Source organism: Streptomyces sp. NPDC001617 (assembly GCF_053596855.1).
On record NZ_JBSFHA010000090.1, the window covers coordinates 1 to 43,003 of the forward strand.

A 43,003-nucleotide genomic window follows, 5' to 3' on the forward strand; every position below is an offset into this window, starting at 1 on the left:
GGGGGGTGTCCGTCCTCGGTCGGGCGGTGCTGTGTCTTTGGAGGGTGCGCGGTGATGGACGCCCGCCGCTGCGGGCGGACACCCCCCGCCCCGGCCCCTTCCCGCCGTACGCGGCTGCCTGCACGCCCTCAAGGGACCTTGAATCTTCCTTGACCATTCCTTGGGGTTCACTTTGAGTTGCCGTGATCAGTCCGTGCTCATACGGCGTCCATGAGAGCTGAATCACCGCATGGGCGGGTATCAGTCAGGCAAGCCTTAGATAAGTTAGGTGAGCCTCACCATGCCTACGTGAACCCGACACGCGATTTTTCGTCACCTCTTGGAGCCTGAATGCGAGCCGCCAGACTCTCCGTCCTCACCGCAGTCGCCACGGCCGCGGCCCTCACCGCCGTCACGGGGTGCACGGAGAAGAGCAAGGGCGACGGTGACGCCGCGATCAAGGTGACCGCCGCCGACTCCAAGTGCGACACCTCCACCAAGTCCGTGCCGGCCGGCCAAGTGACCCTGAACATCGAGAACAAGGGCTCCAAGGCGACCGAGATCGAGATCCTCTTCCCGGACGACCGGATCGTGTCGGAGAAGGAGAACATCGGGTCCGGGACCAAGTACACGCTGACCGCCGAGGTGAAGGCGGGGTCCTATGAGATCGCCTGCCGCCCCGGCATGAAGGGTCACGGCGTCCGCCAGAAGCTCACCGTCACCGGCTCCGGCGCCGTCGCCAAGCGCAACCCGCAGCTGGACAAGGCGGTCGCCGACTACCGCGAGTACGCGCAGGAGCAGGCCGACGCGACCATCCCGAAGGTCGAGGTCTTCGCCAAGGCCGTCAAGGCAGGTGACCTCAAGGCCGCCCAGGACGCCTTCGCCCCCTCCCGCGTCGGCTGGGAGCGCACCGAGCCGATCGCCGAGTCCTTCGGAGACATCGACCCGAAGACCGACACCCGCGCCGACGGCCTGGAGAAGGGCCAGAAGTGGACCGGCTGGCACCGGCTGGAGAAGGCGCTGTGGCAGGACAAGAAGATCGGCAATGAGGAGAAGACCCTCGCCGACCAGCTGGTCACCGATCTGAAGGACTGGCAGAAGCGGGTCGGCAAGGCCGAGATCACCCCGACCTCCATGGCCAACGGCGCCAAGGAGCTGCTCGACGAGGTCGCCACCGGCAAGGTCACCGGCGAGGAGGACCGCTACTCGCACACCGACCTCAGCGACTTCAAGGCCAACGTCGAGGGCGCACAGAAGGCGTACGCGCTGCTGAAGCCGGTGGCGAAGAAGAACGACTCGGCGCTCACCACCGAACTCGACAAGCAGTTCGCCGCGCTCGACGCACTGCTCGACAAGTACCGCACCACGAAGACCTCGGACGGCTTCGTCTCGTACGACACCGTCACCGAGACCCAGCGCAAGGAGCTCTCGGACGCCGTGAACGCGCTCGCCGAGCCGCTCTCCAAGCTCGCCGCCGCCGTCGTGAAGTAAGGGACGACTGACCATGACGGACACCCAGGAAGCATCCACCGCCGAGGCCGCCGACAAGGCCCCCTCCCGGCGCTCGCTGATCGGCTGGGGCGGCGCCGGGCTCGCGCTCGGTGCCGCCGCGGCCGGCGGCGCGGTCGCGATGACCCGCGTCGGCAACGACGTGGATCCGACCGCCGCCGAGACGGGCGCCGCGATCGCCTTCCACGGCGCCAACCAGGCCGGCATCGCCACGCCGGTGCAGGACAGGCTGCACTTCGCCGCGTTCGACCTGCAGACCGACGACCGCGCCGAGTTCGTGCAGATGCTGAAGGACTGGACGGCGGCCGCGCGCCGGATGACCGGCGGGAAGACGGTCGGGGAGGGTGCCTACGGGGGGCTGGCGGAGGCTCCGCCGGACGACACCGGTGAGGCGCTGGGGCTGAAGCCCTCACGGCTGACGCTCACCATCGGCTTCGGGCCGTCGCTGTTCGAGAAGTACGGCGAGAAGTTCGGGATCAAGGACCAGCGGCCGGACGCTCTCGTCGACCTCCCGCAGTTCGCCGGGGACGCCCTCGACAAGACCCGTACCGGCGGCGACCTGTGCATCCAGGCCTGCGCCGACGACCCGCAGGTCGCCGTGCACGCGATCCGCAACCTGGCCCGTATCGGCATGGGCAAGGTCAACATCCGCTGGTCGCAGCTCGGCTTCGGCAAGACCTCGTCCACCACCCCGGACGCACAGACCCCGCGCAACCTGATGGGCTTCAAGGACGGCACCCGCAACATCGCGGGCACGGAGACCGACCGGCTGAAGAAGTACGTGTGGGTCGACGGGAAGGACGGCAGCGACTGGATGACCGGTGGGTCGTATCTCGTCGCCCGCCGCATCCGGATGCACATCGAGACCTGGGACCGCACCTCTCTGCAGGAGCAGGAGGACGTCTTCGGGCGGGACAAGGGCGAGGGTGCCCCGGTCGGCAAGGCCAAGGAGCACGACAAGCCGTTCCTGAAGGCCATGAAGCCGGACGCGCACGTCCGGCTCGCGCACCCCGACTCCAACAACGGGATCACGATCCTGCGCCGGGGCTACTCCTTCACCGACGGCACCGACGGCCTCGGCCGCCTCGACGCGGGCCTGTTCTTCCTGGCCTACATGCGCGACGTGCGCAAGGGGTTCATCCCGCTGCAGCGCAAGCTGTCGGCGCAGGACGCGCTCAACGAGTACATCCAGCACGTGGGTTCGGCGGTCTTCGCCGTCCCGCCGGGCGTCCGCGACAAGGACGACTGGTGGGGCAGCACGCTGTTCTCCAAGGAGGCGTAGCCCGTGTTCTCCAACTATCTGATCGGTCTGCGCGAGGGCCTGGAAGCCAGCCTCGTCGTCTGCATCCTGATCGCCTATCTGGTCAAGACGGGCCGCAAGGACGCCATCCGGCCCATCTGGATCGGCATCTCCGTCGCCGTCCTGATCGCGATGGGCTTCGGCTGCGTCCTCGAATTCGGCTCCCAGGAGCTGACGTTCAAGGCCCAGGAGGGTCTCGGCGGCTCTCTGTCGATCGTCGCGGTCGGCCTGGTGACCTGGATGGTCTTCTGGATGCGGCGCACCGCCCGGCATCTGAAGGCGGAGCTGCACGGCAAGCTGGACGCCGCTCTGGCGATGGGCACGGGCGCGCTGGTCGCCACCGCGTTCCTCGCGGTGGGCCGGGAGGGCCTGGAGACCGCCCTGTTCGTGTGGGCGTCGGTCCACGCGGCCAGCGACGGCACCCCGCGCCCGCTGATCGGTGTGGCCCTGGGCCTCGCGACCGCGGTCTTCCTGGGCTGGCTGTTCTACCGCGGCGCCCTGAAGATCAACCTGGCCAAGTTCTTCACCTGGACCGGCGGCATGCTGGTCGTCGTGGCGGCGGGCGTGCTGGCGTACGGCTTCCACGACCTGCAGGAGGCGGACATCCTGCCCGGCCTCACGCACCTGGCCTTCGACATCAGCAACACGATCCCGCCGGACAGCTGGTACGGGACGCTGCTGAAGGGCGTGTTCAACTTCCAGCCCGACCCGACCGTCCTTCAGGTCACGGTGTGGCTGCTGTACTTGATCCCGACGCTCGCGCTGTTCTTCGCCCCGGTAGGGTTCGCCTCCGGGAAGGCGAAGGTGAAGGGACGCGATGAGCAGGGATCGCAGCCGTCCGAGGCGACGAAGGCTTGACCGTCGGGTACTGATAGCGGCCTCGGTGACCGCTTTGTCGTTGACGGCGAGCGGTTGCGTGGTGGTGCACGGGGAGCGCGAGGTGCTCCCCTCCTCCACCCGCGCCGAGGCCGCCAAGGCGCTGAAGGCGTTCACGACCGCGTACAACAAGGCGGACAAGGCGTACGACAGTTCACTGGACGCCGACCATGTCACGGGCGCCCTCGGTGACATCGACGCGGGCCGGCTGAAGGCCGGTCACAAGAACTACCCGAGCGGCAACCCGGGTTACTCGCCGCTGGAGTTCTCCGACGCGAAGTTCACGATCCCGAAGAAGGCGGGCTGGCCCCGCTGGTTCGTCGCCGAGGCGCAGGGCAACAAGGGCGGCAACGCGCACTGGCTGCTGGTGTTCACCCGCAACGACCTGGGCGACCCCTGGCAGGTGGCGTACCTCACCCTCATCACGCCCGGTTCGCTGCCGGAGCTGAAGAAGGACAAGGACGGCTGGGCGGAGGCCGTACCGGCGAACTCGACCGAACTGGCCATCGCTCCCCAGGACCTGAGCCGGAACTACGCGGCCTACCTCAGGAGCGGCGGCAAGACCTTCGCCGACGGTCCGCACACCAGCAAGTGGCGCGCACAGCGTGCGAAGGCCGCCAAGCAGCCCGGTCTCGCCACGCAGTTCATCGACGAGCCGCTGACGAGCGGCGACTACGCCCCGCTGGCGCTGCGCACCGCGGACGGCGGCGCGCTGGTGTTCTTCGCCCACCGCCGCTACCAGAAGCTGACGGCGGCCCTGAACGCCTCGATCCCCAAGCAGAACGCGGACGTGCTGGCCCTGGTGAGCGGTGAGATCAAGCAGTCGCTCACGATGGAGTTCATGTCGAACGAGGTGGCTCTGGACCCGAAGGGCAGCGGCCGGGTGTCGGTCCTGGCCCGCCTGGAGGGCATGACCTCGGGCACGGGAAGCTAGGGAGCCGAGACCCGCCTACCGGCGCAGGGGCCAGGCCGCGCTCACGTGGTCGGGCTCCTCGCCGGCGTAGCGGGCGCAGGCGTCGGTGAGGATCTCCAGCAGGCTCAGCGGGTCGGGCAGCGGGTGCTCCGGCCCGCGCACCCAGTGCACGCTCTGGTCACCGGGCAGTCGAGCGGGCGGCACAAGGACGTACGACCCCCGGCAGTGCCAGCGCAGGCCCGGGTGCTCGTCCGCGGTCTCGGGGTGGCAGTCCAGCTCGCAGGGCCACCACTCGTCCTCGTCCTCGGGGGTGCCCCGGGTGAGGGTGAAGAACATCAGCCGGCCGTCGTCGCTCTCGGCGACGGGGCCCACCTCGATCCCGGACGCGAGGAGCCGCTCGAGCGCCTCCCTTCCCGCCTCCAGCGGCAGGTCCAGCACGTCGTGCACCATGCCGGTCGCGGTGATGAAGTTGGCCTGCGGCTGATGCCGGGCCCAGCGCTCGATCTGCGCGCGGTCGGTGGTGGACTGCGTCTGCCAGGCGAACGACACCGGGTGCCGGGCCGGGGTGGGACAGCCCACGCGGTCGCAGGAGCAGCGGTAGCCGGGCGCGGGATGCGCGGCGGGCGCGAGCGGCAGACCCGCATCGGCGGCGGCCAGCAGCAGGGCTTCCCGACCGCCGTCGTCGGCGGCCTCCTTCGGGCGGCGGCCTCCGCGCAGCCACTGGGAGAGTTTGCCCTGCAGGCCGGTCCGGCCGCCTACGTCCGCGCTCATCTATCCCCTCGCCTCGCTGTCGTGCGGAACAGCATGCCCTATGGTCCCACCATTCCGTGCCCCGGGGGGCCAGAGCCGACATCCGGGGCAGGTGGTACAAGGCGTCAGCGGGGCGCGAGGCCGTGCGGGGCGTAGTCGACGACGAGGGTGTCGGTGTAGTCGTACGAGATCGGGCCCGTGTGCTGCAACCAGCGCTGGGCCAGCGGCGATACGAACGGTTCCAGGGCGATCCGCGGGTCCAGGTCCGGGCGCAGCTCCCCCGCGGCACCGGCAGCGCGGAGCCGGTCGACGTACAACTGGGAAGCGGGCCCGATGAGTTTCGCCACACATTCCCGCCCGAGCTGCTCGTTGACCACGCCCTCGGCGACGAGCGCGAGAGCGGCGTCGTGGATGGCCCGACGGGACTTCTCGCTGCGGCGGTTGGCGTCGGGGGCGGGCTTACTGACCATGGGGCGACCGTATCGTTCGGCGGTTCTACGACTCCGGTGTGTACGGCGGCCAGGGGTCGCCCCAGTCCGCGTCCCGGGCGGCCTTGTAGAGGTCGCCGTGACGCTTGGTGACCGTGGTGCGCCGCAGCTGCTCCTCTCTCTCGCAGAGGTCGAGGAGAACCTGGCCTTTGCGGATCTGCGGGCGCCGGACGACTCTGGAGGGGGCCGGAGTGACGGTCGTCAGTCGGGTGGCGGCGACATAGCTGAACTTCTCGTCCTCGTAGGCCAGGGAGCCGCCCTTGACCTGGCGGTGCAGCGAGGAGCGGCTGACCCGCGCCGAGAAGTGGCACCAGTCCTCGCCGGGGACGATCGGGCAGGCGGCGCTGTGCGGGCAGGGGGCGGCGACCCGGAACCCGGCGGCGATCAGCCGATCCCGGGCCTCGATGACGCGGGCGTAGCCGGCGGGGGTGCCGGCCTCGACGATGACGACGGCCTGGGCGGCGGAGGCGGCGCGGTCGACGAGGGCTGCGCGATCGGCTTCGGCCAGCTCGTTCAGCACGTACGACACGGTGACGAGATCGGTGCTCTCGATGCTGAGCGCTGATCCGATCCGAGAGCGCTGCCAACTGGCGTTGCGCAGGGCCGGGTTGGCGGCGGCGAGTTCCCTGCCGAGGGCGAGGGCGGGTTCGGCCCAGTCGAGCACGGTGACGCTGCGCTCGCCGGGCCAGGTGGAGGTGACGGCCCAGGTCGCGGCACCGGTGCCGCCACCGACGTCCACATGGCCGGCGGGGGCCCAGTCGGGGACGGTGTCGGCGAACTCCTCCAGAGCCGACCGGACCGCCTCGAAGGTCGCCGGCATCCGGTAGGCGGCGTACGCGGCGACGTCCGCCCGGTCCCGGAGGATCGGCGCGTCGGTGGGGGTGGCGCCCCGGTAGCTGGCGATCAGCCGCTCGACGGCCTGCGCGGCCTGCTTGGGCGGGAGGCCGTCGAGGAGGGTGGCGAGGCGGTGGCGCAGGGTCTCGGCCGGGGAAGTGGGGTCGTTCACCGGGCGATTCTAAGCGGGCCGCACCTTCCCGGCGCCGGTCGGCGTTTTCAGCCCGTCTGGGGGTACCCCCTCTGGGGGAGTTTGAGGACGAGGCCGTTCAGGCCGATCGGGGGTCTGGGGGCGGAGCCCCCAGCACGGCCCGCGCCACCCGCGTCGCCGCGGCCGCCCGAGGCCCGCTGTCCGCCCGCCGCCGCACCGGATGCACCGTGTTCGCGAGCAACACCAGGAACGTGTCCGTCCCCGGGTCCAGGACCATCGACGTCCCCGTGAAGCCCGTGTGCCCGGCCGCCCCGCGCCCCGCCAACTCCCCCATGAACCACGGCTGGTCGACGGCGAAGCCGAGCCCCGGTGGCGTCAGCAGCAGTTCCACGAAGTCCGGGCCGAGGATGCGGGCGGGGCCGTAGGAGCCCCCGGCCAGCAGGGTTCGGCAGAAGATCGCCAGGTCCCGGCCCGTCGAGAACAGGCCCGCGTGGCCGGCGACTCCGCCGAGCGCCCAGGCGTTCTCGTCGTGGACGACCCCCCGGAGCATCCCCCGGTTCACCTTCGCCCACGGCTTCCGCTGGTCCTCGGTCGCCGCCGCGCCCGGGGACGGCCCGAAGTCCGTGGACGTCATGCCCAGCGGGCGCGTGATGCCCTCGTGGATCAGGACGTCCAGCGTGCGGCCGGTGAGGCGTTCCAGGACGTACTGGAGGAGCAGCATGTTCAGGTCGGAGTAGGTGTAGGTGCCGGGCACACCGATCGGGGCCTCCGCGTGCAGCATCGCCATGCGCTCCGCGTCGTCGGCACAGTCGTAGAGCGGGAGTTCGGGCCGTAGACCCGAGGTGTGCGTCAGCAGCTCCCGTACCGTGATCCCGTGCCGCGCCGCCGCCCGGAACTCCGGCAGGTACGCGCCGATCCGCGCGTCGATGCCGAGCGTGCCGCGTTCGATCTGCTGTACGGCGGCGACCGACGTGAACAGCTTGGTGAGGGAGGCGATGTCGAAGGGGGTGCCGACGGTCATCGGGACGCGTGATCTCTTCGGCAGCTCGACACCCCGGTCCGTCTCCGGGTCGTACCGGGAGTAGCGGACCGCCCAGCCCGCCGCCTCCTCGACGGCGATCACGGGTCCGCGCCCGGCGACCACGACGGTGCCCGCGGCCCAGGGGCGCTCCCCGGTGGTGAGGTCGTGGACCTCCCGGACGAGATGACGGAGTTCCTCGGGGTCGAGTCCGGCCTTGTCCGGTGTGTCCCCGCGCAGTCTCGGCGCGCTCAGCTCCCTGCTCCCTCCACACCCGCACGTTTGTTCCAGGGACGGCACATTCCCATGAAACAGGCCAGCGCTACCAGTGCTGCCGCCAGTTGGACGACGGCCATCGGGATGGCGGTGTGCTCGCCGGCGATCCCGACCAGCGGGGAGGCGACGGCGCCGATGAGGAAGGAGGACGTGCCCAGCAGCGCGGACGCGGAGCCCGCGGCGTGCTGGGTGCGCATCAGGGCGAGGGCCTGGGCATTGGGGAGTGTGATGCCCATCGCCGACATGAGGACGAAGAGGGCGGTGGCCACGGGCGCGAGGCCGACCTCGCCGAACACCCCCGTCGACATCAGCAGCAGCGCGGTCGCGGCCGTGATCACGATCGCCAGCCCGACTCCCATCACCTTCTCCAGGCTCACCCTCCCCACCAGCACCTTCCCGTTGAGCTGGCCGACCGCCACCAGTCCGACGGAGTTGACGCCGAACAGCAGGCTGAACGTCTGCGGGGAGGCGCCGTAGATCTCCTGGATCACGAACGGCGAGGCCGAGATGTAGGCGAAGAGCGCGGCGAAGGCGAAGCCGCCCGCGAGCATAAAACCGGAGAAGGGCAGGTCGGCCAGGAGCCTCCGCATCGAGTGCAGGGCCTCGCCCACGCCACCGGAGTGCCGCTCAGCCGTCGGCAGCGTCTCGGGCAGCTGCGTCCACACCGCCCCGGCCAGCAGCAGCCCCACGACCGTCAGGACGGCGAACACGCCCCGCCAGTCCGTCACCCGCAGGATCTGCCCGCCGATCAGCGGCGCCACGATCGGGGCGACCCCTCCGACCAGCATCAGGGTGGAGAAGAAGCGGGCCATGGCCACACCGTCGTAGAGATCGCGTACGACGGCCCGCGCGATCACGATCCCGGCCGCGCCCGCCAGCCCCTGCGTCAGCCGGAAGGCGACCAGCAGTTCGACCGTCGGCGCGAAGGCGCACAGGGCGGTGGCGAGGACGTACACCGCGAGCCCGATCAGCAGCGGACGCCTGCGCCCCCACCGGTCGCTCATCGGACCGACCACCAGCTGTCCCAGCGCCATGCCGAGCAGACAGGCGGTGAGGGTGAGCTGGACGGTCGCGGCGGGGGCGTGCAGCGAGCGGGTGACCTCCGGGAGGGACGGGAGGTACATGTCCATCGCCAGCGGGGGCGTGGCGGTGAGCCCGCCGAGGATGAGGGTGATGAGAAGACCGGTGCGGCGCACGGCGGAACTGGCGGCCGGCTCCGTCTCCGGCCCGGCCGCCCGCCGTATGTGAGGTGTCGACGCCCCCTGCTCGGGCATGTGCCCCTCCCTTTCCGATGGATACGCGACCTATGCTCTCAGCTCGTACACAGTGCCGAGCATCACATGGGCGAGGGTGGGTGGGTTCCGGGATGGCTGCGGAGAGCGTGCGGTGGGGGATTCTCGCGACCGGGGGGATCGCCGCCGCGTTCACGACGGATCTCGTCGATCTGCCGGATGCGGAGGTCGTCGCCGTGGCCTCACGGACCGAGGCCTCCGCCAAGGCGTTCGCCGAGCGGTTCGGGATCGAGCGGGCGTACGGGGAGTGGGGTGCGCTCGCCGAGGACGCGGACATCGATGTCGTGTACGTCGCCACCCCGCACTCGGCGCATCGGGCGGCTGCCGGGCTCTGTCTGGAGGCCGGGCGGAACGTGCTGTGCGAGAAGGCGTTCACGCTGAACGCGCGCGAGGCCGAGGAGTTGGTCGCGCTGGCGCGGGGGCGGGGGAGCTTCCTGATGGAAGCCATGTGGATGTACTGCAACCCGCTGGTGCGACGGCTGAAGGAGCTGGTCGACGGCGGCGCGATCGGTGAAGTGCGCAGCGTGCAGGCCGACTTCGGGTTGGCCGGCCCCTTCCCGCCCGCTCACCGGCTGCGTGATCCGGCGCAGGGCGGGGGCGCGCTGCTCGACCTGGGCGTCTACCCGGTCTCCTTCGCCCACCTCCTCCTCGGCGAGCCCTCCGACATCACCGCGAGAGCAGTGCTCTCAAACGAGGGCGTCGATCTCCAGACGGGAGCACTGCTCTCCTGGGAGAGCGGTGCTCTCGCTTCGGTGCACTGCTCCATCATCGGCGGTACGGCCACTTCCGCCTCCATCACGGGCTCACAGGGGCGGATCGACATCCCGTACGGCTTCTTCTTCCCGGACCGCTTTGTGCTGCACCGGGACGGCCGCGACCCCGAGGAGTTCACCGCCGACCCGGCCGACGGGGCCCGCAACAGCCTCAGGCACGAGGCCCGCGAGGTCATGCGCGCCCTGCGGGCCGGCGAGACCGAGTCCCCCCTCGTCCCGCTCGACGGCACCCTCTCCGTGATGCGCACGCTGGACGCGATCCGGGAGCAGATCGGCGTCCGCTATCCCGAAGAGGCCATCGAACCGGTGAAGCAGCAGGTCACGCCGGCTTGAGGCCCTGCGCGCCCAGCTCCGCCACGAAGGGCGCGGCCGTGCCCTGTGCCATCTTCCCGTCGACGTCCCCCGGTTGGGCGGGCAGCCCGCCGTCGGGTGCGAACGGGGCGGGCAAGGCGGGGCCACACGGGTTTACCGGCGGGTGGCACCCGTATGGCGGACGTCGTATCCCGTATGCCGGAAGCTCGCCTACGCTGCGGGGCCATGAAGACGAACTCGAAGGTCGCCGTCGTGACCGGCGCCGGGTCCGGGATCGGGCGGGCCGTCGCCGTGGAGTTGCTGGGTGCCGGGTGGTCGGTGGCGTTGGCGGGGCGGCGGCCCGAGACGCTGGAGGAGACGGCGGGACTGGTGGCCGAGGGCGCCTCCGTCGCCGTACGCACGGACGTCTCGCAGCCGACGGACGTCGCCGCGCTGTTCGCCGCGACCGTGGAGCGGTTCGGACGCGTCGACCTGCTGTTCAACAACGCGGGGACGTTCGGTCCCGGCGGGGTGCCGGTGGAGGAGCTGCCGTACGACGCGTGGCGGCATGTGGTGGACACCAACCTCAACGGGGCGTTCCTGTGCGCGCAGGCGGCCTTCCGGCAGATGAAGGAGCAGGACCCGCGGGGCGGACGGATCATCAACAACGGGTCGATCTCCGCGCACACACCCCGGCCGCTCTCCGTCGCCTACACCGCGACCAAGCACGCGCTGACCGGCCTCACCAAGTCGCTCTCCCTGGACGGGCGTCCGTACGACATCGCCGTCGGGCAGATCGACATCGGCAACGCGGCCACCGACATGACCGCGCGGATGCAGACGGGAGCGTTGCAGGCCAACGGCGAGATCGCGCCGGAACCGGTGATGGACGTCGCCGATGTGGCGCGCACGGTACGGCACATGGCGGAGCTGCCGCTGGCGGCGAACGTGCAGTTCGCGACGGTGCTGGCCACCGCGATGCCGTACGTGGGACGCGGCTGACTCGATTTGCACAAGCGGAATTTGAGCATCCGGACCATTGCGGCCGGTCGTGGGCCTATGCTCAAATCTCCTCCACAAGAGCTTCACACTTGGAGCTGTGGAGTTCCGCAGGCCAAACCGAGGGGGGAGGCGGCAGCCGTTCCCCGCATCGGGTGGGGGTGGATCTCGCGTGGGACCGCGAGGTACGCACCGGTGCGTGGAACGGCTGCCGCGAGCGTCAATCCGTCTGCCGGGTCTCGCTCTTGCGCCGCCTGCGCAGCGCCCACCCCCCTGCCGCCAGCAGCGCGACCGTGCCGCCCGCGCCCTCCAACAGCCGCCAGGGCGAGGGGTCGCCGGAGGCCGCCGAACCCGGCGGGCCGGCCGCCGCCGTCGTCGCCTTCCCGGACGGCGTCGCCTTCTTCCCGCCCTCGCTGAGCGGCTCGACCAGCGCACCGACCGCCCCCGCCGAACTCCCCTTCTTGAAGCCCCAGTCGAGCAGCGCGGCCGTCTCCTCGTAGACGGCGTTGTAGCCGCTCTTGGGGTGCATGACCGTCACCAGAAGGGTGCGGCCGTCGCGGGTCGCCGCACCGGTGAAGGTGTTGCCGGCGTTGCTGGTGTAGCCGTTCTTGACGCCGATGAGGCCGTCGTACGTCTTCACCCCCCACGCGCCCGTGAGCAGCCGGTCGGTGTTCTGGATCTGGAAGGTCTTCTTGCCGCCCGCCGGGAAGTTCGCGGTCCTCGTGTGGCAGTACCCGCGGAAGTCGGCGTTCTTCAGGCCGTGCCGGGCGAAGAGGGTGAGGTCGTAGGCGGAGGAGAGCTGGCCCTTGTGGTCGAAGCCGTCGGGGCTGACGACATGGGTGTCCAGGGCCTGCAGATCCTCGGCCTTGGCCTGCATCTCGGCGATGGTCTTCGCCATCCCGCCGTTCATGTGGGAGAGGACATGCACGGCGTCGTTGCCGGAGCGAAGGAAGACGCCCTGCCACAACTGCTCGACGGTGTACGTGATCCCGGGCTTTATGCCGACCAGGCTGGAGCCGGACGGGATGTCGGCCAGGTCGGCGTCGGTCACCTTGTACCGCCGGCTCCGGTCGAACTTGTCCAGCACCGTGTCGGCGAACAGCATCTTCAGCGTGGACGCGGGCGCCAGACGCTTGTGCGCGTTGTAGGAGGCGAGGACCTCTCCACTGTCGCAGTCGGCCACGAGCCAGGCGGCGGCGGTGAGTTTCCTGGGCAGACTCGTGCCCTGAATTCCGGCGCGGGCGAGGCGCGCCCCGCCGACGACCGTCGAGGCGTGTGCGGGGGTCGCCGCGGCAAGCGGAAGCGCGGCGGCGGTCAGGCCGAGAGCGGCACGCCGGGAGAGTGGAGGGGAACCGTGCATCCCGGGACCGTAACACCCACCCAACAGGGGTTTCCTGGCAGTAGCCCCTCTACAGCTTAGGAATTGCCTGTCTTACGAAAATTTGAAGTCATACCCCGCTTTCTCAGCTCTGACACATCCTTTACTCAGTGCGACTCAAAGGTTTCTCCATAGTTTGTGGCCGCGCCCACAGCGGGCGCCAAGAACCTTCGAGGAACGGGATGTTTGGCATCTATCTCAAGCGCGAACTGGGCCGCAGAAAGAAAGCGGCTCTGGTCATCGCACTGGGTCTGGCGCTCGGAATCGCCCTGGTCATCACCGTCAACTCGGTGTCGGCCGGTATGACACAGGCGCAGGACAAGGTCCTCAAGTCGCTCTACGGCCTCGGCACCGACATGACGGTGACCAAGGCGCAGTCGGCGCCCAAGGCCGGCAGCTCGCAGGGCCCGAACTTCAAGTTCGACGCCAAGTCGAGCAAGAAGACCACGCAGAGCTCGGACCGGGTCATGACGCAGGGTGGTCAGGCTCTGTCGTCCTCGCTGGTCACCAAGGTCGCGAAGCAGAACGGCGTCGAGAGCGCGGTCGGCGCGATCACACTGAACGTGACCAAGGTCGACGGCTCCTTCACCCAGGGCAAGGCGAAGTCGTCCACCTCCACCTCCAGTTCCGGCTCCCAGCAGCAGGGCGGCCCCGGCGGCGGCACCGGCAACAGCAGCAGTGGCGGTCAGCCGCAGGTGCAAGGCGGCGGCGCCTCCTTCAACGTCAACTCCTACTCGGTGGCCGGCATCGACGTCGGCAACCAGGAGCTCGGCCCGCTGGCCACCTCGAAGATCACCTCGGGCAAGACCTTCACCTCCTCGCAGACCAGCGCGAAGGTCGCCGTGATCAGCAAGTCGTACGCCAAGTCCAAGAAGTACAAGGTCGGTTCGACCTTCAAGATCTCCGGCACCAAGTTCACGGTCATCGGCATCGCGACGCCCGACAGCAGCGAGTCCACCACGGACGTGTTCGTGCCGCTGAAGCCGGCGCAGACGCTGGGCGACTCGAAGAACAAGGTCACCACGATCTACGTCAAGGCGACCGACTCCCAGCAGATCGCGACCGTCAAGAAGACGATCCAGAAGAACATCTCCGGTACCACGGTCACCACCTCCGCCGACCTGGCCTCCACCGTCTCCGGCTCCCTCTCCACCGCCTCCAACCTGGCGACCAGCGTCGGCAAGTGGCTGTCCATCGCGGTGCTGGCCGCGGCCTTCCTGGTGGCGGCCCTGCTGACCTCCTCGGCGGTGTCCCGCCGGGTGCGTGAGTTCGGCACGCTGAAGGCGCTGGGCTGGCCGAGCCGCAAGGTGACCCGGCAGGTCGTCGGCGAGTCCATGGTCAACGGTCTGCTCGGCGGTGCCCTCGGCATCGGACTGGGCCTCGCGGCGGCCTACGCGGTCACCGCGATCAGCCCGAAGCTCACCGCGCAGCTCGGCTCCTCCGGTGGCGGTGGCGGCATGGGCGGCCCCGGTGGTGGCGGCCCCGGCCAGCAGTCGACCTCCAACACCATGGAGATCGCCCTGTCCGCCCCGGTCTCCCTGACCACCATCGCGCTCGCGGTGGGCCTGGCGGTCACCGGCGGTCTGATCGCCGGCGCGATGGGCGGCTGGCGCGCCTCGCGGATGCGCCCGGCGGACGCCCTGCGCAGCGTCTCGTAACACCCGCCCCCTTGTACTGGGGCGCCGCCTCCGATTCCCCCCGGGACGCGGCGCCCCACCCCATACCTTTTCGTGGAGAACCCCATGTACAGACTCACCGGCGTCACCAAGCGCTACTCGCGGGGCAAGGAGACGGTGGAGGCGCTGCGCGGCGTCGACCTCACGATCGAGGACGGCGACCAGCTCGTCATCCAGGGCCCCACCGGAGGCGGCAAGTCCACCCTGCTGCAGATGATCGGCGGCCTGGACCGGCCGACCGAGGGCAGCGTCGAGCTGGACGGCGTCGACCTCGCCCGGATCAGCGAGGCCAAGCTGACCCGGGTGCGCGCCGAGCAGATCGGCATCATCTTCCAGTCGTTCAACCTCATCCCGACCCTGACCGCGCAGGAGAACGTCGAGACGGCCCTGGTGCCGCTCGGGGTGAAGCCCGCCGAGCGCCGGGAGCGGGCGGCGGAGGCGCTGAGCTCGGTCGGTCTCGGCGAGCGGCTCAGTCACGCGCCGTCCGAGCTCTCCGGCGGCCAGCAGCAGCGCGTCGCGATCGCCCGCGCGCTGGTGAAGAAGCCGAAGGTGCTGCTGGCCGACGAACCCACCGGCAACCTCGACGAGGGCACCCGCGACGACATCATGGGCCTGCTGGAGGGGCTGTGGCGCGAGTACGGGCTGACCTTCATCATGGTCACCCACGACTCGTCGATCGCTCGGCAGGCGCCACGGCTGGCGACGATCAAGGCGGGGCAGATCACGTTGACCGAGCAGTCGTTCGTGCAGAACTAGCCGTTCGTCCGCGGGTGGGGCCGCTTACCGTTGGAAGATGCGGTTGATCTCGGTCAACTGGTCGGCGGTGAGCGGCCCTTTCTGTAGGGCGCCGGCGTTCTGCTCCGCCTGGGCCACCGAGCGGAAGCCGGGGATCGGGATCGTGCGGGGGCTGCGGGCCCACAGCCAGGCCAGGGCGCCCTGGGCGAGGGTGCGGCCGTTGCTGGTGAGGATCTCGGTCACGGCGTCGATCCTGGCCAACCACTCGGGGTCGGCGTCGGAGCCGTCACCGAAGCCCTGGAGCCAGGCGGGCGGCTTGCTGCGGATGTCCCCGGTGTCCCGCGGCCCTTGACGCCTACCCGCGAGCAACCCCATCGCCAACGGGCTCCGGTTGATGCTGGCGAGCCCCAACTCCTCGACCAGCGCGAACATTTCGGGCGCGTCCTGCAGCACGTTCGCCGCGTGCTGGACGGCCGCGCAGTGCTCCCCCTCCGCGAACACGGCGGCGCGGGCGGGATCGTCGGTGCTCCAGGCATAGGCGCGGATCAGCCCCTCCTCGACCAACTCCTCGCAGACGTCCCGGAGTTGGGCGGCCCACTCCGGGTCGGCGTCGGAGAGGTGCAGCTGGTAGAGGTCGACATGGTCGGTGCCGAGGCGGGCGAGTGACGCGGTGAGGGCGGGGCGGACGTGCTCCGGGGAGTCGTCGCGGCCGGTGAGGGTGCGGGTCTCCTCGTCGAAGACGTTGCCCCACTTGGTGGCGATCACCACCTCGTCGCGCCGCGTGCCGAGCGCACGGCCGAGGACGCGCTCACTGTGCCCCGCGCCGTAGGTGTCGGCGGTGTCGAAGAAGGTCACGCCGAGGTCGAGGGCGCGGTGGATCGCCCGTAGGGACTCGTCGTCATCGACCCTGCCCCAGCCGAGGGGCTGCCCTTCGGCGTTCCGCCTCCCCCACTCTCGGCTTCGCTCGAGCGGGGGGACCCCCATCCACCGATCGCCCAGCAGCCGAAGCCGAGAGCGCTTACTCCGATGCCGCTGCGACCGAGGGTCCTGCTAGTCGTCTCCATGTCCACAGACGCTAGAGGTTGGAGCGCACATCAAGACAAGCCCCCTGGAAGGGCTTTACGCCTGCCCGGTCTCGAAGCGGGCGATCCTGCCGTCCTCGGTGACGTCGAAGCTCCACCGTGTGCGCATCTCGCCCCAGGTGTCGTTGCGGTAGTGGGCGAGGAGGGCACGGCCGCCCTGGGATTCGTTGTCGACGTCGAGGTGGCCGTTGGAGGAGAAGATCTCCCGGTCGATCCATTCGGCGAGGTCGCGGTCGGAGCCGTCGTCCGCCATGGTCGCGTCGTCCGTGAGCACGGCCATGAACGCGTCGCGGTCGTGGGCGTTGACGGCGGTGACGAAGGCGCGCACGGCCGGGTCGCTGAGTTTGGCTGGCTGAATCGTCATGCCAGTCAGACTCACACCGCTCCCCCGCCTCCGCCACCCGAACGGCTGCGCGAGAAGACCGGCGGGGTGTGCGGAGTGGGACGGTGGAAACACGGCGGGGGAACTGTTTCTGCTGTCTGTTCCGGGAGTCATCGTGAGTGCATATGACCGACGTGATCTGGGCCTGCTGCTGCTCCGGTTGGGGACCGGGGGTGTGCTGGCGGCGCACGGCGCACAGAAGCTGCTCGGCTGGTTCGGCGGCCATGGGATCGAGGGGACCGGCCAGTTCATGGAGTCCGTGGGGTACGCGCCGGGCAAGGCGAGTGCGACAGCGGCGGGCCTTGCGGAGGCGGGCGGCGGGACGCTGCTGGGGCTGGGGCTGGCCACCCCGGCGGCGGGTGCCGCGGCGGCCGGTGCGATGACGGGCGCGGCCGCGGTGCACGCCCCCAACGGCTTCTTCAACCAGGAGGGCGGCTACGAGTACGCGGCCACCCTGGGCCTGGCCGCCGCCGGCCTCGCGGTCACCGGCCCCGGCCGTCTCTCCCTCGACCACGCCCTCGGCCATGTCCTCGACCGCGGCTGGATGGTGCCGGCCGCACTCGGGGCGACGGGTCTGGTGACGGCGCTGGTGGTCGGGGCACGGAACCGGCGGCTGCGGAAGCCGGAGCAGGGCGAGGCGGCGGACCGGTTCGACGCACAGGAGGCGTTGTTCGGGGAGTGACCTCCATGGGCAGGCTGCGCCCATGACTGATCAGCCCACCCGTCCCGGGAACGCCCCCTCCCCCGATGTCTGGTCCTCCATCGACGCCCTGTGGAACTGGCTCGACGCCAACCGTCCGCACGGCGGCCGCGAGGGCCTCCTGCTGCGCATGCTCAAGCTGTCCGAGGAGGTCGGCGAGGTCGCCGAGGCGGTGATCGGGGCGACCGGGCAGAACCCCCGCAAGGGCGTGACCCACACCTGGGACGACGTCCAGGGCGAGCTGTGCGATGTCGTGATCACGGCTCTGGTCGCCCTGCGCACGCTCACCCCGGACACCCGCGAGGTGTTCACCCGGCATCTGGCGGGGGTCACCGCCCGCTCCCTCGGCCCGACCCGCTGACGCGCCGCTCTACCCTTGCCCCGTGACCAGCCCCGACCCCCTCGACCAGACTCCCGGCACTCCCCGCCCGCAGTCGTTGATGCTGAGCTTCTTCGGTATCCATGCGCTCGGGCGGGACATCGCCGTGTCGGCGAGCAGCCTCATTGATGTGTTCGGGCAGGCCGGGATCACCGAGGACGCGGTGCGGTCCACGCTGACGCGGATGGTCAAGCGTGGGCTGTTGGAGCGGCACCGGAGGGGACGCAAGACGTACTTCGGGCCGACCGCGCGGGCGGCCCGGGTGCTGCGGGACGGTCATGACCGGGTCTGGCAGACGGGCGCCGTGAACCGGGACTGGGACGGCACCTGGACGCTGGTCGGTTTCTCGCTGCCGGAGGCGTGGCGCAGTGAGCGGCACGATCTGCGGTCCCGGCTGGTGTGGAGCGGTTTCGGGCCGCTGCAGAGCGGCCTGTGGGTGGCGCCCGGCGCGGTGGACGTGGCCGGCGTGGTGGTGGGGCTCGGCCTCGACTCGTGTCTCAGGGTGTTCCAGGGCGCGACCGTCGTCGCCCCGACCGAGGCCCGTACGGTCCTGCACTCCGCGTTCGACGTCGACTCCATCGGCAAGGGGTACGAGGCGTTCCTGGCCCAATGGAGCGTGGGCGCCGGCGAGGCGGACGAGGCGGGGGCGCTCGTACGGCAGCTGCTGCTGCACACCGACTGGCTGGACCAGATCCGCCAGGACCCGCATCTGCCGGCCGAGCACCTGCCCGAGGACTGGCCTGCCGCCCGCGCGGAGGCACTCTTCCGTGAACTTGCCCTCCACTACGCGAAGTTGGCCGAGCAGGAGGCGGCGAGCGCGCTGGACGTGATCTCGGTGACGGCCGTCTAGGACACGTCGAGCACCACCCGCTGCGGAGAGGTCCGGGAAGAGGAGCGGGGCGAGGTCCTGGAAGAGGACCGGGGAGAGGTCCTGGAAGAGGACCGGGGAGAGGTCCCGGGAGAGGTCCTGGAAGAGGACCGGGGAGAGGTCCCGGGAGAGCTCCACCCCTCAATATTGGGCAACCCATTGACCGCCGTCGAAAAACTGCCCTACATTCGCAGCGTTTCTCGGCGCCGCCTATCCCCCGACAAACCCGCTCAAAGGGGAGCCCCTCGTGTCCACCGAAACGCATACCGAACCCGATTCCACCACCGCCCGACCGGCGTCCGGCGGCCTCCCCGTCGGCACGCTGATCGCCGGCTGCTTCGCGGTCTGCCTGGCCCAGATCGCCCTCGCCATGCCGGCCACCCTCAACGGCCTCTTCCAGGAGGACCTGCACCCCGTCGGCTCACAGCTGACCTGGATCTCGGACGCGTTCCTGCTCCCGGTCTCGGTGCTGGAGCTGACCTTCGGCGTCCTGGGCGACCTCTTCGGCCGCAAGCGGCTGCTGGTCGGCGGCGGCGGACTGCTGGTGGTCGGCGAGGCGCTGGCCGCCGCCAGCACCGGCATCCACATGCTCTGGCTGGGCCAGGCCATCGCCGGCCTCGGTGCCGCGGCGCTGTTCCCGACCTCGCTCGCGATGATCGCCGCCGGCACCCACTCGGCCCGCGACCGCGCCCGCACCATCACCATCTGGGCCGCCGCCCTGTCCAGCGGCGGTTTCGTCGCCCCGGTCCTGGGCGGTATCACCGGCAACTACGGCTCCTGGCGCTGGGCGTTCATCGTCGTCACGGGGCTCGCTGTGGTCAGTACCGTGCTCAGCCAGTTCCTCGCCCAGAACTCCAGTGCGCCGGAGGGCCGTTCACTCGACCTCGCCGGTCAGATCACCATCGGCATCGGCATGTTCGCCCTGCTGTACGCGGTGATCCAGGGCCCGGCCGACGGCTGGACCGCGACGCCGGTGGTGATCGCGTACGTCGTCGCGGTGGTCTTCGTGGGTCTGTTCATCGTGGCCGAACTCCGCGCCGATTCCCCTCTGTTGAGGCTGGACCTGTTCAAGAACCGGGCGTTCGCGGTGGCTTCGTTCGTCGCGGTGGTCGGTATGTTCAGCTACCTCGGCACGGCGTACGCGACCAGCATCCGGCTGGGCCCGATCCAGCACCAGAGCCCGCTGCGCGGCTCGTTCGCCTTCATCCTGCTCAACTCCTGGACACTGCTGCTGATGCCGCTGATCTCCCGGCTGCTGGAGAAGGTCAGCCCGCGCTGGGTGCTCGGCGCCGGTCTGGCCCTGATGACGACGGGCGACTTCATCGCCGCCACCCTCTCCGTCCACGACCGCGCGCTGACCTCGCTCATCCTCCCCATCAGCCTGGTCGGCATCGGCTTCGCGCTGACGGTCTCCTCGATCACGGCGACCGCCGTCAACACGGTCGAGACCCACTACGCCGGTATGGCCAGCGCCTCCACCAGCCTGCTGCGCGACTTCGGCTTCACGCTCGGCCCGGCGGTGATCGGCGCGATCGCGCTGAGCCGGGCCGCCGACGAGTTCACCCAGAAGCTCACCTCCTCCGGCCTCTCCGCCCAGGCCAAGGCGGCGGCGGCACAGGTCGCGGCCGAGGGCGGCCCGCTCGCCTCCAACTCGGTCCCGCCGCAGTCCCCGCCGGGCGGCGCCGTCCCCATCGCCCTGGAGGCCCTCGGCAACGGTTACGCCATCGGCTACGTCGTCTGCGGCATCGCCGCCCTGGCCTGCTGCCTGCTCAGCGTGGTCGCGCTGCGCGGCAAGGGCGACCAGGAGGCGACGGTGGGCATCGCGAAGGAGGAGGCGGCGGCGGTCGCCTGACCGGCGATCTTGCCGCGCGAGACGGTGCCGACTCCCCCGGTCGGCACCGTCTCGTCACCATGCCGTCACGGATGATCCGCATCTGTCACAGCCGACGCACAGCGGAAACCCCCGGCCCGGCAGCCCTGTCTAGATCGACGGGCGCAGGCGAGGACCGACGCCCGGACGAACGACATCGGGGGATCCCATGCAGTACGTGAACATGAACCGCATCCGCAAGGCCGCGCCGGCGATGGCCGCACTCTCGGCCGCGCTGCTGGTGACGGCATGCCAGGCAGGCGGTTCCTCGTCCGGCAGCGCCTCGCCCTCGAAGGCGCCGAGCAGCGCGGCCCCCTCCGCGGCGGCCTCCTCCCCCACCACGCCCGCGAGCTCGGTCCCGCCGGTGACCGCGTCCCCCGCCTCCGACTCCCACACCACGGGCTCGACGGGCTCCACGGGTACGACGGCCAAGACCTGCGCCGCGGCCGCCCTGACCGTCACCGCGCACCAGGCCGCCAACCGCCCCGACGGCACCGGCACCGGCGCGGCGATCGTCGAGTTCACCAACACCTCCAAGCAGGCGTGCACCCTGCAGGGCCACCCCACGGTCGCCGGTGCCGCCAACGGCTCCCCGGACCACAACGCCCCGCTGAAGGTGACGCCCACCGGCACCGCCACCCCGGTCAAGCTGGCTCCCGGCGGCAAGGCCTGGGTCAAGCTGACCTTCGTACAGGTGCAGGGCGAGGGCGACGGCTACTGCAAGTCCGGTGCGGACCCGGTGTCGTACCCGACGATGGTGATCGGTCTGCCGGGCGCGGGTGCCCATCAGGTCGCCCTGGACGACGGGGTGTTCGCCGAGTGCGACAACACGGTGACGGTCACGGCGGTGTCGGCGGCTGCGCTGTCCTGACCCGCGCGCTCAGCCGCGCTCCGGGGCCGGCCGCGACCGGTCCTCACCGGCCCGGCCCGGTCGGCTCAGTGGCCTCAGTTGCGCAGCAGCACGGCCTTGCCCCGGAACTCCCGCTTGGCCCAGGCCTCGAAGACGTCCGGGGTTCGGGTCCAGCCGTCGACCCGTCCGATCACCGGTCGCAGCCGACCGTCGGCGACCAACGAGACGAGGATGGCCAGGTCCTCCCCCTTGGTCTCCTCCGGGTACTCGCTGATGAAGCCCTGCACCCGGGCGTTGTGGCCGCGCATCGCGAAGTCCCGCAACCGCAGTTCGGTCGGGCCGTTGTGGCCGCCGTAGACGACCGCGATCCCGTCGGGGGCGAGCAGCCGTACGGCGTCGGTGAGCAGCGGGCCGGCGACGCCGTCGAGGACGAGGTGAAACGGGCCGAGGTCGGGGTCCCGCAACCCCGTGACGACGCGGTGGGCACCCAACTCCCCTGCCTGCTCGGCCCTTTCGTCGCTGCTGACGTGTGCGGTGACCGTCGCCCCGGACAGCGCGGCGAGTTGCACGGCGAACTGGCCGACCCCTCCGGTGGCCCCGGTGATCAGTACCTGCCGACCGAGTACGGCCCCGCCGACCCTGAGCGCGCGCAGTGCCGTGAGACCGGCGATGGGCAGGGTCGCGGCCGGTTCGTCGCCGACCCGGTCGTCCAGGACGGCCGACCGGTGCACGGGCACGGCGACCCGCTCCGCCCACCCCTCCCAGTCGACCCGGGCCACCACCCGGGCACCGGCCGGCGGACCGCTGCCGTCCGCGGCGGGCCGGAGCACCACACCGGCGACGTCCTGGCCGGGGCGCCAGCCGTCGGGCCGCTCCTCGATCAGCTTGGTCTCGCCGGGGTTGACGGCATAGGCACGCACGTCGAGGAGGAACTCCCCCGCCGCGGGCGTCGGTTCGGGCAGGTCGTCGGCTAGCCGCAGACCTGCCCGCGCCGTGGCATCGGTGATGAAACCGCGCATCGGACCCTTCCTCGAAGCTGTTCGTTCTCGACGGCACGCGTTCGCGACGGACCCCTGGGTCCGCGACCACGTGAGCGACCAGGCCCTCCTGGCCTCCATCAGCGGCGGCACGGACATCGTGTCGGGCTTCGCGGGCTCTGCGCCCAACACCCCCTTCTGGGCGGGCGAGTTGTCCGCACCGCACCTGGGTGTGGCGCTGGCCGCGTACGACGCCTCAGGCATCCCAGTGGTGGACCAGGTCGGCGAACTGGTGGTCACCCGCCCGATGCCCTCAATGCCACTCCACTCGGGTAGGGGCACTGCACGGCCGTGTCGCTGTGCGTGAGGGCAGCTACCGTACCCGCCTGAGCGTTCCTGGTCGTAAGCCTGCCGAGTTGTCACTCGACAGCGGCGAGGGAACCAGGACCGGCTGCCTGCGGCGACCGTTCGCGAGGCGTTTAACCGGTCCACCACTCCGCGCCCCTCTTCTGGGTGATGGCGTCAGGTCGAGTTTCGAAGTAGTTTCAAAGTCATGAGTTCTGAGAGTGCAGCCGTGAACTTCTCCGAGCTGGTGAACAAGAACAAGCAGACGCTTGCCCGGCTCCAGAAATCGCCGAGACTGCTCCTGCACCGCAGAGATGGCGAGGATCTGGTCCTCACCACCGCGGCGCGGGCCGAGCAGGACCAGACCGTGGTGTCTGCTGCCACCCGGATGCTGGTCGCGATGGCTCGCCGGGAGCCCGGCAGCATGGAACTGCTCCTCGACATACTGCCGGACGCATTCCCGTGGGTCCGATTCCTGCCCGAGCCCGATCTCCACGCCTTCGCCGTCGAACTGGTCGACACAATGCGCGCCGCCGACTCGATCGGCAACAGCGCGTCCGTTGCCCAGTTGCTCATCGCCTGGCAGCACACCGCCGAGGTCTACTCCGACCCCGAACTGCTGGCCGCACTGACCACGGATCACGGCGAAGACTACGGCCCGGTACCAGACCCCCGGGACGTAGCATGACCGCGGGCCGCGGTGACCGCGCCGCACCTCCGGCACCAGAGGGCCACTGGGAAGTCCGGTTCGCCGACGCGGCCTCGGCCAAGGGCTGGGAGAGCCTAGCCCAGCAGGTCCGCGAGAACACGTACCGCGCCTGGATCACTATGCGCACCGCCCCCAGACCGGCCACCGAGACTCCCCGGCACCACCGCCTCAAGGGTGGTCTGGCGCATGGGACCCACCGCGGGCAGACCTGCGAGCAGTGGCAGATCGAGGTGACCGGCGGCGGCCGCATCTGGTACCTCCTCGACACCGTCCGGGAGACTTGCTGGATCACCTTCGCAGGTACCGGGCACCCGCGAGCCACAGACCGACGCTGACCCGGGAAGTCGGGTGGGGGCGGAACAGGACGGCGAGAATCGACCTCCTTGTTCCGCCCCCTGGCCGCTCAACGTGGCCGGTACACCTCTTCACAGTCCTTCGTTCCCCGGATCCGGTTCGTCGTCCGGTACGGCGGTCGGGGCATCCCGTGTGTCCCCGGCCTGCTCCGCGGAAGCCACCGTACCCAAAAGGGCCGCGAGGCGCTGACGCATGCGCGCACGGCGGGCCTCGTAGAACTCCGGGAACCCGGTCACGTCCTCGGGCAGGCCGGTGGCGTCGTACTCCCTGAGCCAGCTTTCGCGCGTGGTATCCGAGTCGAAGTGCTTCCGGAGCCAGGCGGCCGGCAGGGCAGCCTGCTTCGCGATGGGCCAGGGTGGACCAGGAATTCTGACGCCCGTGCTCACAGCAACACTCCACGTTTCCCGTGGAAGGCCCCCAGCACCATGCTGACCTGCGAGCTCACGGGCATCACAGATGCATCGGTTTCGGCCGGAACGAACCCCACCAGCGTCCCGGACCGACATCGGCCCACGTCAGGGCAGACAGAAGCACCTCCAGCGCGCGCCACGGCATTTACCACGCCCCCGGCGCGCACCGAAGGTGCGCTGAGTCGCTGACCTGCGGAAACACGGGGTGGCAGACGAGTCGGGCTGTACGCCGGGTTTTGTCAGGACGTACGGTTGGCTGACCGGAAGCCGATGCCCACACGCGGCGGGACGCTGGGTGAAGGTCGGGCCATGATTCCCGGAGTGGCGTGGGAGTCAGGGAGAATGCGGAACGATGACATCGACGCCTTCCGGACCAGCACGGGCCGGGTATGCGCCCTTCGCCCATCTCACCGTGCCCAACGCCGCCCTCTACCGCCGGGTGATGGACGCGTTCCTGGCCGCCAAGGAGCGCTTCGCGGTACACCTGCGGCCCGAGGACGTCTTAGCGGCGCTGCCGCCCGAGCACCGGCCCGCCGACCCGGACGCGGTGGTCAAGGCTCTGGACAGTCTCGTCGAGTGGGGCAATCTGCGGGCGGATCCGGACACCTCCCGGGTCACCGCGGTCGAGGACTTCTACCGCAAACGCTTCATCTACCAGCTCACCCAGGCCGGCGAGGCCGCCGAGCAGGCACTGTCGGCGTATGACGAGGCGCTGGGACGGCGCGGCGCGCTGCAGGCGGTGGCCCTTCATGACATCGTCACCCAGCTGCGGGCCCTGATGGTGATCGGCGCCGAGCAGGAGGATGGCCGGCCGGACGCCGCCAAGGCGCACCTGGCCCTGTCCGCGCTGACCGGCCGGTTCGAGGCGCTGGCGGAGAACGCGCGGGCGTTCATGGGCTCCCTGCAGCGCACCATCGACCTGCACGACGTGGAGGTCGAGGTGTTCCTCGCCTACAAGGATCGCCTGATCCAGTATCTGGAGCGGTTCATCCAGGACCTGATCACCCTGGGCGGGAGGATCGCCCTGCTCATCGGTGAGTTGGAGGATCAGGGCCGGGTGGGTGCGCTGTTGCGGCTGGCGGCGGCGCGGGAGGCGGCCGACGCAGCGCCGGACGAGGCCGAGAGCGCCGAAGCGCGGTCGTACGAGCGGTGGGTGGCGCGATGGTCGGGGCTGGCGGCCTGGTTCGTGTCCGCGGACGGGCGGGAGTCGCAGGCCCGGTTGCTGCGCGGGCGCGCTCTTGGGGCGATTCCGCAACTACTGGCTGTTGTACGGCAGTTGAATGAGCGGCGGGCCGGTCGCTCGGACCGCTCGGCGGACTTCCGCACCCTGGCCCGCTGGTTCGCCGAGGCTCCCGACGATGCGGCGCGGCACCGGCTGTGGCGGGCCGCGTTCGGGCTGTATCCGGCACGTCACCTCACCATCGACGCCGACACCCTGGAGCGGCGCGGCGCCCATCCAGTGGCCGCCTCCACCCCGTGGGCCGAGGCCGAGCCGCTGCGGATCAGCCCGCAGTTGCGCCGCACCGGCAGCTACGAGCGGCGCGGCAAAACCCGCCGGGTGCAGGACCGGTCCGAGCAACGCCGGCGCCTGGCCGAGATCGCCGCCAAGCAGACACAGGAGATCGCGGCCGCCCGCACCCGCCTGGCGACGGCTGGCACCACGCGGTTGTCCGCGCTCGGCGAGCTCGACCCGCTCGCCTTCAGCCTGTTCCTGCAACTGCTCGGTGACGCCCTTGCCACCTGGCGGCCCGGCATGACGGCCACCCTCGCGACCAGCAACGATGGCACGATGGAGGTCCGGCTGACCGCCCTGACGGACGGCACGACGGCCGAGATCCACACCCCCGGCGGCACCTTCCGCGGCCCCGACCACCTGATCGAGATCACCGATCTCACCCGGACCGGTCAGGTGCACGCCGACGGCACATTCTGCAGGGAGGAGTCATGACCACGCCCCTGAGCGAGGTACTGGACAGCCGGCGCGCCGCCGAGTTCCACAAGGCGGCCCGCGCGCTGCTGAAGGAGCCTCTGCTGCTCGCGCACGGCCCGTACGCCGAGGAGTTCCGGCTGGTGCGCCAGCACGCCGCCGAACTGCGCGAGTGGTTCGACCGCAACACCGGCTGGCCGCTGCGGGTGGACGCGGAGGCGGCCCGGCTGGGCCGGACGCCCGGCAACCTGGCCGATGCCACGCATCCGGCCCGCGAGGCCTCCCGCGCCCGCGCCCCCTTCACCCGCCGCCGCTATGTACTGCTGTGCCTGGCGCTGGCCGCGCTGGAGCGGGGTGAGGCGCAGATCGCGCTCGGCCGACTCGCCGAGCAGGTGGTCCTGGACGCCGCCGATCCCCAACTTGCCTCCGCCGGGATCGAGTTCACGCTGGAGCGGCGTGAGGAGCGGCTGGATCTGGCGGCGGTGGTACGGCTGCTCATGCGTTACGGCGTGCTGCGGCGGGTGGCCGGGGACGAGGAGGCGTACGTCAGCGGGGCGGGCGATGTGCTCTACGACGTCCGGCGCCGCGTCCTGGCCGGACTGCTCGCCGCCCGCCGCGGCCCGTCGATGATCACCGTCGACGCCTTCGAGGACCGCCTGGCCGAGCTGACCGCCGAAAGCGCCCTGGACAGCGACGAGTTGCGGTTTCGCGCCATCCGCCAAAGGCTGACCCGGCGCCTGCTGGACGACCCGGTGCTGTACTACGACGGGCTGAGTGACGAGGAGCTCGCCTACCTCACCCGCCAGCGCGCCTTCATCACCGCCCGGATCACCGAACTGACCGGACTGGTCGCGGAGGTGCGGACCGAGGGCATCGCCATGGTCGACCCCCTGGACGACCTGACCGACGTACGCATGCCCGAGCAGGGCACCCACGGACACGTCACCCTGCTGCTCGCCGAGCACCTCGCCTCCGCGCCCGGCGCGGTCGGCCGCGACGAGCTGGAGCGCAGGGTGCGGGAACTGGCCGCAGAACACGGCGGCTTCTGGTCCAAGAGCGCCCAACAGCCGGGCGCGGAAGCGGAGTTGGTCGACCAGGCCCTGGCCAAGCTGACCGCGCTGGGCCTGGTCACCGCCGTACCCGGTGGTGTCGTCCCGTTGCCGGCGCTGGCCCGGTACGCGGTCGGCGAGACCGTCGTAAAGGAACCGGGCGTTCCCGCCCCCCGCAGCTCTCAGCGAAAGGCGTGATGGCCGTGACCGCCCTGCCCACCCCCGCGCCCGGCCGGTGGCGACCGCTGCGCGTCGGCCTGGTGGACCTCTTCTACTACGACACCGAGGAGTTCTGGTTCCGCGACGGCCGGCTGCTGCTGCGCGGCAACAACGGCACCGGCAAGTCCAAGGTCCTCGCCCTGACCCTGCCCTTCCTCCTGGACGGAGACCTGTCCGCACGCCGTGTGGAGCCCGACGCCGACCCGGGCAAGCGCATGGAGTGGAACCTGCTGCTGGGCGGGCAGCACCCGCACCCCGAGCGGCTCGGTTATACGTGGATCGAATTCGGCCGGCGCGACGAGGCCACCGGACAGGACCACTTCCTCACCCTGGCCTGCGGGCTGAAGGCGGTCGCGGGGCGGGGCATCGCCCGTCACTGGTACGCCGTCACCGACCAGCGGATCGGCGAGGGGCTCAGCCTGCTCGACGCCACCGGCACCGCCCTGTCGCGAGACCGGCTCGCGGAGGCGCTCGCCGGGCGCGGCATGGTGTACGACACCGCCACCTCGTATCGCAGGGCGGTGGACGAGGCGCTGTTCGGGCTGGGTGAGCGACGGTATGCGGCCCTGGTGGACCTGCTCATCCAGCTGCGTCAGCCGCAGCTGTCGAAGCGGCCCAACGAGGCGGCGCTGTCGCGTGCACTCACGGAGGCGCTGCCGCCGATGGACCAGGCGGTGATCGCCGATGTGGCCGAGGCGTTCCGGTCCCTGGACGAGGAGAAGGAGGAGCTGCGGGCGGCCAGCGAGGCCGAGCGGGCCGCCTCCGCCTTCCTGGACCACTACCGGCGTTACGCCCGTGTCGCCACCCGCCGCCGCGCCCGGCTGCCCCGCCACGAACACGCCCGATACGAGCAGTTGGGCCGCGATCTCGCCCAGGCCCAGAGCGAGTTGGCGCAAGCCGAGGAGGAGCGGGAGCGGATCGCCGGACGGCTCGTGGAGCTGGAGGAGAGTGCCGCACGGCTGACGGCGCAGGAGGCCGCGCTGCGCGAGGGCCCGGAGATGCGCAGCGCCCGGGAGTTGGAGCAGGCGGCGGCCGACGCTCGTCGTACGGCATCCGATGTGGTGCGCGCCGAAGCGGACCGGGAGCAGGCCGCCCAGGCGCACACTCGAGCCCTGGGTCGTCTGGAGAGCGCCGGCAGGCGGCTGACGATGGCCGAGGAGCGGGTCGCGGACGGCCTCGTTCGTGAACGGGAGGCGGCCGCGGCCGCCCGTCTCGACGGTGATCTGCGTACCGAGGGCGCGCCGGAAGCCGAACTGCGCCGCGCGGCCGAGGAATCGGTGGCGCGCAGGCGGCGCACCCTCGACCACGTGGAGGAGCTGGCGTCGCGCGCAGAACAGGCCGCCGCCGAGCGGCGCGCCGCCGCCCGCCGCCTGGACGAGGCCCAGACCGAGGCCGGGCACACCGCCGAACGGCAGGCCCAGGCGGAGGCCACCGCGGCCGAGGCGGGCCGGGAACTGGTCCGCGACGTACGCGAACACCTCGACGATTGCGAGGAGTTGACGCCCCAGGACCCGGCGGGCCTGCTGGACGGTCTGCAGGACTGGGTCACTCATCTGCAGGGCCCCTCTCCCGCGCGCGTGCACACCGCCGACGCCCATCGCGCCCGAGCCGCGCAGCTGGCCGACCGGACGGCCGCGCTCGGCCAGCGGCTCACGGACCTGAGCGCCCGTCGCGCCGAGACCGAGCGGGAGCTGACCGATCTGGAGGCGGGCGGCCAGCGCGGGCCCACGCCACCCCACACGCGTACTCCCGGCATACGAGACCAGGTCCCCGGGGCACCGCTGTGGCGGTTGGTCGACTTCCGCGACCACGTCACCCACGCCGAACGCGCCGGCGTGGAGGCGGCGTTGGAGGCCTCCGGTCTACTGGATGCCTGGGTGTTCCCGGACGGTACCGCCGTGTCCGCCGACGGGCATGACGTCCTGCTGTCGCCGGGTGCCCCCTTCGCCGGGCCGGTGCTCGCCGATGTGCTGCGCCCGGCCGTGGACCACGGTGACGCGCACGCCATGGCCGTCGGCGAGCAGACGGTGGCCCGCCTTCTGACGGCCGTGGGGCTCGGCTCCGGCGGTGACACCTGGGTGGCGGCGGACGGCCGCTTCCGCATCGGGGCGCTGACGGGCAGCTGGTCGAAGGAAGCCGCCGTGTACGTGGGTGAGGGTGCCCGCGAGGAGGCGCGCCGGGCGCGGATCGTCGCCCTACGCGATGAACTCGGCGGTCTGGCGGGCGAGTTGCATGAGCTGGAGGCCGAGCGGGCCGCGGTGGCCCGGCGCCGCCGCACTCTGGACGCCGAACTGGCCGCCGTACCCGATGACGCCGCCCTGCGACACGCGCACGCGCTGGCCGCAGCCGCCGCGGAGGCCGCCCACCGGACCCGTGCCCGACAGGACGAACGCTCCGCCGAACTGGCCGCGGCAGCCGGGCAGGAAGCCGAGGCCGCCACCGAACTCACCGACACCGCGGCCGCCGTGAACCTGCCCGCCGACCGGCCGCGCCTGGCCGCCGTCCGCCAGGCGCTGGCCGACCACACCGCTGTCCTGGCCGCCCTGTGGCCCGCCCTGCGCGAACGCGCCGACGCCGGGCGGACGGTGGCCGACGAGCGTACGGAAGCCGAGCAAACCGGCACCCGGGTGGCCGAACTGACCCTGCGCGCCGAGGAGTCGGCCCGCCTGGCGACCGCCGCCGCCGAACGCCACACCACCTTGCGCTCCACCGTCGGCGCCGCCGTCGCGGAACTGGAGCGGCGCCTGGCCGCCACCGCCGAGGCCCTGGCCGCCTGCGACCGCGACCAGCGCCGCTCCCGCGAGGCGCACACCGCTGCCGGCCGGCGCGTCGGCCATGCAGAGGGCCGTATCGAACAGCTGGAGAAGGACGTCCGAGAGGCCGCCGCCTCCCGTGCCGAGGCGATCGCCGCGCTGCAGCGGTTCGCGGCCACCGGCCTGCTGAGCGTCGCCCTGCCCGAGACGGCCCTACCCCCGCTGGACGGCGGCCCGTGGGCGGCCACCCCGGCCGTCGCGCTCGCCCGTGCCATCGAGGCGCAGCTGTCGGGTCCGTCCGGCACCGACGACTCCGACGGCGCCTGGGAACGCGTACAAAAGCGGCTCAGCGAGGAGTACAAGAAGCTCCAGGACGCCCTCTCCCGCGGCGGCCACACCGCCACCGCCCGCATGGTCGAGGACGGCATGGTCGTCGACATCGTCTACCAGGGCCGCAGGCGCACCGTGCCCGAACTGGCCGCGGCCCTCGCCACCGAGACGACCCAACTGGCGCGCATCCTGTCCGCGCACGAACGCGAGATCCTCGAAACCCACCTGCTCACCGAGGTCGCCGGTACTCTGCAGGAGCTGATCGCCACCGCCGAACGGCAGGTGCAGGCCATGAACGCCGAACTCCAGGAACGGCCCACCTCCACCGGCATGAAGCTGCGCCTGGTCTGGCGTCCCTCACGCAAGGCGCCGACCGGACTGGCCCAGGCCCGCGAACGCCTGCGCCAGTCCGCCGACGCCTGGGCGCCCGAGGACCGGGCGGCGGTCGGGGAGTTCCTGCAGGCCGAGATCGCCCGCCGGCAGTCCGACGACGCGGCGGGCAGCTGGCTGGAGGTACTCACCGCGGCGCTGGACTACCGCTCCTGGCACGAGTTCGGCATCGAACGCCACCAGCACGGCACCTGGGTCCCGGCCACCGGCCCCGCCTCCGGCGGCGAACGCGTCCTGGCCGTGTCCGTGCCCCTGTTCGCCGCCGCCTCCTCCCACTACGCCACCGCCGCCCCCGACGCCCCGCGTCTGGTCACCCTGGACGAGGCGTTCGCGGGAGTGGACGACGACTCGCGCGCCAAGTGCCTGGGCCTGCTGCACGCCTTCGACCTGGACGTGGTGATGACCAGCGAACGCGAGTGGGCCTGCTACCCCCAAGTCCCCGGCATCGCCATCGCCCAGCTCTCGCGCGTGGACGAGATCGCGGCGGTGCTGGTGACCCGTTGGGAGTGGGATGGGATGGAGCGCGTACGGGGGGCGGAACCGGATCTCCGTCTGGCTACCGTTCCCGCTCAGGCGGCGTCCCCGGTTGCCACGATCGGCACGGCGGCACCCAGGCCCGCGACGGCCGACGGCACCGACCCCGACCAGGACACGCTGTGGCCATGAACAGCCCCGAGCAGCCCTCGCTCCCCGGGGAACCCGGCACGCGCGTCGATCGCGACCGCCTCAGCCGCCTGCTCGGCGACGCCGGCCTGACCTGGCTGGTCGAGCGCGTTCGGCGCCGCATGGAGCGGGACGAACCATTCACCGGATCGGTCACCCTTGACGCCCCCACCACCGCCGAGCGGGCCGCCACCGAACGCCTGCTGGGCCGCAGCCCGGGCGCCGGACGCTCACTGACCGTGCGCCTGGACGCGGTGGACGCCGTACTGCGCCGCTCCGGCATCAGCCCCGAGGGCCTCGCCGCAGCCGTCATCGCCCTCACCGGCCCTGTCGCCCGGCTCGCCGACGTACGCGAACAGGAGGCGAACGCCTGGCACGAGGCGTACGTCCCGCTGGCCACGCTGCGGCCTGAACTGTCCGAGTGGGCCGACCGGTTGCGCAAGGACGGCCTCGTACGCCGCCTTGCGCGCACGCCACAGGCGGCGAAGGTCCTGCTCGCCGATGCCGCGACGGCCCTGCGGGCGCTGCCCGCCGACCCGGCCGTGTCCCTGCCCGCCTTCGCCGCCGGCACGCTCGGTGACGCCCACGCCCTCGACGACACAACCCCGCTCGCCACCGTCGTCCTGTCCGGGGTGCGCGCCTTGACCGGTTTCCCGGACGGCAGCGGAGCCGAATGGCGCCGCGAGGCCTGGGCCTCGGCCGGCCTGCTCAGAGACGCCCTGTCCTCCACTGTCCTCACGCTGGGCCTACGCGGCACACCCGCTCTGGACTGGCTGACCGACGCGGGCGAACCGGCCGTCCTGACCCTGCGCCAGCTCACTCACAGCCCGCCGATTACGGCGCCCACGGTGGTGTACGTATGCGAGAACCCGACCGTCCTGGCCACCGCAGCCGACGCCCACGGCCCCACCTGCCCGCCCCTGGTCTGCCTCCAGGGCCAGCCCTCGGCCGCCGCCCTCACCCTGCTACGTCACCTCCACTCCCGCCGGTCCACGCTCTGCTACCACGGCGACTTCGACTGGGGCGGCCTGCGCATCGCCGAGGCCCTGCTGCGCCGTGTCCCCTGGCAGTCCTGGCGCTACACGGCCGCCGACTACCGCACCGCGGCCGCCGCCACACCCCTGGCCCCACCCCTGACCGGCACACCGGCCACCGCCGCATGGGACCCCGACCTGGCCCCGGCCCTGGCCGAACTCGGCGTGCGCATCGAGGAAGAAACCGTCCTGGACACCCTCCTCACCGACCTCGTGCCCTGAGACCGTCACGCCGGCCGAACGCGGACATCACACGTCACCACCCACCGCCGCCATGCGGCGGCTGGCACAGCCCGACCACGGAGCCGACCAAAGCCCCGGCACCCAGACCACAACGATGCGCCATCGACTGCACACCGAGCGCGCAGCGGGATGCGCAGCACGCGTGAACGGCTGCGCGGCAGTACACGCGGACGCATCGGAGTCTGCGCAGCCGCCCGCTCACCTGCCATGATCGGGCTCATGGTCGCCCCGACCAACGAGCCCACCACGCGTATGCGCAGCCAGCGTGTGAATGAGTGCGCAGCCGGGAGCCGGTGCCGCATGCGTAGACGCCGCACACCAGCCCCGTGCGGCGGATGCACAAAGCCCTGCTCCACCTACAAGCCGCGTACGGACAGGCCGCACCGGCACCGTTGTATGTCGTCTTCCGCCTCTGCACCGCACGCAGAAGAGTGGGAGGCGCAGGATGGGAGTCTCGCCCTCCAGGGTGTCAACCCCTCCTGTCCGACACCGTCTCCCCCCTCTCCAGACAAGCCAGCCGCGACAAATATCGCGCCCACTCGACCACTGCAGCCCGAAGCCGCCGTTGCTCTTCCATGACCGTGGCCGCTGCACGGCCAGGCAGCCACAGGGTCACCGGTGTTCCGGGTTCGACGGACGCTTCATGCTGGCGCGCTCCTGATGGCGCACGGGCGCGGCACACGAGTACGCGCGGCCGTCCAAGGGCTTACTGCCACGGTACCGAAGCGCCGTTCGCGCTACGGCAGCAGCGGCTCCAGACGGTCCCACAGCGCATCCGACCCGGTCCACGGCGACGTCGCCGCAGCGGAACGAAGGCTCAACTCCCTTGTCGGAAACGGCCATCAGGGATGGTTCCCCTCACTGCGTCAGCTGAGCATCGTGCCCTGCCGAGTGCGGCCGACAGGGCACGATGCTCAGCCCGTCAAGCCTGCGGCTGGGCCTCGGGCCACGTTGCGGCTTCCTCCTCGCATCCGCACGCGCACTTGGTGCGGTCGAACGGCGAGTCGAAGTACTGCACCGGGTTCTGGGTCTTGTCGACCGGCGACTCGTTGCCCACGTACTTGTCGTACACCGGGTTGCCGGCTTGAGGATCGTGCCGCGGACCATGCGGCGGCCGTCCGGGTCCGCAGCCGAGATGTGGTCGATCTCCACGGCCAGGACGACGATACCCATGGCACTGAACGGCACGTACCGCTCCCGGTCCGCTCGCGCGCCCGGCTTCCAGCGGCCCCTCCCAGCCGCGTACACCTCGTCGTCCTATAGACCTGGGCGCCCCCGAGGTCGACGCCATCGAACCGGCCCAGATCCAGTACACCGGGCACGACCGGCGTCCCGAAAGGCGTGGTCCTGCACCATCGCGGGATCACCAACAACGCACAGCTGGCGTACGTCCGTGCCTTCGGACTGCGCCCAAACGGGTTGGTGAAGGCGAGCCCGTAGACGCTTCCGGCCCCGTGAGCGGCGACCGTTGGCGAACAGAAACACCATGGGCCCTGACGCTACTTCGAGGGTGCGGCCCACTGGGGCCTGACTGCATACTCCACGGCACTTCCATGAGTCCCTGCGCGCACGGATGACCTGCGTACGGTCGCGCAGGACTGCCGCCCCCATGCGAAGGCACCACGACGTCCGGCCAAGGACCCCACCACGCATCGAAACACCGGCCATGGCCACGGCCAGGAAAGTCAGGTGGCAGCCGGTGAACATCACGTACATGACCAGCCGCTCCGTCCACGCAGGCCGGGCCGCCGCCTCCGCCGCACATCCCGATCGCCCGCGTGCCACGACGCCAACGGCGCGCGACCGCGCGGTCCCCGACTGCTGTATCTCGTCGGCCGAACAGCGTCCTCCTCATCAGTTGGTGTCTTCGACATCAGTTGGTGTCCACGACGAGCCGGGAAGGACCAGAGGTGCGGGAATGGACCTGGCTCTTCCCGGCCGCCGCTACATGGTCGGCGGAGAGGCACCCGGCTCCTAGGGCCTAACAGCCCCTTCCCTGGCCGCCGTTAGGGTCGAACGGCCCTTCTTCGCGCTCAAGGGGCCGGCGGCTCGTCAGCCGCTCGCCGGCCACCGATCTCTTTGCCAACCCATAACGAGCCCAAGAGGTTCTACGGACCTTCGCATCCGTAAGTACGGTGTGTGCGGGATCCGTTGAACCGGATCAGGAGACACGGTGCTCGTTTCACGAAAGGCGGCGGGAACTCTCTTCTTGGGTGGTGCGGTCAGCCTCACCCTCGGCTCCCTCCTCTACCCCTCCATGCTCGGAGTTCAGAAGGTCAGCAGCGCACCCACGCGAGTCGTCGCCACCCCGGCGACCGGGCCACTGACGGAAGCCGACAGGGATTTTGTGGTCAAGGTGCGCTCGGCCGGACTGTGGGAGTATCCCGTCGGCGAGAAGGCGCTGAAGAAAGGGACGACGAAGGCGGTCAGGACCGCCGGGGAGCATCTGGTCGACGGGGATGCCGCGTTGGACGCCGCCTGTCGCAATGTCGCGGGGCAGTTGGGCATCACACTGCCCAGCCAGCCATCGCCCCAACAGCAGAGCTTCGAGTCCCGGCTGAACGCGGAAAGAGGCAAGCAGTTCGACACGGACATGGCCACCACCATCCGCGCGACGAACGGCCAGTTCCTCACCACGATCGCCGGCGTCCGCACCACCACGAGGAACTCGCTGGTCCGCGCACTGGCCGACCAGGTCAACAACACCGTCCTGGACCACATCTCCGCCGTGGAGAAGACCGGCCTGGTCGACTTCGGTCAGGTTCTCGTCCAGGAAACCACCTCCCCCAACCTTCCGGCCCAGGACCTGACCCCGCCGCCCGCGGTCGCGGGCCAGCCGCAGATCGTCCTCACTCCGCCGGCGAACAGCACGGAGTCGCCGAGTCCGACGGTGAGGTGAGGTGAGGTGAGGTGAGGACCTGAAAGGGGGGGGCGATGGGACCGTGCGCACCACGCAGCAGACGCTGCGGATGCGCACGGCAGCGCGGGCCGCCGAGCGGCGCAAGCTCGCGCAGCGTGCCTCCGCCTGGTTCATCGCCTTCTACTACGCCGTCGTCCTCGGCGTCCCGACGCTGCTGCTGGACGCCGACGCCACCAGCCAGTCCGCCTTCGACTGGTTCAAGGTCGCCCAGGCCGCCGGCTTCGAGATCCCCGCCAACCTGGTGGTCGAGCGGTACCCGTTCGACGACATCGCCGAGTACATCCGGTACCAAGCGCGCCGAGTTCGACGCGATCGTGGTCGACGCCGGCGGCGGCAGCGCCCGCATCTTCCACGAGGCTGTCACCGAGGCGAACCTGCTGCTCGTACCGGTCACCCGCACCAAGATCGAACGCCGCAAGCTCGTAGCCACCTTCGACGAGGCCGAACGCGCCGCCGCCCGCAACATCCGCGGCGTCACCGCCCACGTCGTGATGGTCAAGGCCGACGACCGCACCAGCCTGCCCCGCAACGCGAAGGACAAGCTCCTCGACCCCGCCGAGGGCGAGGGCATCGGCCCCGACCGGGACGAGCCGTTCCCGCTCGCCGAGACCACCATCCAATCCTGGGTGCACTACATGGAGGCCTTCGGCGAGATCCCGACTGAACTGAGCGAGTACGCCGAGCTGATGAAGGAGCTGACTGCAGCATGACCGAACGCATGAGGCCCCCGGCCCGCCGCACCGGCGGCGGCCGTGCCTTGGGCGGAGCCAAGAAGACAGCCCCGCCCCTCCCCCAGCCGCCGAGCTCACCCCCGAGCAGTACGCCGCCGAACAGGCCGCCACCGACGGCGAAGGCCGTCCACCTGCCCGCGAGCCGCAGGCACAGCCCGCTCCTTCTCCCGCTCTCGCCGAAGTATCGGCGCGGGGCCAGGCCGAGGCGGTGCCCGAAGTGGCGCAGACCTCCACCCAGCCGACCCGTTGAGGTCACACCGAGCGACCCCGTGCCGAAGCCAGCCACCCGTCAGCCGGTTCGCCCGGCTGTCGTCGCTCCCGAGCGGGGACAGAGTTCACTGGGATGCCGGTGGAACGGCAGGTGGCGCCTGTGGCCCCGGCTGCCGATCCTGCAGCACCTGCGCTCCAGCCGAGGCAGCCGACCGAACCCGTTGCGCAGCGCAGCCCGTCCACGGCTCCTGGCGCAGCCTCGGGCGCCGAGGTGGCGCTTCGCCCTGCAGCTCCTCCGACGAGAGGCGGCAACGGGTTCCGCGTGAGGACCGATGTTCCACGGACTCACCAGGAACAGGACGTGCAATCTCAGACAGCGCCGCACGAAGGAACACCGTGGGCTCAGGGGGCCGGCCGCCCCAAGGACATTCCCGAAACCGCCGTCGTTCTCAACCAGCGCATCGTCACGCGCGAGAGCCTCGACTCGTCGGTCCCCGCTGCCCTGAAGCTGAAGAAGCGGATCAAACGCTTCGCGCTGGACAACGAACTCGACCACCTGCCCATCGGCGACATCGTCTCGGTCGCGCTGGACGAGTGGCTCACTGCCCGCGGGTTCTGAGCCCCACTGCAGTGCACGAGGAGCGGCCGCCCGCGCCCATCGCCGATGCCGTGGCGTCGCCCATGTCGCCACGGTGGGAGGGGGTCTGTGGCTGGCGCTGATATCAGGAAACAGACATCCCGCCATCGATGGACAGCACCTGGCCTGTCATGTAGTCGGCGTCCAGTAGCAACTCGATACCGCGGGCCACCTCCGCAGGCGTGCCCATGCGGCCGAACGCGGTCCTGGCCAGAAGTGCGGCGCCGACCTCGGCCGGCACCTGCGCGGTGAGCGCCGTGGCCATGAATCCGGGCGAGAGCGCGTTGACCGTCACCTCGTACCGCCCGCACTCCAGGGCCAGGCTCCGAGTCAGGCCCAGCACGCCGGCTTTGGCCGCTGAATACGCCGTCTGGCCCCTGCTGCCGATCAGGGCGGCTGGCGAGACGACGTTGATCACCCGCCCCCAGCGGGCCCGTATCATGTCCGGGAGAGCAGCCCGGCAGGTGTGAAAGGTGCCGATCAGGTCGACGGCGATGGTCCGGGCCCAGTCGTCGACAGGCTGGGCGACCAGGAGGCCGTCTCGGCGGATGGCACCCGCGTTGACGAGCACGCTGATATCGCCCAGCTCGGCATGCACCTGGTCCACCATGTCCCGGGTGGCGGCCCAGTCGGCGACGTCGGCTTGCACCACGGCGCAGGGCTCGCCGAGCTCGGCCGCGACCGCACGGGCCCGGTCCTCACCGGTGGTGCAGTGCAGCGCCATCCGGTAGCCGCGCTGGTCGAGGACACGGGCGACGGCAGCGCCGAGCGCCCCCGAAGCACCGATGACGAGGGCGACCCGGCCGTCAGCCTCCCGCGGCGCCATCAGATCAGGGCCCGCGACAGGGCCCGGTGGCTCGCTGCGGGCGCATTGCCGAACTGCTCTTTCACTGTCAGCCCCTCCGGTCGACTCGGTCAGCCTGTTGGCCTGCCGCCAGGCAGAGACGGCCGCTACCAGGTGACCGGCACTGCCTTCGGTCCGAACGCCTGTATCGAGTGGTACCCGTACGTCAACTCCGCTTCGGGCACGGCCAGCGCGAGCGTGGGGGCCTTGTCGAACAGCGTCGTGAAGACCATTCCCAACACGGCCGGCGTCAGCCGGTTCGCCGGGCACTGATGCGGTCCGTGGCCGAACGCGATGTGCCTGACGGGCTGTTCCCGCAGGAGGTTGAGTTCGTTGGGATACGGGCACGTCGACGGGTCACGGTTGACGGGCATCGTCGGTATGGCCATGCCGTCGCCGGCCTTGACCAGCGTGTCGCCGATGAGCACGTCTTCGGTGGCCACCCGCATCGGGGTGCCGTCGTTGATCGAGAAGTACCGGAGCATCTCGTCCGCCGCGCCCCACATCCGGTCCGGCTCGGCCAGCAGCGCCGCTCGCTCCTGCGGATGCGTCAGCAAAGTGATCACGCCCAACGAGATCATCGTGGAGACCGAGTTGTGGATGCCCTGGGCGTTCGCGAGCATCGTGGGTGCCAGCCGGAACCAGTCCACCTCGCCGTGCTTGGCGCGCTCCTGCGCTATCAGGCGGCTCATCAGGTCGTCGCCCGGGTGGTCTGCCTTTTCTTTCAGCACTTCGATCGCGTGGTCGTTGAGGATCGCGGCGGCTGCCTTCTCCTCCTCCTCGTTGGAGGTGCGCAGCAGCAGATCCCAGACGTGTTCGCGCATCGTCGCCAGCTCGGCCGCGGGGATGCCGATGAACATCTCCTGCAGCTTCCAAGCGATCGGGTACGACAGCTCCACCACGAGGTCGACCGGCTTCGTCTGCTGCCCCAGCATCACGTCGACCAGGTCGTCCACCACCACCCGCATGCGGTTCTCCAACCCGGGGGTTCTTGCCGGGGAGAACTCCTGGGCGATCGTCTTCTTCTGCTCCAGGTGCTCGGGACCATCCTGGTTGACCATGAACGGCGCACAGTACTTGAGCTTGTTGAGCCCGTTCGGCGTCAGTTTCGGGAAGTTGTCGTCGGTCTTGTCGGCACTGAACCGCCGGTCGGACAGAACAAACCGGGCGAACTCGGGCCGCACGACCATCCAGGCGAGCTTTCCGGTCGGCAGCACCACCCGGCCGATTCCACGCTCCCGCAGCGTCTCGTACTGGGCCGGGAGCACGCCTGGCTGCTGCCGGCGGATGGGGAAGGTCGGTAGCTCGGTCATGCGGACACCTCTGCAGCCCAGTGGTAAAAGCGAGTGGCCAACGAATTGCCGTCAGGGTCGTACGGCAGGATGATCCGTGTGAGGTCGTCGACGAGTTGCAGGAAGCGGGGGTCGCCCTCCGTCCACACCGAGCTGATCACCTTGATGCTGTTGGTTTCGGCGAAGTCCTGGATGTGCAGGTAGATGCCGCGCCACAAATAGATCTGGCGGCGCAACGTGCCCATCTTCAGTGGGATGTCGGTCTCGTCCGACTCCGCGAACAGCCGCGACACCTCGGGGATGTGCTCCTGCAGTTGGGTGTTGACGATGACCGCGCTGAACGAGTGCTCCAGATTCTCCAGCTGTTCGGCCGGCCACAGGTAGAACCGCTCGGCCGTGGGCCGGTCGATCGGGCCGTCCCAGTCTTCGATCGGGTCGTGCCCGCCGAAGTAGGCGGACAGGCGCTCGTCCAGCTGGATGCACCGGGGGTCAGTGGCGGCCAGCCGCTGCGCCTCGCTCTCGTCCGCAGCGTCCCAGTCCTGCATGTGTATGAACAGGTCGCTGTAGTGGAAGACCTGCCTCCGGCGCAGTCGGGGAAGTTCGGGTGCGACTTCGGCGTCGAACTCCTGAAGGATCTTGGTGACGTCGGCGACGCCATTACTGTCGAACGTGCCGACCGTGACGATGCACGGCATAGGTCTCTCCTCATGCTTGGCGGGTGGAGGCTGTTGCCGCACCACGGACCCTCGCAGGGTGTGTTCCGAGGTCGCGCCGAGCTTGCATCCTCGCCTTCGACGCTGGATCGACGGTGAGTCAACGGCTGCACGAAGGCGGCCGGGCGGTCGTCGGCTGCTCGCACCTGAGGCCCCTGAGCCGGTGCTCAAAGTTCTCGACGCACGCTCGAACGGAGGCGTGCATTGTCGCAGCGACGTTTACAGGTGCTACGACGCTGTAGAAGGTGTCTTGTTGGTGTCGAGTGTGCTGCAGCAAGCTGCCCAGGAAGGCTGAAGTTCCCCCACGATGATGGACAGCGAGTGTTTACGCTGCGTGGGTGAGTTCTCGGGCCAGGGCCCTGGTCTCGATCGGGGTCACGTAGCCGTAGACCGGATGCCGGTCACGTCCGTTGTGATGGTGTAGGCGATCAACCGTCCGTAGCGTTTGGGGTGTTGGGGAGTGCAGGGGTGGTGTGGTCGGCGTGTTCGGCGGCGTAGATGGCCGTCATGCTGCCTTCGGACAGGCAGCGGCGGGGGAAGGCGATCCATTCGTCGCGCATCTCGCTGAGCACGGCGGTGACCAGCCGTTCGAGGGCGGCCGGGTTGGGGAAGACCTGCACGACATCGGTGCGGCGCTTGATCTCGCGGTTGATCCGCTCCAGGGGATTTGAGGACTGGATCTTCTTCCAGTGGGAGATGGGGAAGTCGGCGAAGGCGGTCAGGTCCTCCTTGGCGTCCAGGAGCACCTGCCTGACCTTGGGGAACTGCTGCCCGAGCATGTCGGCCACCGCATCGAGCTGGTGATGGACGGCTTCGGCGGTGGGCTGGATGAAGATGGTGCGGATGGTCGCCGCGACCATTTCCCCTGATCCCTTGGGGATCAGGGAAAACACATTCCTTAGGAAATGGACACGACAACGCTGCCAGGCGGCGCCGAGCATGACCTTGCGGATCGCTGCCGCCAGGCCGCTGTGACTGTCGGAGATCACCAGCCGGACCCCGCCCAGGCCGCGTTCGCGCAAGGAACGCAGGAACTCGCTCCAGAACGCCTCGGTCTCGCTGTCACCGACCATCACGCCCAGCACCTCACGGCCGCCGTCCTCGCTGATGCCGGTGGCGATCACGACGGCCTGGGAGACGATCCTCGCCGGCACGTCCGGCGTCGGTTTACACGACGCTGTTCGACAAGGCCCCACGCTCGCGCTGGCCGTGCCCGAGGCGGAGTTGACGTACAAGTACCACTCGATACAGGCGTTCGGACCGACCTCGGCAGCGGGCGCGGCGGCCAGGCCAGTGGTCGGCATGGACAATGCCACGCCCGGCGGTGGCACGTTCACACGGCGCCGCTCTTGACCGAAGCCGAGTGACAACCCGAGGTTGACAGAGAGGGAGTGACAACCTAAGGTTGACATCATGAAGCACACCACTCCGCCGGTCAAGCTCGACGAGCTCATCACGGCGATCACCGAAGACCACACTGACGCCCTCGACCAGCTGGCCGGCGCGGTCCTGCTGGCCGACCATATCGGCGAGGTCGCCGACCACCTCATCGGTCACTTCGTCGACCAGGCCCGTCGTTCCGGCGCGTCCTGGACCGACATCGGCCGCAGCATGGGCGTCACCAGGCAGGCAGCCCAGAAGCGGTTCGTCGGCAAGCCCGACGCCAAGCCGTCGAACGCCTTCGAGAAGTTCTCCCAGCCGGCACGCAGCGCCATCATCGCCGCCATGAAGGAGGCCAAGCTGGCTGGCAACGCCGAGATCGTCCCGGCGCATCTCGTCCTCGGCCTGCTCGGCACCGAGGGCACCGCGGTCGACGCCCTGCGAGCGCAGGGCGTCGACCGCGGCCAGGCGCGGGACATGGTAGTGGCGGCCCTGCCGGCGCGCAGCGACGCCGATCCGGTGCTGATTCCGTACGACGCCCACGCGAAGAAGGCGCTCGAACTGGCGCCGCGGGTGGCCCTGCGGTTGGACGAGGACGGTGTCAGCACCGGCCATGTTCTGCTTGGGTTGCTGGAGGAGGAGGACGGCGCCGGGGTACTGTCCTCGCTGGGCGTCGACGCGGCGGCGGCCGAGACCTTCGTCGCGGCCGCCGCCGACGAGTAAGCCGTCAACCCGTAGCGGAACCGTCCGAATCCGTCCACCGACATCGATGTGACAGCGGCGAGTTCCCGAAAGGGAACGGGAGCGCCGGGCGAGGTGGACCTGTCGAAGGTGACACCTCACCCGGAGGCCTCTCGCCCCGCGCCGACATCCGCTGTCCGAACTCGGCCGATTGCGCCTTGTTCGCTGTGAACCGCCCCGGGTTTGATATCGGCCCTGGCCCTGGCCCTGGACATGATCGACGAGACCCGATCGTGGGGCATCGACGTCCCGCTCGCCGTCGCCGACGGCGGATACGGCGACACCGCGGCCTTCCGGCTGGGCCTGGAAGAACGCAAGCTCGACTACGTCGTGGGTATCTCGACCCCGACGACCGCCCAGCCGGAAGAGGCACAGCCGCACACCCCGCCCTACAGCGGCCGCGGCCCCCGCCCGCAGCCTGCCTACCCCGAGCCGGCCCGGACCGTGAAGAACCTGGTCATCGCGGCCGGCCGACAGGCCGCCCGGCCCGTGCGGTGGCGCGAGGGCTCCCGCCCAGGCAGCGGCCGCAGCGGCGTCAAGCGCAGGTACTCACGGTTCGTGGCCCTGCGGATCCGGCCCGCCGGACGCGAGATCCGCAAGGCAGCCGCCGGCCCCGAACTGCCGGTGCGCCGGCTACTGGCCGAATGGCCCGCCACCGAGCCCGAACCCGTGCAGTTCTGGCTGTCCAACCTGCCCGCCGAGACCCCGCCGGCCACCCTCGTGCGCACCGCGAAGCTGCGCCGGCGCATCGAGCACGACTACC

At 70.6% G+C, this 43,003-nt stretch carries 37 protein-coding genes and 4 pseudogenes; 25 read left to right on the forward strand and 16 right to left on the reverse strand.

The annotated features are described in order from the left end of the window. Positions 1–330 precede the first annotated feature (330 nt). From efeO to ACWC09_RS42695, 4 genes are read left to right on the forward strand one after another with little or no spacing between them, the layout of a single operon-like run. Complete coding sequence (gene efeO / locus ACWC09_RS42680; RefSeq protein ID WP_450856483.1) at positions 331–1,470, forward strand: iron uptake system protein EfeO; 1,140 nt, start codon at positions 331–333, stop codon at positions 1,468–1,470. A 13-nt stretch (positions 1,471–1,483) separates the two neighbouring features. Then, on the forward strand, positions 1,484–2,770 hold the full coding sequence (gene efeB / locus ACWC09_RS42685) for an iron uptake transporter deferrochelatase/peroxidase subunit (protein WP_450856485.1): 1,287 nt from the start codon (positions 1,484–1,486) through the stop codon (positions 2,768–2,770). A gap of 3 nt (positions 2,771–2,773) precedes the next feature. After that, the gene (gene efeU / locus ACWC09_RS42690) at positions 2,774–3,646 is read left to right on the forward strand and encodes an iron uptake transporter permease EfeU (protein ID WP_450856487.1); all 873 of its coding nucleotides are present in this window, start codon (positions 2,774–2,776) and stop codon (positions 3,644–3,646) included. After that, entirely contained in the window at positions 3,606–4,598 is a 993-nt protein-coding gene (locus tag ACWC09_RS42695; RefSeq protein WP_450856488.1) for a hypothetical protein, read from the forward strand. The genes efeU and ACWC09_RS42695 overlap by 41 nt, the downstream gene beginning before the upstream one ends. A 15-nt stretch (positions 4,599–4,613) precedes the next feature. On the opposite strand, the gene ACWC09_RS42700 is transcribed toward ACWC09_RS42695, so the two are convergent. The 5 genes from ACWC09_RS42700 to ACWC09_RS42720 all read right to left on the reverse strand — a co-directional run bounded on the left by ACWC09_RS42700 (position 4,614) and on the right by ACWC09_RS42720 (position 9,368). After that, complete coding sequence (locus ACWC09_RS42700) at positions 4,614–5,348, reverse strand: bifunctional DNA primase/polymerase (protein WP_450856489.1); 735 nt, start codon at positions 5,346–5,348, stop codon at positions 4,614–4,616. Positions 5,349–5,452: 104 nt separating this feature from the next. After that, positions 5,453–5,797: a TetR-like C-terminal domain-containing protein gene (locus tag ACWC09_RS42705; protein ID WP_450856490.1), complete on the reverse strand. Its 345-nt coding sequence runs from the start codon at positions 5,795–5,797 to the stop codon at positions 5,453–5,455. A 25-nt stretch (positions 5,798–5,822) separates the two neighbouring features. Then, positions 5,823–6,821: a small ribosomal subunit Rsm22 family protein gene (locus tag ACWC09_RS42710; RefSeq protein WP_450856491.1), complete on the reverse strand. Its 999-nt coding sequence runs from the start codon at positions 6,819–6,821 to the stop codon at positions 5,823–5,825. Positions 6,822–6,918: 97 nt separating this feature from the next. Next, positions 6,919–8,118, reverse strand: coding sequence for a serine hydrolase domain-containing protein (locus ACWC09_RS42715; protein ID WP_450856492.1), 1,200 nt, complete (start codon positions 8,116–8,118; stop codon positions 6,919–6,921). Continuing rightward, positions 8,070–9,368 (reverse strand): multidrug effflux MFS transporter, encoded by a 1,299-nt coding sequence (locus tag ACWC09_RS42720; protein ID WP_450856494.1) that lies wholly within the window; start codon positions 9,366–9,368, stop codon positions 8,070–8,072. The genes ACWC09_RS42715 and ACWC09_RS42720 overlap by 49 nt, the downstream gene beginning before the upstream one ends. A gap of 92 nt (positions 9,369–9,460) precedes the next feature. Between ACWC09_RS42720 and ACWC09_RS42725 the strand changes: the two genes are divergently transcribed. Further along, the gene (locus ACWC09_RS42725; protein ID WP_450856496.1) at positions 9,461–10,492 is read left to right on the forward strand and encodes a Gfo/Idh/MocA family protein; all 1,032 of its coding nucleotides are present in this window, start codon (positions 9,461–9,463) and stop codon (positions 10,490–10,492) included. On the opposite strand, the gene ACWC09_RS42730 is transcribed toward ACWC09_RS42725, so the two are convergent. Further along, positions 10,479–10,607, reverse strand: a complete 129-nt coding sequence (locus ACWC09_RS42730; RefSeq protein ID WP_450856497.1) for a hypothetical protein — start codon at positions 10,605–10,607, stop codon at positions 10,479–10,481. The genes ACWC09_RS42725 and ACWC09_RS42730 overlap by 14 nt on opposite strands. An 89-nt stretch (positions 10,608–10,696) precedes the next feature. On the opposite strand from ACWC09_RS42730, the gene ACWC09_RS42735 reads away from it, so the two are divergent. Beyond that, on the forward strand, positions 10,697–11,452 hold the full coding sequence (locus ACWC09_RS42735; protein ID WP_450856498.1) for an SDR family oxidoreductase: 756 nt from the start codon (positions 10,697–10,699) through the stop codon (positions 11,450–11,452). A 217-nt stretch (positions 11,453–11,669) separates the two neighbouring features. Here the strand turns inward: ACWC09_RS42735 and ACWC09_RS42740 are convergent, their stop codons facing one another. Beyond that, complete coding sequence (locus ACWC09_RS42740) at positions 11,670–12,809, reverse strand: D-alanyl-D-alanine carboxypeptidase family protein (protein ID WP_450856499.1); 1,140 nt, start codon at positions 12,807–12,809, stop codon at positions 11,670–11,672. A gap of 200 nt (positions 12,810–13,009) precedes the next feature. On the opposite strand from ACWC09_RS42740, the gene ACWC09_RS42745 reads away from it, so the two are divergent. Both ACWC09_RS42745 and ACWC09_RS42750 read left to right on the forward strand, forming a co-directional pair. Further along, positions 13,010–14,485, forward strand: coding sequence for an ABC transporter permease (locus ACWC09_RS42745; protein ID WP_450856500.1), 1,476 nt, complete (start codon positions 13,010–13,012; stop codon positions 14,483–14,485). 84 nt (positions 14,486–14,569) lie between these two features. Beyond that, complete coding sequence (locus ACWC09_RS42750; protein WP_450856502.1) at positions 14,570–15,259, forward strand: ABC transporter ATP-binding protein; 690 nt, start codon at positions 14,570–14,572, stop codon at positions 15,257–15,259. A gap of 24 nt (positions 15,260–15,283) precedes the next feature. Here ACWC09_RS42750 and ACWC09_RS42755 read toward each other — a convergent pair. Both ACWC09_RS42755 and ACWC09_RS42760 read right to left on the reverse strand, forming a co-directional pair. Then, positions 15,284–16,302, reverse strand: a pseudogene (locus ACWC09_RS42755) (aldo/keto reductase). A 55-nt stretch (positions 16,303–16,357) separates the two neighbouring features. Then, entirely contained in the window at positions 16,358–16,684 is a 327-nt protein-coding gene (locus tag ACWC09_RS42760) for a nuclear transport factor 2 family protein (RefSeq protein ID WP_450856504.1), read from the reverse strand. 133 nt (positions 16,685–16,817) lie between these two features. Between ACWC09_RS42760 and ACWC09_RS42765 the strand changes: the two genes are divergently transcribed. The 5 genes from ACWC09_RS42765 (at position 16,818) to ACWC09_RS42785 (ending at position 21,390) form a co-directional block, all read left to right on the forward strand. Next, positions 16,818–17,384 carry a DoxX family membrane protein gene (locus ACWC09_RS42765; RefSeq protein ID WP_450856506.1) on the forward strand — a complete coding sequence of 189 codons (567 nt, stop codon included), beginning with the start codon at positions 16,818–16,820 and terminating at the stop codon, positions 17,382–17,384. Positions 17,385–17,406: 22 nt separating this feature from the next. Further along, complete coding sequence (locus tag ACWC09_RS42770; RefSeq protein ID WP_450856507.1) at positions 17,407–17,763, forward strand: MazG-like family protein; 357 nt, start codon at positions 17,407–17,409, stop codon at positions 17,761–17,763. Positions 17,764–17,785: 22 nt separating this feature from the next. Further along, positions 17,786–18,631, forward strand: a complete 846-nt coding sequence (locus ACWC09_RS42775) for a PaaX family transcriptional regulator (RefSeq protein ID WP_450856508.1) — start codon at positions 17,786–17,788, stop codon at positions 18,629–18,631. A 265-nt stretch (positions 18,632–18,896) separates the two neighbouring features. Continuing rightward, positions 18,897–20,501 (forward strand): MFS transporter, encoded by a 1,605-nt coding sequence (locus tag ACWC09_RS42780; protein ID WP_450856510.1) that lies wholly within the window; start codon positions 18,897–18,899, stop codon positions 20,499–20,501. A 187-nt stretch (positions 20,502–20,688) separates the two neighbouring features. Beyond that, complete coding sequence (locus ACWC09_RS42785) at positions 20,689–21,390, forward strand: DUF4232 domain-containing protein (RefSeq protein WP_450856511.1); 702 nt, start codon at positions 20,689–20,691, stop codon at positions 21,388–21,390. 74 nt (positions 21,391–21,464) lie between these two features. Here the strand turns inward: ACWC09_RS42785 and ACWC09_RS42790 are convergent, their stop codons facing one another. Then, positions 21,465–22,388, reverse strand: a complete 924-nt coding sequence (locus tag ACWC09_RS42790) for a zinc-binding dehydrogenase (protein ID WP_450856513.1) — start codon at positions 22,386–22,388, stop codon at positions 21,465–21,467. Positions 22,389–22,440: 52 nt separating this feature from the next. On the opposite strand from ACWC09_RS42790, the pseudogene ACWC09_RS42795 reads away from it, so the two are divergent. From ACWC09_RS42795 to ACWC09_RS42805, 3 genes and pseudogenes are all read left to right on the forward strand, one after another. Next, a pseudogene (locus ACWC09_RS42795) lies at positions 22,441–22,674 on the forward strand (acetoacetate--CoA ligase); the annotation flags it as partial. 225 nt (positions 22,675–22,899) lie between these two features. Then, positions 22,900–23,379, forward strand: a complete 480-nt coding sequence (locus ACWC09_RS42800; RefSeq protein WP_450856515.1) for a hypothetical protein — start codon at positions 22,900–22,902, stop codon at positions 23,377–23,379. After that, positions 23,376–23,735, forward strand: coding sequence for a hypothetical protein (locus ACWC09_RS42805; RefSeq protein WP_450856517.1), 360 nt, complete (start codon positions 23,376–23,378; stop codon positions 23,733–23,735). The genes ACWC09_RS42800 and ACWC09_RS42805 overlap by 4 nt, the downstream gene beginning before the upstream one ends. Positions 23,736–23,825: 90 nt before the next feature. Here ACWC09_RS42805 and ACWC09_RS42810 read toward each other — a convergent pair whose 3' ends face one another. Continuing rightward, positions 23,826–24,140 carry a hypothetical protein gene (locus ACWC09_RS42810; protein ID WP_450856519.1) on the reverse strand — a complete coding sequence of 105 codons (315 nt, stop codon included), beginning with the start codon at positions 24,138–24,140 and terminating at the stop codon, positions 23,826–23,828. A 376-nt stretch (positions 24,141–24,516) separates the two neighbouring features. On the opposite strand from ACWC09_RS42810, the gene ACWC09_RS42815 reads away from it, so the two are divergent. The 4 genes from ACWC09_RS42815 to ACWC09_RS42830 are packed head-to-tail and all read left to right on the forward strand — an operon-like array spanning position 24,517 to position 32,751. Continuing rightward, complete coding sequence (locus ACWC09_RS42815) at positions 24,517–26,112, forward strand: TIGR02677 family protein (RefSeq protein WP_450856521.1); 1,596 nt, start codon at positions 24,517–24,519, stop codon at positions 26,110–26,112. Continuing rightward, positions 26,109–27,338, forward strand: a complete 1,230-nt coding sequence (locus tag ACWC09_RS42820; RefSeq protein WP_450856523.1) for a TIGR02678 family protein — start codon at positions 26,109–26,111, stop codon at positions 27,336–27,338. Before ACWC09_RS42815 ends, ACWC09_RS42820 begins: the two co-directional genes overlap by 4 nt. Beyond that, on the forward strand, positions 27,338–31,498 hold the full coding sequence (locus ACWC09_RS42825; RefSeq protein WP_450856525.1) for a TIGR02680 family protein: 4,161 nt from the start codon (positions 27,338–27,340) through the stop codon (positions 31,496–31,498). The genes ACWC09_RS42820 and ACWC09_RS42825 overlap by 1 nt, the downstream gene beginning before the upstream one ends. After that, entirely contained in the window at positions 31,495–32,751 is a 1,257-nt protein-coding gene (locus ACWC09_RS42830) for a TIGR02679 family protein (protein ID WP_450856527.1), read from the forward strand. The genes ACWC09_RS42825 and ACWC09_RS42830 overlap by 4 nt, the downstream gene beginning before the upstream one ends. Before the next feature lie 943 nt (positions 32,752–33,694). On the opposite strand, the gene ACWC09_RS42835 is transcribed toward ACWC09_RS42830, so the two are convergent. Then, positions 33,695–33,829, reverse strand: a complete 135-nt coding sequence (locus ACWC09_RS42835) for a hypothetical protein (protein ID WP_450856528.1) — start codon at positions 33,827–33,829, stop codon at positions 33,695–33,697. 1,152 nt (positions 33,830–34,981) lie between these two features. Between ACWC09_RS42835 and ACWC09_RS42840 the strand changes: the two genes are divergently transcribed. The 3 genes from ACWC09_RS42840 (at position 34,982) to ACWC09_RS42850 (ending at position 37,252) form a co-directional block, all read left to right on the forward strand. After that, positions 34,982–35,671, forward strand: a complete 690-nt coding sequence (locus ACWC09_RS42840) for a DUF4142 domain-containing protein (protein ID WP_450856540.1) — start codon at positions 34,982–34,984, stop codon at positions 35,669–35,671. Positions 35,672–36,006: 335 nt separating this feature from the next. Next, positions 36,007–36,402 carry a hypothetical protein gene (locus ACWC09_RS42845; RefSeq protein ID WP_450856530.1) on the forward strand — a complete coding sequence of 132 codons (396 nt, stop codon included), beginning with the start codon at positions 36,007–36,009 and terminating at the stop codon, positions 36,400–36,402. A 592-nt stretch (positions 36,403–36,994) separates the two neighbouring features. Next, entirely contained in the window at positions 36,995–37,252 is a 258-nt protein-coding gene (locus ACWC09_RS42850; RefSeq protein ID WP_450856531.1) for a hypothetical protein, read from the forward strand. A 103-nt stretch (positions 37,253–37,355) separates the two neighbouring features. Here ACWC09_RS42850 and ACWC09_RS42855 read toward each other — a convergent pair whose 3' ends face one another. The 4 genes and pseudogenes from ACWC09_RS42855 to ACWC09_RS42870 form a co-directional block, all read right to left on the reverse strand. After that, positions 37,356–38,096 (reverse strand): SDR family oxidoreductase, encoded by a 741-nt coding sequence (locus ACWC09_RS42855; protein WP_450856533.1) that lies wholly within the window; start codon positions 38,094–38,096, stop codon positions 37,356–37,358. A 125-nt stretch (positions 38,097–38,221) separates the two neighbouring features. Beyond that, positions 38,222–39,427, reverse strand: a complete 1,206-nt coding sequence (locus ACWC09_RS42860; protein ID WP_450856535.1) for a cytochrome P450 — start codon at positions 39,425–39,427, stop codon at positions 38,222–38,224. Then, positions 39,424–40,101, reverse strand: coding sequence for a TcmI family type II polyketide cyclase (locus ACWC09_RS42865; RefSeq protein WP_450856537.1), 678 nt, complete (start codon positions 40,099–40,101; stop codon positions 39,424–39,426). The genes ACWC09_RS42860 and ACWC09_RS42865 overlap by 4 nt, the downstream gene beginning before the upstream one ends. A 446-nt stretch (positions 40,102–40,547) precedes the next feature. Further along, positions 40,548–41,264, reverse strand: a pseudogene (locus tag ACWC09_RS42870) (IS256 family transposase); the annotation flags it as partial. 268 nt (positions 41,265–41,532) lie between these two features. On the opposite strand from ACWC09_RS42870, the gene ACWC09_RS42875 reads away from it, so the two are divergent. Further along, the gene (locus tag ACWC09_RS42875) at positions 41,533–42,222 is read left to right on the forward strand and encodes a Clp protease N-terminal domain-containing protein (protein WP_450856538.1); all 690 of its coding nucleotides are present in this window, start codon (positions 41,533–41,535) and stop codon (positions 42,220–42,222) included. Positions 42,223–42,438: 216 nt separating this feature from the next. Next, positions 42,439–43,003 (forward strand): annotated as a pseudogene (locus ACWC09_RS42880) (transposase); the annotation flags it as partial.

Coding starts and splice junctions, on each gene's coding strand:
- efeO (WP_450856483.1), top strand. CDS start 331: ATGCGAGCCGCCAGACTCTCCGTCCTCACCGCAGTCGCCACGGCCGCG.
- efeB (WP_450856485.1), top strand. CDS start 1,484: ATGACGGACACCCAGGAAGCATCCACCGCCGAGGCCGCCGACAAGGCC.
- ACWC09_RS42695 (WP_450856488.1), top strand. CDS start 3,606: ATGAGCAGGGATCGCAGCCGTCCGAGGCGACGAAGGCTTGACCGTCGG.
- ACWC09_RS42700 (WP_450856489.1), bottom strand. CDS start 5,348: ATGAGCGCGGACGTAGGCGGCCGGACCGGCCTGCAGGGCAAACTCTCC.
- ACWC09_RS42705 (WP_450856490.1), bottom strand. CDS start 5,797: ATGGTCAGTAAGCCCGCCCCCGACGCCAACCGCCGCAGCGAGAAGTCC.
- ACWC09_RS42720 (WP_450856494.1), bottom strand. CDS start 9,368: ATGCCCGAGCAGGGGGCGTCGACACCTCACATACGGCGGGCGGCCGGG.
- ACWC09_RS42725 (WP_450856496.1), top strand. CDS start 9,461: ATGGCTGCGGAGAGCGTGCGGTGGGGGATTCTCGCGACCGGGGGGATC.
- ACWC09_RS42735 (WP_450856498.1), top strand. CDS start 10,697: ATGAAGACGAACTCGAAGGTCGCCGTCGTGACCGGCGCCGGGTCCGGG.
- ACWC09_RS42740 (WP_450856499.1), bottom strand. CDS start 12,809: ATGCACGGTTCCCCTCCACTCTCCCGGCGTGCCGCTCTCGGCCTGACC.
- ACWC09_RS42745 (WP_450856500.1), top strand. CDS start 13,010: ATGTTTGGCATCTATCTCAAGCGCGAACTGGGCCGCAGAAAGAAAGCG.
- ACWC09_RS42750 (WP_450856502.1), top strand. CDS start 14,570: ATGTACAGACTCACCGGCGTCACCAAGCGCTACTCGCGGGGCAAGGAG.
- ACWC09_RS42760 (WP_450856504.1), bottom strand. CDS start 16,684: ATGACGATTCAGCCAGCCAAACTCAGCGACCCGGCCGTGCGCGCCTTC.
- ACWC09_RS42770 (WP_450856507.1), top strand. CDS start 17,407: ATGACTGATCAGCCCACCCGTCCCGGGAACGCCCCCTCCCCCGATGTC.
- ACWC09_RS42785 (WP_450856511.1), top strand. CDS start 20,689: ATGCAGTACGTGAACATGAACCGCATCCGCAAGGCCGCGCCGGCGATG.
- ACWC09_RS42790 (WP_450856513.1), bottom strand. CDS start 22,388: ATGCGCGGTTTCATCACCGATGCCACGGCGCGGGCAGGTCTGCGGCTA.
- ACWC09_RS42800 (WP_450856515.1), top strand. CDS start 22,900: ATGAGTTCTGAGAGTGCAGCCGTGAACTTCTCCGAGCTGGTGAACAAG.
- ACWC09_RS42805 (WP_450856517.1), top strand. CDS start 23,376: ATGACCGCGGGCCGCGGTGACCGCGCCGCACCTCCGGCACCAGAGGGC.
- ACWC09_RS42815 (WP_450856521.1), top strand. CDS start 24,517: ATGACATCGACGCCTTCCGGACCAGCACGGGCCGGGTATGCGCCCTTC.
- ACWC09_RS42820 (WP_450856523.1), top strand. CDS start 26,109: ATGACCACGCCCCTGAGCGAGGTACTGGACAGCCGGCGCGCCGCCGAG.
- ACWC09_RS42825 (WP_450856525.1), top strand. CDS start 27,338: ATGGCCGTGACCGCCCTGCCCACCCCCGCGCCCGGCCGGTGGCGACCG.
- ACWC09_RS42830 (WP_450856527.1), top strand. CDS start 31,495: ATGAACAGCCCCGAGCAGCCCTCGCTCCCCGGGGAACCCGGCACGCGC.
- ACWC09_RS42855 (WP_450856533.1), bottom strand. CDS start 38,096: ATGGCGCCGCGGGAGGCTGACGGCCGGGTCGCCCTCGTCATCGGTGCT.
- ACWC09_RS42860 (WP_450856535.1), bottom strand. CDS start 39,427: ATGACCGAGCTACCGACCTTCCCCATCCGCCGGCAGCAGCCAGGCGTG.
- ACWC09_RS42865 (WP_450856537.1), bottom strand. CDS start 40,101: ATGCCGTGCATCGTCACGGTCGGCACGTTCGACAGTAATGGCGTCGCC.
- ACWC09_RS42875 (WP_450856538.1), top strand. CDS start 41,533: ATGAAGCACACCACTCCGCCGGTCAAGCTCGACGAGCTCATCACGGCG.